This is a genomic window from Halalkalibacter lacteus, from assembly GCF_036663595.1.
Lineage (GTDB): Bacteria > Bacillota > Bacilli > Bacillales > Bacillaceae_D > Halalkalibacter > Halalkalibacter lacteus.
The window spans coordinates 1-41,172 of record NZ_JAWRVL010000030.1 but is presented as its reverse complement, the minus strand read 5'-3'; the positions used below and the strand labels follow the sequence as shown (position 1 = coordinate 41,172).

At 40.1% G+C, this 41,172-nt stretch carries 30 protein-coding genes; 10 read left to right on the top strand and 20 right to left on the bottom strand.

Going from position 1 to position 41,172, the window contains the following annotated elements; genetic code table 11:
* Window positions 1–119 precede the first annotated feature (119 nt).
* Both nagB and nagA read right to left on the bottom strand, forming a co-directional pair.
* Window positions 120–872 carry a glucosamine-6-phosphate deaminase gene (gene nagB / locus SAZ04_RS17870; RefSeq protein ID WP_332697753.1) on the bottom strand — a complete coding sequence of 251 codons (753 nt, stop codon included), beginning with the start codon at window positions 870–872 and terminating at the stop codon, window positions 120–122.
* A complete protein-coding gene (gene nagA / locus SAZ04_RS17865; RefSeq protein ID WP_431309027.1) occupies window positions 869–2,047 on the bottom strand; it encodes an N-acetylglucosamine-6-phosphate deacetylase in 1,179 nt (392 codons plus the stop codon). The genes nagB and nagA overlap by 4 nt, the downstream gene beginning before the upstream one ends.
* A gap of 76 nt (window positions 2,048–2,123) precedes the next feature.
* On the opposite strand from nagA, the gene SAZ04_RS23550 reads away from it, so the two are divergent.
* From SAZ04_RS23550 to SAZ04_RS17840, 6 genes are all read left to right on the top strand, one after another.
* Window positions 2,124–2,219 (top strand): hypothetical protein, encoded by a 96-nt coding sequence (locus tag SAZ04_RS23550; RefSeq protein WP_431309028.1) that lies wholly within the window; start codon window positions 2,124–2,126, stop codon window positions 2,217–2,219.
* A 398-nt stretch (window positions 2,220–2,617) separates the two neighbouring features.
* On the top strand, window positions 2,618–2,779 hold the full coding sequence (locus tag SAZ04_RS17860) for a hypothetical protein (RefSeq protein WP_332697749.1): 162 nt from the start codon (window positions 2,618–2,620) through the stop codon (window positions 2,777–2,779).
* Between the two features lie 126 nt (window positions 2,780–2,905).
* Window positions 2,906–4,078, top strand: coding sequence for an MFS transporter (locus SAZ04_RS17855; RefSeq protein ID WP_332697747.1), 1,173 nt, complete (start codon window positions 2,906–2,908; stop codon window positions 4,076–4,078).
* 286 nt (window positions 4,079–4,364) lie between these two features.
* A complete protein-coding gene (locus SAZ04_RS17850) occupies window positions 4,365–5,057 on the top strand; it encodes an N-acetylmuramoyl-L-alanine amidase family protein (protein ID WP_332697745.1) in 693 nt (230 codons plus the stop codon).
* A gap of 434 nt (window positions 5,058–5,491) precedes the next feature.
* Window positions 5,492–6,271, top strand: coding sequence for an SGNH/GDSL hydrolase family protein (locus tag SAZ04_RS17845; RefSeq protein ID WP_332697743.1), 780 nt, complete (start codon window positions 5,492–5,494; stop codon window positions 6,269–6,271).
* A gap of 246 nt (window positions 6,272–6,517) precedes the next feature.
* A complete protein-coding gene (locus SAZ04_RS17840; RefSeq protein WP_332697741.1) occupies window positions 6,518–7,138 on the top strand; it encodes a cell wall hydrolase in 621 nt (206 codons plus the stop codon).
* A 108-nt stretch (window positions 7,139–7,246) separates the two neighbouring features.
* Here the strand turns inward: SAZ04_RS17840 and SAZ04_RS17835 are convergent, their stop codons facing one another.
* From SAZ04_RS17835 to SAZ04_RS17800, 8 genes are all read right to left on the bottom strand, one after another.
* Window positions 7,247–8,419, bottom strand: coding sequence for a KamA family radical SAM protein (locus SAZ04_RS17835; RefSeq protein WP_332697739.1), 1,173 nt, complete (start codon window positions 8,417–8,419; stop codon window positions 7,247–7,249).
* Window positions 8,420–8,738: 319 nt separating this feature from the next.
* Window positions 8,739–9,968 carry an ABC transporter permease gene (locus tag SAZ04_RS17830; protein ID WP_332697738.1) on the bottom strand — a complete coding sequence of 410 codons (1,230 nt, stop codon included), beginning with the start codon at window positions 9,966–9,968 and terminating at the stop codon, window positions 8,739–8,741.
* Complete coding sequence (locus tag SAZ04_RS17825) at window positions 9,961–10,650, bottom strand: ABC transporter ATP-binding protein (protein ID WP_332697737.1); 690 nt, start codon at window positions 10,648–10,650, stop codon at window positions 9,961–9,963. Before SAZ04_RS17825 ends, SAZ04_RS17830 begins: the two co-directional genes overlap by 8 nt.
* Window positions 10,634–11,827: an efflux RND transporter periplasmic adaptor subunit gene (locus SAZ04_RS17820; protein ID WP_332697736.1), complete on the bottom strand. Its 1,194-nt coding sequence runs from the start codon at window positions 11,825–11,827 to the stop codon at window positions 10,634–10,636. Before SAZ04_RS17820 ends, SAZ04_RS17825 begins: the two co-directional genes overlap by 17 nt.
* A gap of 203 nt (window positions 11,828–12,030) precedes the next feature.
* Complete coding sequence (locus tag SAZ04_RS17815; RefSeq protein ID WP_332697757.1) at window positions 12,031–12,228, bottom strand: hypothetical protein; 198 nt, start codon at window positions 12,226–12,228, stop codon at window positions 12,031–12,033.
* A 215-nt stretch (window positions 12,229–12,443) separates the two neighbouring features.
* Window positions 12,444–14,033, bottom strand: coding sequence for an alpha-amylase family glycosyl hydrolase (locus tag SAZ04_RS17810; RefSeq protein ID WP_332697734.1), 1,590 nt, complete (start codon window positions 14,031–14,033; stop codon window positions 12,444–12,446).
* 82 nt (window positions 14,034–14,115) lie between these two features.
* Window positions 14,116–16,926, bottom strand: coding sequence for a pullulanase (locus tag SAZ04_RS17805; RefSeq protein WP_332697732.1), 2,811 nt, complete (start codon window positions 16,924–16,926; stop codon window positions 14,116–14,118).
* A 550-nt stretch (window positions 16,927–17,476) separates the two neighbouring features.
* Entirely contained in the window at window positions 17,477–18,487 is a 1,011-nt protein-coding gene (locus SAZ04_RS17800) for a LacI family DNA-binding transcriptional regulator (protein ID WP_332697730.1), read from the bottom strand.
* Window positions 18,488–19,049: 562 nt separating this feature from the next.
* On the opposite strand from SAZ04_RS17800, the gene SAZ04_RS17795 reads away from it, so the two are divergent.
* Window positions 19,050–19,856: a histidinol-phosphatase gene (locus SAZ04_RS17795; RefSeq protein WP_332697755.1), complete on the top strand. Its 807-nt coding sequence runs from the start codon at window positions 19,050–19,052 to the stop codon at window positions 19,854–19,856.
* 106 nt (window positions 19,857–19,962) lie between these two features.
* Here SAZ04_RS17795 and tkt read toward each other — a convergent pair whose 3' ends face one another.
* From tkt to xylA, 3 genes are all read right to left on the bottom strand, one after another.
* Window positions 19,963–21,969, bottom strand: a complete 2,007-nt coding sequence (gene tkt / locus SAZ04_RS17790; RefSeq protein WP_332697728.1) for a transketolase — start codon at window positions 21,967–21,969, stop codon at window positions 19,963–19,965.
* Window positions 21,970–22,189: 220 nt separating this feature from the next.
* Window positions 22,190–23,689 (bottom strand): xylulokinase, encoded by a 1,500-nt coding sequence (xylB, locus tag SAZ04_RS17785; protein WP_332697726.1) that lies wholly within the window; start codon window positions 23,687–23,689, stop codon window positions 22,190–22,192.
* 146 nt (window positions 23,690–23,835) lie between these two features.
* Entirely contained in the window at window positions 23,836–25,167 is a 1,332-nt protein-coding gene (gene xylA, locus SAZ04_RS17780; RefSeq protein WP_332697724.1) for a xylose isomerase, read from the bottom strand.
* Window positions 25,168–25,352: 185 nt separating this feature from the next.
* Between xylA and SAZ04_RS17775 the strand changes: the two genes are divergently transcribed.
* The gene (locus SAZ04_RS17775; RefSeq protein WP_332697722.1) at window positions 25,353–26,522 is read left to right on the top strand and encodes an ROK family transcriptional regulator; all 1,170 of its coding nucleotides are present in this window, start codon (window positions 25,353–25,355) and stop codon (window positions 26,520–26,522) included.
* Between the two features lie 101 nt (window positions 26,523–26,623).
* On the opposite strand, the gene SAZ04_RS17770 is transcribed toward SAZ04_RS17775, so the two are convergent.
* Both SAZ04_RS17770 and SAZ04_RS17765 read right to left on the bottom strand, forming a co-directional pair.
* Complete coding sequence (locus SAZ04_RS17770; protein ID WP_332697720.1) at window positions 26,624–27,850, bottom strand: dicarboxylate/amino acid:cation symporter; 1,227 nt, start codon at window positions 27,848–27,850, stop codon at window positions 26,624–26,626.
* Between the two features lie 464 nt (window positions 27,851–28,314).
* On the bottom strand, window positions 28,315–29,157 hold the full coding sequence (locus SAZ04_RS17765) for an SDR family oxidoreductase (RefSeq protein WP_332697718.1): 843 nt from the start codon (window positions 29,155–29,157) through the stop codon (window positions 28,315–28,317).
* Window positions 29,158–29,445: 288 nt separating this feature from the next.
* On the opposite strand from SAZ04_RS17765, the gene SAZ04_RS17760 reads away from it, so the two are divergent.
* A complete protein-coding gene (locus tag SAZ04_RS17760) occupies window positions 29,446–29,925 on the top strand; it encodes a YsnF/AvaK domain-containing protein (RefSeq protein WP_332697715.1) in 480 nt (159 codons plus the stop codon).
* A 171-nt stretch (window positions 29,926–30,096) separates the two neighbouring features.
* Window positions 30,097–30,621 carry a YsnF/AvaK domain-containing protein gene (locus SAZ04_RS17755; protein WP_332697713.1) on the top strand — a complete coding sequence of 175 codons (525 nt, stop codon included), beginning with the start codon at window positions 30,097–30,099 and terminating at the stop codon, window positions 30,619–30,621.
* A gap of 219 nt (window positions 30,622–30,840) precedes the next feature.
* Here the strand turns inward: SAZ04_RS17755 and SAZ04_RS17750 are convergent, their stop codons facing one another.
* The 5 genes from SAZ04_RS17750 to SAZ04_RS17730 form a co-directional block, all read right to left on the bottom strand.
* Complete coding sequence (locus SAZ04_RS17750) at window positions 30,841–36,477, bottom strand: GH32 C-terminal domain-containing protein (protein WP_332697711.1); 5,637 nt, start codon at window positions 36,475–36,477, stop codon at window positions 30,841–30,843.
* A gap of 346 nt (window positions 36,478–36,823) precedes the next feature.
* Window positions 36,824–38,317 (bottom strand): glycoside hydrolase family 32 protein, encoded by a 1,494-nt coding sequence (locus SAZ04_RS17745; RefSeq protein ID WP_332697709.1) that lies wholly within the window; start codon window positions 38,315–38,317, stop codon window positions 36,824–36,826.
* Between the two features lie 26 nt (window positions 38,318–38,343).
* On the bottom strand, window positions 38,344–39,030 hold the full coding sequence (locus SAZ04_RS17740) for a YesL family protein (protein WP_332697707.1): 687 nt from the start codon (window positions 39,028–39,030) through the stop codon (window positions 38,344–38,346).
* Window positions 39,031–39,056: 26 nt separating this feature from the next.
* On the bottom strand, window positions 39,057–39,905 hold the full coding sequence (locus SAZ04_RS17735) for a carbohydrate ABC transporter permease (RefSeq protein WP_332697705.1): 849 nt from the start codon (window positions 39,903–39,905) through the stop codon (window positions 39,057–39,059).
* A 5-nt stretch (window positions 39,906–39,910) separates the two neighbouring features.
* Window positions 39,911–40,837 (bottom strand): carbohydrate ABC transporter permease, encoded by a 927-nt coding sequence (locus SAZ04_RS17730; RefSeq protein ID WP_332697703.1) that lies wholly within the window; start codon window positions 40,835–40,837, stop codon window positions 39,911–39,913.
* Between the last annotated feature and the right edge of the window lie 335 nt (window positions 40,838–41,172).

Genomic DNA, 41,172 nt, shown 5'->3' with positions numbered 1-41,172 from the left:
TACTATATCCATTTGAATAATCGGATTTAAAAACAAAAAAAACAGGCTGTTGAGAACACTTTCTCAACAGCCTGAGCAAAAGCGAGCTACTCTCAAGTAGCTCGCTTTTGCTATTCTTTTTATTTCCTATTCGACAAACTTCGGGCGGTGCCAGGCACCCCCGCGGCCTCATCAGCAATGATCGTCACATTACTATGATTTTTTAACACGGATGCTGGAAATTCTTCGGTGGCATCACCATAAAACAATCGTTGCAGTGCTTCTGCTTTCTGCTTTCCTGACACTAGTAACAAGATTTGCTTGCTTTGTAAAATCGTTTCAATTCCCATCGTAATAGCTTGATGTGGAACTTCTTTTGCACTACGAAAGAAGCGAGCATTCGCTTTTCGTGTTGTGAATTCAAGGTCGACGACATGAGTTTTCGTTGAAAAGGATGTCCCTGGTTCATTAAACCCAATATGTCCATTTAGGCCAAGCCCTAATATTTGCAAATCAATTCCACCAGCATCGGTAATCAGCTTTTCATAATGTAGACATTCCTGTTCCAAATCGTCTCCCGTACCATTTGGGACATAGGTATGACTCTTTTGAATATCAATCTTTTTAAAAAATTGATTCTCCATATAATAGCGATAACTATTTGAATGCGTTTTGTCTAACCCAACATATTCATCTAAATTAAACGTTGTCGTATGAGCAAAAGAGACCGCTTTACGATTGTATTGGTCAATTAACAATTCATATAAACGCTCTGGCGTTGATCCAGTCGCGAGTCCAAGAACAGGAGATGGCAAGGAACTCACCTTGTCCAAGACAATACGACATGCTTGCTCACTCATTTCTTCATGATTCTTCACTTTGACAAGGTTCATTTCCCTTCCTCCTTATAAGCTATTTTCCCCCGACAAATTGTGTATTTTATCGTTAACTCATCATCGACCAATAACAAATCTGCATCCTTTCTAACTGCTAAACTGCCTTTCCGATCATACAGTTGTAACTGCTTCGCTGGATTGCTAGAAGCCATTTCAATGAGCTCACTAACTGATGCATTCGTAAATCGACGCATATTTTTAACTGCATCAATCATTTTTAACATACTTCCTGCCAACGTGCCGTCTTGTAAGGTAGCCTGCTTTTCATCTACTGTCACCATTTGTCCGCCTAAGTCATAATTACCTGGAGCTAAGCCTTTGGCCCGCATCGAATCCGTAATTAAAATCAGTCGGCTTGGTCCGATATTTTTATAAATTAACTTCACCATATCAGACGAAACATGAATTCCATCAGCAATGATTTCACTTCGCAACTCCTCTAATAAAAAAGCTGCCCCTACCACTCCCACATCTCGGTGATGAAGCCCAGACATCGCATTGCACAGATGAGTCACTTGTCGTACTCCTAGCTTAACGACTTCCTTCATTATGTCTATTCCTGCTCCGGTATGCCCGACTGATACATTTATCCCTTGACCAGCTAAATAGGTAAGAAGTGTGTGAGCTTCATCCCTCTCAGGTGCGAAGGTAATTGTTTTGATCTTGTTTCCAGCTTTCGTTTGCCATTTTGAAAACAACTCAATCGAAGGGGGAACCACATACTCTTCTGGTTGAGCACCAGCCTTCGTTTTTTCAATAAAAGGTCCTTCTAGATGAACACCTAGTAACTCTGAGGTTTGCGGCTTATTTTTATAAACAGCTATATTTTCTAGTGCAGCCTCAATACTTTCCTGCGACTGCGTAATCGTTGTCGCTAAAAAACTAGTCGTTCCTTCTTCTGGCAAAACTTGTGCAAGCTTCTCCAATGCTTCTGGAGTGGTATCCATCACATCAGCTCCGCTTGCCCCGTGGATATGGCCATCAATAAATCCTGGTATGGCATTTAACCCTTCCCCATCAATGATTTTTCCATTTTGATTATTCCATTCTAGTTCGTTTATTGCCCCCATTTCTTCGATCTTTGAACCTTTTAGTAATAAATACCCTTTTTCAATAACTCCAGTCTCTGTATACAATCGTATATTTTTTATAAGTAGTGTTTCATTTTTCAATCGACTCACTCCTAGGCATCGTCTCTTTTGTTAATGTATCATAAGGGCATAAGATTTCTAAAGAAGATCCTGTTCTATTAGTTCGACGAGTCACTTACAAAACGGTGAGCCATTTGAATATAGCCGAACGTCTTATCGGGCGGATAAGTATAAGATTCAAATGCCAAGGTAGAGTTTATAGAAAATAAATTCCAAGCGTCACATAAATCATTCTAGTTCGAGTAGCGCTGAAAACAAAAAACGTTACCTAGCTCTACTAAATCTACTAGCAGTTCGTAATTTGTAACTCCCCTTGATAGCACCATAAAAACGGTTACCTTTTTAAAACGTTTCAACAATATACCGTGTGGCAAAGTTCCCTCTCTTTCTGCAACATCATCGAGTAACTTCGGAGGTACCAGCCCCTGACACATAATCTCTCAGAACATATTTACAAAATTCACTCTCTTTTTCTATGCAAGCTGACAATAGCTTTATAAACAACTTCCAGAGGATATCCATGATGACCCTGCACTCTTTCATGCCGATGGCTATTCCAAGCTCCAAGCAAAAATTGAAGTTTCTGAGCTAATGGACGCAGAGTCATATCTGTATTCAAAAGTCGGCGATCAAGATTTCATTGCACGTGTTGATTCCCGAACGGACTTAACAGCTGGAACTTCATTAGAACTTGCCGTCAATATGAACAAAGCCCACTTCTTTGACCCAGAATCTGAAATCAGAATACGTTAACCAATTCAATGGGGGATTGCCAGGCACGTCCCGATTGAAACAAACTTCGGGAGGTGTCTGGCACGCGCTTCGCTCCTAGGCTATAATTAAGAGTGAAATAGCTTAATTATTGGAGTGAACATACTTTTGAAAACAAAAAAAGCATTACCTATTTTATTTTTAGTTATGTTTCTCGTTATGGTAGGGTTTGGAATTATTATTCCTGTTATCCCCTTCTATGCTGAGGAAATGGGGGCCTCTCCAACTCAACTAGGCTTTTTGATGGCTGTTTATTCATTCATGCAGCTTCTTTTCGCTCCGATGTGGGGGCGGATATCCGATCGAATCGGCCGAAAACCAGTGATGATGATCGGAATTCTCGGACTAGCTCTCTCTTTTTTCTTAATGGCCATCTCCACGCAGCTATGGATGCTTTTTGCTGCTAGAATCATTGGCGGTTTTCTCTCTTCTGCAAACATGCCCACTGTTATGGCGTATGTAGCTGATATTACAACAGAGGAAGATCGCGGAAAAGGAATGGGGATCGTCGGTGCTGCGATCGGTCTAGGCTTTATTTTCGGTCCTGCCATTGGTGGTATTTTTTCACAATCAAGCATTAACATGCCGTTTTATATTGCAGCAGTTACCTCTTTGCTTACCTTTTTCTTAGTGTTGATTAGCCTACAGGAATCATTAACAGTAGAAAATCGGAAAAAGCAATCCAAGAAAAAAAGTTCAGTTCGCCAAACATTAAAAGGACCTAATTCAGTTTTATTTAGTCTCCAGCTATTTATCTCGTTATCCTTATCCGGGTTGGAAGCAACGTTTGCTTACTTTGCTGCTGAGAAAGCCGGACTAGGCTCGTTACAGCTTGGCTATATTTTTATGATTATGGGGTTTGCGGGTGCCCTTGTACAAGGTGGATTGGTCGGAAGAATGACGAAGAAGTTCGGGGAAGGCTTTGTCATCCAACTGGGAATTGTTGTCTCAGCGATTGGCTTCGGACTTATTTTATTCGTTGATAGTTTTCTTACGGCAGCTATTTTCCTAACAGTTTTTGGCATAGGAAACGGATTGATCCGTCCAAGTGTTTCTTCCCTCGTCACCAAAACATCGACAACTGGACACGGTAGTACGACAGGGCTCTTATCATCATTCGACTCACTTGGAAGAATCATAGGTCCTCCTCTAGGAGGTTGGCTGTTTTCGATTTCGATTGGACTGCCCTATCTTTCAGGAATCATCCTATCGGCCATCGCTTTTCTTTTATATCGCATCTACATGACGCAAACAACTAAGCTTCACGTACGTTCTTCGTGAATAGGGAAGGAGAGAGTCTTTTAATGACGACTCCCTCCTTCTTTTCATATAAGTTCTAGATTCAACCTCTCACAAAAGAATAATGCTTTACTCAATCCCTGCCATATGGGGGTTTTTTATGTTTTCCATTGGATTTACACAAATCCCCGTCTATGTTTTAAAGAATTTCCTTACTACCAATAACCATTTTTCATCTGTCGACATAATTCGGGCGGTGCCAGGCACGCACCTGTCTATACCAATAAGAGATTACAAGAATACTCTTTATTAGAAGGAGGTGAGTAGTATGTTCAAACTATATTTAGATCCAGGTCATGGTGGGTCTGATTCAGGCGCAGTTGGGAATGGATTACAAGAAAAGAACATTACATTAGATATCGCACTCCGCATTCGTGATCTGCTTGCGAGAGATTACGAAGATGTAACTGTTCGAATGAGTCGAACAACCGATACATCTAGAAGTTTAAGTGCGCGTACCAATGATGCCAATTCATGGGGAGCTGATTATTTTTTATCGATTCATGTGAATGCATTTAATGGCTCAGCACAAGGGTATGAAGATTTTATCCACAATAGCTTATCAGATTCCTCTCAAACAGCCCAATACCGAAATATCATGCACGAAGAAATTATGAAAGTAAATAACCTAACAAACCGCGGAAAAAAGAAAGCAAATTTTCATGTATTACGCGAAACAGCTATGCCAGCTCTGTTAACGGAAAATGGGTTTATCGATCATGCTGGTGATGCGGAAAAATTAAGAAGTTCAAGCTGGCGTCAAGCAGTCGCTCAAGGTCATGTTAACGGCTTAGCACGAGCTTTCAACCTTACTAGAAAACAACCTACTACTCCAAGCGACCTTTATCGAGTCATTGTCGATGGTACTCAAGTTGGTGCCTATCAAGATGAACAAAATATTCTTAATGCCGTCCAGCGTAATCTCCAAACTGCCGAGCGAATTGTCGTAGAAAAAGTGTAAGATGCCTTAGCAAACAACTCAAACTAGATTGTTTTGATAAAAAAGGATACCGTATAAAATAATATTTGGAAACGAGTGTGATTGATTTCGCACTCGTTTTTTGACGTGCTTATTATTTTCGAGCTCAAGAGTCATGAATACCTCAACCGGTACTGAAAAGGTGGTTTTATTGCAAATGTTTTTGCTGAAACAAACCCAAACCGAGGATATTACTTGTACGTATGTCGCGTAGATTCGTTTCACTCTTGTCAAGATCTTTGCTAAATTTGTCGTAGAAAACTCTAGTACACAAGACACATTTCGTCTGACTTCCCTCTTAAAACTTGATATAGTTTGGTGAGAGATTATAGAGTATATTTAGAAAAATCTAGAATTTACACGATGCGACTTCATTGCACCTCTCTTACTATTATAGAAAAGGTGGTTTTGCTCACGTGAAAATGTTCTTCTATTACGCAACCATAGCTGTCAGTGTCTTTTTATTTCTATTTGGTTATTTGCATTATCAGAACAAATTAGAGTCGATCGCTGCTGAGTCTAACGAGCAAGCGTCCGCATTAGCCGCCCCTTCAAAAGAAACGGTAAGTGAGAAAGAAGTGAAAGATGTCGAACGAGAACTTGGTGGGACGATAAAAAATCTTGCTGAAGACATAGCAGATGGGGGTGAAATTCGTGTCACCGTATTTGGTTCAGCCTCTTTGACGAGTGTTGATGAAGCAGATTCATTTCCCCACTTACTAATTTCTGAGATCCAACCTTCTTTGCCTAATCATAAATTAACGCTAACCGTTATCGAAATTGATCAAGCCACATCAGCTGAAGTGCTCGAAAATGACTACATCGATTCGGTCATCGATAGTCAACCGGACCTCTTGCTAACTGAACTGCTGATGGGAAACGATTATGAAAATATCTCATTTGAGGACATGTTTAAAAACCTTGAAGCAATCCTCGAGCAAACAAAAGAAGCTCTACCTAACACAAAAATCGTGACGTTCCCGACAAACCCGATTCCTCATGCCGCTGATTATGATGATCAAAGCAATCAGCTAAGAAAATTGATCCGAAATGAAGGGTATGTTTATGCAAACCATTGGAGAGCATGGCCAGAAGAGGATGAAGAACTTAGTCTATATGTAGAGAATCAATTGCCTACAAAAGAAGGACATCTTATTTGGGCAGACTATATGGCGACTTACTTATTACAAGAATAGGAAGCTTATCCCCTACCCTTCACAATGTGCGAGGTTCGGGGATTTTCTTTTGTAAATTCAGGCTTCGTGCTATTGCTAGTAGATCAATAAATGAACAGCTTCCTGCTATTTTAAAAATAGATGGAGACTTTTTCTTCGACAAATTTCGAGCGGTGCCAGGCACCTAGTCATTTCTACTCAATTACTAGAAAAAACCTTGGAATTTTGCTAATTTATGTTTAAATTAGTTTAAAGGAGGTTTTTTCCATGAAAAACAAAGCTATCATTTTACTTCCTCTTTGTTTATTATTCTTGGTGATGTTATCTAGTAAATCACATGCTGAGCAGAATTTTTTACAAAAGGAAGACCGCGGCGCACATGTCGTAGAGTTACAAAAGAAGTTAATTGCCTTAGAATACTTACATACAAATGCGACGGGCTACTATGGACCGTTGACAGAGGCAGCCGTACGGAATCTTCAGCAAGATTTCCAACTATTAAGTGACGGGGTTGCAGGTCCACAAACACTTAATCGCCTTCAGGAAATTGAAAAAATCGCTAAAATCGTACATGGGGAAGCACGCGGTGAACCGTATGAAGGCCAAGTAGCCGTTGCTGCCGTAATCAAAAACCGTCTCCATTCATCAGAATTCCCTTCATCCGTTGAAGGAGTCATTTATCAACGCAATGCCTTTACTGCTGTTCATGATGGTCAATATGACTTAACTCCAACCCGAGCATCATATAAAGCAGTAAGAGATGCATGGAGTGGGTGGGATCCTTCTCAAGGAGCTACATACTATTACAATCCAACAATCGCAACATCGGAATGGATCTTTACGAGAACACCGAAGTTTACAATTGGAAGGCATCTTTTTGCCGATTAATAAACAGGAAAAGAGCCCCATACCTTTTTGGTAATGGGGCTTTTGAGGCATCTTTTCTGTTTTCTTAGTACCTTATTCTTTCGACAAACTTCGGGCGGTGCCAGATACCTAGACACGTTGCTTCACTCTCTTCTCGGGCATATCCGGCATTGCATTGACAGAAACAACTTCCTCTGTCTTTTTCGTTGGAGCATCCCAATGCTGCTCATTCCCTGGTAAATCATCAAACCAAGCAGCATCTTTAGGACAATCGAGCACCATAAATTTACCGTACTCATCGTCTCTGGACTGGTGATATTTCAAATAGGCTTTGCCGTCTTCTATTGCTAGAATTTCAATCTTCCCTGATGTATGACTCATCGAAAGTCTGACACGCTTTCCAAGTCCAGACGTTTTCGCTTTCGCCTTTTCGACGATTTGATAGGCCTCTTCTAATGAAAGAACAAAATCATTATTCCCTGCTACTGGTCGATTGATAAAGAAATAGTACGGTGTCACCCCAGCCCATGATAGCTGATCAAGCAGTTTGGCAAGCACTTCTGGATCATCATTAATTCCTTTTAAGACAGGTGTTTGATTGACGACAATCGCTCCAGCATCATGCAAAGCTTGAAACGCACGTTTAGCTTCTTCTGTAATTTCAACTGGGTGATTAATATGAGCCATAATGTAAATTCGATGCTCTGGCGTCGAATATTCTCGAATCAACTCCAGCAACTTCTCATCCTCGTAAATACGCATTGGATTAAAAACAGGCAGCTTTGATCCAATGCGAATAATCTTCACATGATCAATCGCACGTAAGCGCTCAATAATCATCCGAAGCTTCTTCGTTGCTAGAATAAGAGGATCTCCCCCTGTTAACAGGACATTATTGATTTCTGGTGTATTCGCTATGTATTCAATACCAGGATCGACATCAGACATTGCTTCCTTTACATCATTTCGAAACAGTCGTTTACGGAAGCAGTAACGACAGTACGCCCCACATACTTCTGAGCAAATAAGAAGCGCCGTCGTTTTATATTTATGTTGACACCCCGGTACGACATAATTTGTATCCTCATCCGATGCATCCCAGCGTCCGTATTCTTTTAGTTCGCCTTCATTTGGAATGACGAGCTTATGGATTGGATCGTTTTCTGGATCATCCCAATTAATCAAATTTAAATAGTAATCATTAACTCGGAACACATATTTATCTGTAATCTTTTTCAATTGTTCTCTTTTGTGTTCAGGTATTTGCTCAATCTTCTCAACACTTGTCACGTACTTCGGCATATGTTAGATACCCTCCATCTCGTTCGATTTTGAAGTCTCTTACCTATTTATGAGACTAGTATTTTATCAGCAAACTAAAATCCAGCCTAAGAATAAGCTTAACAACCCCAAAAGAACCTCGTCAAACGACCTATTAGCTTAAAAGAAGAGCTGACTTGCCAGGATATCCATCATACACCATATACCTGCTCTAAGATCTCATTACTCGCAGCTATCCAATATGAGTCTATAAATTGCAGCAAAAAAAAGAAGCAACTACTCATTCTAAAAAACGAGAGAATGAGTGTTACTTCTTCGACAAAATTCGGGAGGTGCCACCCTATTCATACCTCAACGCATCTACCGGTTGTAGCTTCGATGCTTTCAACGAAGGAAGCAGTCCGAACACGATTCCAACAAACATAGAGAATATAAGTGAACCGATGATCGCTGGGACTGAGATGAGAAACGGCATGCCCGTTATCATCGAAATAAACTTGGCAATCCCAATTCCTCCTCCAATTCCAAGAGCCCCACCTAAACTTGTTAATACAATTGCCTCTGTTAAAAATTGAAACAGAATGATGTAGCGCTTCGCTCCTAACGCTTTTTTAATACCGATCTCACGTGTACGTTCTGTCACCGATACGAGCATAATATTCATAACACCAATTCCACCAACTAATAAGGAAATACTAGCAATTCCACCTAAGAGTAGCGCAAACGTCCGGTTATAAGCGGCCATTTCTTCAGCAATCTGCTGCATATCCATCACAGAATACATCGCTGTTTGCATATCAACAGGAGAAAGATCGGCATTTAGTATATCAGCAGCCATCATGCCCGCCTCTTGAATATGTTCGGAAGAGATCGCTTGAACAGCAATTTGCGTCGGTGCTTCGAATCCTTCTAATAGCGGCCACACTCCTCTTGGAAGATACATTTTCGGTTGAGTCCAATCGCCATAATAAAAGACATCCTCTTCTACTTTATCGGTAAACACACCGACGACACGAAAAGGAATACCTGACATATCAATTAGTTGCCCAACCGCCTCTCCTTCTGGGAACAACTCATTCCTTGCATCTTCATTAATCAACACGACTTGACTCGTACCCGTTAACTCATTTGACGATAACTGCCGTCCCTCTACAAGAGTCATCGGAAAAAGATCAAAATAGCCTTCGTCTATCCCGTATATTTGCGGGTAAGCTGAGTTTGTCTGATGAAAAGCCATCACATTCCAAGATTCGTGATAAAGAGAGACTCCTGCCACATTAGACTGGCTGCGAATCATCTCGACGGTTTCCTCTTTCACTGGAGGAGCTGAGAGATAGGAAGTCGTATTATAATACCCTTCTCCCATCATGCTCATATCTTCATAGACAACGTTAATGGTATTGTTCCCCATCCCGACTAAATTACTTTTTAACGCTTCACTCTGTCCTTCAATGATCGAGACGATCGCAATAATGGCAGCGATCCCGATGATAACACCTAACATCGTTAAAACGGAACGGAGTTTATGAGAAAAAATTGATTGAAAGGAAATTCGAATGTTCTCAAGCATTGAGGCTCTCACCTCTTTCTTCGAGCAACAATTCCCCGTCTCGAATATAAACAATGCGATCTGCTCTTTCAGCTACTTCTCGGTCATGGGTAATCATAATCACGGTTACGCCTTCTTTGTTTAAGTCCGCAAAAAGCTTTAAAATCTGCTCGCCCGATTTCGTATCAAGCGCTCCTGTTGGCTCATCCGCTAAAATAAATTTCGGATTGTTTACAAGCGCGCGAGCAATCGCCACCCTTTGCTTTTGTCCCCCAGAAAGTCTAGTCGGAAGAAACGAAACCCGATCAGCTAAGCCGACTTTTTCTAGTGATTCAAATGCTCGTTTTCTTCTTTCTTTCTTTTTTATTTTGCTATAGATCAAAGGGAGCTCGACATTCTGCAATGCCGTTAAACGTGGCAAGAGGTGAAACGTTTGAAACACAAAGCCAATTTGTTTATTGCGTATGTCAGCTAGTACACCTTCTTTTCCAGCAAGCATGTCCATTGACTCAAGACTGTATGAGCCTGACGTCGGTTTATCCAAACAACCAAGAATGTTCATAAGAGTCGATTTCCCCGAACCAGAAGGCCCCATAATCGCTAAAAATTCGCCTGCTTCAACCGTAAAATCAATATTTTTCAAAATCGGAATCTCTTCTTTTCCTAGTTTGTATGACTTATAGATTTTACTCAAACGAATCATAAATCATAACCTCTTTCCCTTCCGTTACCGAAGGATCAGGATACACAAGATAATCTTCAAGCGTCACACCACTCAGAATTTCAATGGCAAATTCCTCATCAAACTGCTTTCCAACTTCCACGTACTGCTTCCTAGCTGTTTGATTCTCATCTACGACCCATACATAAGGCTCGTCCTCATCCCAAACAACAAAATCCTGCATGACCTTCACGATAGAGGACACTGGCTCCTCTTCTGAAATAGGCTCAAGGTTTACATGAAATCCAATTTCTAATCCACTATGGTCTTCAATAAGAACAATAAACGGATAGTTCGATGACTGAGGGTTGGCTTCCGAATACATATCCATCATTTGATTGTCTTCATCCGAACCGACTGGGAGTCTACCAATCTCTGTGATCGTTCCTACCCACTCTTCGTCTCCTCCAGCTTTTTTCGTAATTTTCATTTTCGAATCGACTTCCAGTGTGTCAATCAAAAATTCGTTCACTTGGCTTTTGATTAGGTAAGAGCCTGTTGACACAATTTGAATAAATGCGCCTTGTGCCTGATCCATTTGCGCTCCATCTGCGATATCTTGATTGATCGACTGGACAATGCCAGCACTCTTGCTTAACACCGTTGTTGACACTTGCTCATCTGTAAGGCTTTTAATTTGCTTTTGCTGCTGCCCCGCTTCTAAATTCATCATGCGCAAATCAAATTTCACTTGCTCCAAATCCTCTTGTAGTAGCTCTTTCTCTTCTTTCTCTGCTTCTTTTATTGCTTTTTCCATCTTCGTCTGTCTTTTCTGTGCTTGGTTAATTTGTAAATAAGACATCTCTAGTTGCATCTTTAATTGCTCGAGCTCCATATTGGAATCCTCTAATGGGTCATATTCAAATAACGGAGTTCCTTCTTCTACGATATCGCCTTCTTTTACAAACACTTCCTTCACGGTACCTTTATCAGGCTCTACGTAAATCTTTTCATGTTTCTCAGGTTCAATTTTCCCCGAGAAAGCATAAGGAGAAAAATCATCCAAATACATCATATCAGATACCTTCTGAACCCATGGCTCATCCAACATCGCACCAACGTGCTGACTTTTGTTCATAAAATAATACGCCGCTCCGCCTCCTATTAAGACAATCCCAACTACACATAAACTAACGATTAGAGCTATTTTCCTTTTCATCAATTTTCTACCCCTCACCTAAAACTGCTTTTCTAAAATATAGAAATATTATCTATTTTATTCCAGTTTATTTCAAGCATTTTTTTACAATTTTATAGGAGGTTCGACATTTTTTCGGGCGGTTCCAGGCACTTTTCGAGAGACATCGAGACAAAACTTCGCATACTCGCTTTTTCGTTCTTGTTTCGGTCCGGTGAAATAAGTTAATAGATGAGGAGCATCACTTTCGGAATCGTTTCTTCCTTTGATCGTAACTGAAGATGGAAGTGGTTTGTCATGAGGCAGTAAGAAACTAACTGATACGAAATTTTCTCATAAACTTTTTCAAGAATTTGCAAAAAAACAACAAAATCACTCTGATCTCGAATCAACGGATCACGTCTGTTTCCGCGACTTGTAATGTGGTAAAAGGCATCAGGGATCCAAACTATTTTTTTCTGGGCATTTATTTCACTCCTAACCTAGTAATGAAAACAAAGTACGAATTTAAATCTTAATTTACAACAAGAACGAAGCTTTGCAAATATAAAGTAAGATTATTCTGTTAATTATTGACATTTACATACACCAACAAATAACAACAAATTTCGGGAGGTGCCAGGCACCTCCCGAAGTTTTATTTCTCCAAAATAACCGTCGTATAACCCGGTATCTTTAATACATGATCCTTCAATTCAAGATCCTCGATATCTCCAATATAGAAAAAGTATTCTTGATAGTCCTTTAAACTTTCTCCAACCTCTATCTCTTTCATTTCACTTGTTAAATTGTGAACCACAAGCTTTTCTTCGCTGTCTGTTACTCGCTCAAACGACAAAATGCCCCCTTCCCTTATGTTTGTGCTTCTGATTTCACCCGCAATTAAAGCTTCACTCGACCGGCGCGCATAAATTAAGTCTTTGTAGTGACGCAATAAGGAGTCTTCCATCTGCATCTGAGCTTCTACGGTAATGGAGTCCCCACTCTCACCTACATGGTATTGATCAGTTCTCCATGTCGTTTGTCCTGTATCAGTTGGGTCCTCGTACCACCTCATTGGCAAACGGATATCTTCATCGGGTTTCGCACCATCCATTCCAATTTCTTCCCCGTAATATAGATACGGGTTCCCTGGCAGGGTCAATAATAAGGAAGCTGCCATCTTTGCGTGGTCGATATTGCCGTTTACCTCACTCATGACTCGATTCATATCATGATTAGTGATAAAGGTTGAATCGATAAAGTCTTCAGACATTTCGTTAAAATAATTTCTTGTTCTTTCAAGTTCTGTAATCAAACTAGTATCATCCTCAGACTTTACAGAATCTAAAATTTTATAAGATAGATCAAAATTAAAGGCTGAATGTAAACCACCATCTAGATAAGGAGCTACAACGTCGGCAGAGTCCCACACTTCTCCTACTAGAACCATGTCAGGATTTGCTTGTTCCATTTCAGCCCTGAATTCTCTCCAAAACTGATGATTCTTCTCTTGATAATCACTCCCATGATAGGAGCTATAAATATGTTTGGCGGCGTCTAAGCGAAAACCATCCACCCCAACTTCCTCAAGCCAAAACCTTCCTATTTCATAAATTTCCTCTCTTACCTTTGGATTATCGATATTCAAATCAGGCATCCCGTGCCAGAATACACCTTCGTAATAACCGTTCTCTGTTTCATGCCATACTTGTTGACCCCATTCTCCATTTTGATTGGTGTCTGCATGCTCATCCGCCCACACATAATAATCTCGGTACGTTTCGTCATCTTGCAATGCCGCTTGAAACCATGGATGCTGCTCACTGGAGTGGTTGATGACAAGATCCTTGATCACCTTAATACCTCTTTTGTTGGCTTCTTCAACAAATTCTTTAAAGTCATCCAAAGTACCGTGTTCTGGATTCACATCCATATAATCGGTAACATCATACCCATGATAACTAACCGTTGGATTAATCGGCATCAACCAAATTCCTTCCACACCTAAGTCCTCTAAGTAATCAAGTTTCGATATCGCCCCTTGAAAATCTCCTATTCCATCTCCCGTAGAGTCATAAAAAGCTCTTACAAACATTTCATAATACACACCGTGCGGCTCGATTGTTTTCAAATCGTCTTTGCCAAAGGTGATTTCGTTGTTTGCTTTTTCTGAACAGCCGCTTACTACTAGTGCTGCTGCAAGTGCTATTGCTGCGAACATGGATCTTTTCTTCTTGTTAACCATTATTCTATATTCCTCCTAGTTTTATAGATTGAATAGAAGTCGCTCTTCAACTCCTATTCAATCATTTTGTTTAAACTTCTACCTATTTCCCCACGCCTTTGTTAATTTTTTTCTTGCCATTATTGTCTTTTTCTTTCCCACTCTCCATCTGGATGACCACTGTTGTCAATGGATCGATCGTGATGCTGCGCCCCGTCAGTTTAAAGCCTGACCGTTCTGATACTTCTTCGATTCCCGCTTCATCACTATCTACTAAAACGGTACCCTTCATTAGGTTTTTCCCTATTGTTACTGTTCTTTCTTCAGTATCTGCATTGACAAACACATAATAAGCCGTACCCTCTGTTGCTTCATTTCGATAGCCAATTACTAAATCTTGTTCCTCTATTTCTGGAGCATCTAGTAGCGTTACATTGGAATCTACCAATTCTTTTGTTCCGAGTCTAAAAGCATCTGTTGATCTTCTTAAAGCAATCAAACCTGTTGTATATTCCCTTGTCAGATTGTTGATAGGGTACAACTCTGCATTCGTAGCCTGATCCCAAGTAAACATATTAATCACATCAGATGAGTCATACGAATCATGAATAAAGTATGGATACGTAAATGGATTACCATCTTCATCTTCCATATAAGTAGATTTATATGGCGGCTCTGACGTTGCCGCTCTGAACTGCTTCGTACGTCCAAATTCCTGTCCTGCGTGAATAAAAGCCTTTCCTTGAGCTGTTAAAACCATTGCATTTCCAAGTCTAATTCGTTGGTGAATTTCTTCTTGATGGAATTCTGGATCCTTCTTTATCGATTGAGCAATGACATCATGAAGTGTTAAATTATCATGGGCTGCTATATATGGAACAACATCACCAGGATCACTCGCAACAAAGTTATGAGGTTGAGCCTTTATGTTATCAAAGATTTGCTCGATATTTCTTGGGCCCCCAGTAATGAATCTTGGTTCTCCCTCACTGCCAAAGCCAGACTTCCATTCGTTTCTAAATTCATCAGAAAAGACACCGACACTTTCTGTATACTGCATCCAGTCTTGGTCTGCTGGCATAACATTGCCGCCGCTTTCATCCCCTACAAACGTTCTCCAGCCTTCTCCGATCATCACGATATTCGGATTTAGTTCTTTTGCTTTATCATAGGCAATTTGAATACTATCTGCATCATGATCGCCCATCATATCAAAGCGGAATCCATCAATCTTAAACTCCTCAACCCAGTACGTAATCGAATCAACAAGAATTCTTCTTGCCATTTCATGAGTTGTTCCTAAACGTCCCCCACCAAAGCTTGTTCTAGGTGTTCCATCAGCATCCATAAAGTGATAATAGTTAGGGACAAGATCTTCAAAGATCTCTACTCTTGCTGTGTGATTGTAAACGACATCAAGCACAACCCCCATGCCGCGGCTATGAATTTCATCGATTAACATCTTTAATTCTTCTATTCTGAGCTCTGGATCATCTGGGTTTTCTGAATACACCCCCGTTGGTGAAAAATAACTATGCGGATCATAGCCCCAATTATAATTCATACCTGTTGAAGCATACTCTAACAATCTTTCCGCACTTTCTGACTCATTTACATGGAAGTAATTCATAACGGGTAACAGTTGAATGTGCGTAACCCCTAAATCTTCAATGTAATCTAGTTTCTCTGCAAAAGCTGCAAACGTTCCGAACTGTGCACTAAGCTCATCTTCAATGCTTGGATCAGATGTGAAATCTCTTACATGAACCTCGTAAATGATCGCATCTTCTCTCTTTTCAAATCCTTCTATTTCCCCAAATTTTAGTTCAGGTCCAATCGTTGAAGGATCAACAATTGCTGCTTTTCCAATTGAATAGTCTCCAGAGCTATCCCACGTTGCCATAGATTTAGCATAGGGATCTAGCGTTAACTTTTTTTCTCCGCCGTGATCAATTTCATAATGATAGTAATAACCTCGTAGATCTTTTAAACTAGTATTTTCTTTATTAAGTGTTACGTGCCATACACCGCGATCTCCTTTTGTCATTTCTATATCCTCTTTCACAACCAAATCCTGATCGTCCTTGTCGTACAAGATCACAGATACATCATCAGCAAGAGGAGACCACAACTTCAACGTCGCTGTACCATCACTATGTAACTCTGCACCCAAATTGCCATCATAAGCGTACATTTCATCTACTAGCTGCCACCCAATAATAGCGGTAAGCGATTGCTCTTTGTACGTTACGGTAAAAGGAGCCTGAGATACGTCGAAATCTCCATGAACCTCAATCGTTTTATCATCTTCAATCGTCACAGCAAAGTCAATTTTATTCCCATTTTTATCGGTAATCTTTAAGTCCTCTTTCAAATCCTCTTCTATTAAACCCATGGTATAAGAAAAATTCAGTTGAACTTTCGTGTCCGACAACACGTTAGCTGACAATATTCTGATCGGCACTTCTCCATCTGAAGAAGTATAAACCACGTCATCGCCTTCTTTAATCCATACTTCATTCAAGTCAGAGGCGTTAAGCTCAACAATTTTATCACCGGCATCTTTCTCTCCAGTCCTCGTATTTACTACAAGAAATCCTACTTTCCGGGCATTCTCTTTTAATTCAATATCAAGATAGGCACCATAACTCGTTACTTGATCATCCTTAAATTGTGTCGCGCCTGAAGGCCAATGATCAGTAGGGCTAGCGACATCTTCCCATAACCAAAGACCAAGGTCAGTAAAAGTCTGATCCTCTCTTTCATAGTGGATTCTTAGCATATTTTCAGGGATATCTACAGACTCTGCTTGATTCGCTACTACTTGTTCTGCTGCCCCTGAATCCGTAAACGAAAAATATCCCAACGAAGAGATCATTAGTAATAACATGATGATAATCAACGATTTTTTCATACTATCTACTCCTTTTGTCAAATAAGATTTCAAAGTTAAAAGGTTGTTCCCCTTTGTTAGCTTAGCGCTTTTTCCTTTCCCTTATTAGTTTTTAAAGCACCCTAAATAGGTTCGTAAGTGAACCAATGTTACTTTCCTGCAGTTATCGTCTAGTTGATTGTTTACAAGCAAGCAATCCGCAAGAAAAACTCTCACCTCCTTTAAAGACTCAAAGAGTTAAAATGAAGCAGAAATTCGTCGTTATACGAAAAGGTTTTCGTAGCTTTTATAGAATAATATCTTACCTGTAAAAAGCTGTTTTTTATTCGTTTCTTTTGTTTTTTCTATGATGTAATCTTCGAAGTAGCAGCTTTAGGTTGTTCTGTTACTTCATTTTTTTATCATTTATACCGATTAGCACCAATGCAAATGATGCGGAAGTGTAATTGTTACCTAATTATTAAAGTAACCGCTTTCTAAAATAGAATAATTCTATTAACAATATAAATACTCTCCAATTTTTACGAAAAGCTTTTCGTAAAAACGAGAAAAGAATACACCTATCAAATAGTTAGGTGCTTTTTATTTTCTTAACGGTTTTTCTTTCAATGATTTCATGAGCCATAATGGCACTTGCTATTGTTTCCTGATTATTAATCATTTCGATTAGCTTTGCAATTGCAACCTGTCCCATCTCTCGTAACGGCTGTGCTACGGTTGTTAATGGAGGAATCGCCATTTCAGCAATGTGGGTGTTATCATAGCCAATTACGGAAAAATCGTCAGGAACCTTTAAGCTGTGTTCAGATGCGACTGAGATCGCCCCCATCGCCATATCATCACTAGCAACAAAGATGGCTGTAAACTCATCGCGGAATGGTAATAATTGTTCCATGCTTGTTCTGCCGGATTGAAAACCGAAATCTCCATACACAATGATGTTTTCATTCACTGACAAACCATGGTCTCCTAACGCTTTTATAAAACCTTCATACCTTGGCATTCCAGCGAGTTCATCATCTTGTGATCCACTTATCATTGCTATTTTCGTGTGTCCATTTTGAATGAGGTACCTTGTTGCATGGTAGGCTGCTTGTTTATCATCGACTTTTACATAGGGGACTGAATAGCGATAGGACATCGATGATAATAGAATAAGGGGTATGTCTAACGCTTTAATTTCTTTATAGTATTCTTCTTTTAGAGGAGAACTCGTAAGAATGATACCATCTACTTTCTTTTCCCCTAACACTTTCAAGTACTCAAGTGTACGGTTCCCCAATGGCCCTGTATTACAAACAATCGTACTAAAATGATTTTCATGGGCACTTTCTTCGATTCCATTTAACAGTTTAGAAGAAAAAGAGCTGATTATATTTGGAAGAAGAACGCCGATCGTATGGGTCTTTTTATGAATTAACCCTCTTGCCAGTCCATTCGGATGAAAACCCATTTCTTTGATCACTTTTTCTACTTTTTCTTTTGTTGCCTCTGAATAGCCAGGTTGGTTATTTATGATTCTTGAGACAGTGGAAATAGAGACATTCGCGTGTATTGCAACATCTTTAATTGTTGGTTTCATTTCATCACCTTTTAAGAAAACGCTTTCGTAACGTTAGTAATTATTACTGTAACACCTTATTTTTTAAACTGCAAGAATTTTCTTATATATTAGAATTCACAAGATCTTTTTGCCATTATTTACTTAAATTATTCCCATGGTCCGAAACTATTTTTCCCTAACGCGGCTTTTACGATAATTCACTTTCGTGTAATTTGTCGCCATTTCCACCATCCGACTCGCTGTCGACGTATACCAATCGGCCATCTTTCACAATTGTTTGTTTTAGCCAATCAAATAAAATCATCTTGTGTACATAATCTATAAAAAAACTCTAATAATGAAAGAAACCGTGCTACTAAAGCCAAATCTCATATGCGCTTACTCCCTTGGTAATCACGGGTCTACCTCTACTAGAAATCGTCAGAATACTTTACAAAGTTAGTTCACTGAGTCAGCATTTTGTAATTTTCCCTAAAGAAATCCAAAATTCCCTTCATATACCTTGTTCATCTATTCATTTCATAGCACAATAGAAAAGAGTTAGACACTAAACTAGAGGAGGAAGAGTCATTTGACAAACATACTATTTGATCTACATACCCACCACGATCGGTGCGGGCATGCGGTTGGGAAAATTGAAGATTATATTCAAGCAGCGGTTGAAAAAGGGCTTCATTACATTGCAATTTCCGATCACTCGCCCTTCTTCTACAGTGACGAAGATCAATTGCATCCCGGTATCGCCATGGCTAAAAGTGAGTTGGATTCGTATGTGAAGGAAGTGTTAACACTTAAGGAAAAGTACAAAGACAAGATACACGTGCTGCTCAGCCTAGAGAGTGACTATTTCCCAGAACATGAAAACATTTATAGAGAAAACATTAATAAGCACCCATTTGACTTTGTGATTGGGTCGGTTCATTGGGTAAACGACGCAAGTATTTTTAAACGAGGACGATGGGATGGATTACACGAGGCTGATCGGATAAAGAACAAGGAAGATTATTATAAACTGATTCAAGCTTCAGCTAAGAGTGGGCTCTTTCAAGTACTTGGACACATTGATGCGATGAAAGGCTTTTACCCGGAGTTTGCACAAATTGAAACCCCGATTATTGATGAAACCTTAAAGATCATTAGCAGTGAAGGCGTGGCAATTGAGGTCAATACGTCCGGCAAAACGAAGGACTGCGGAGGCTGGTATCCTTCAAACGAAATCTTAGAACGCGCCTTGCATTTCGGAGTGGATATCTCGTTTGGATCGGATTCCCATGTTCCTGAACGGATCGGCGAAGATTACGTAGATGTACAGAAAACGCTTAAGGAAATTGGCTTTCGCGAAATGGTCTATTATGTAGATAAAAAGCGACAAGTAGTTCGGTTGTAACAGTCATGACTAGGTCGAAACTGATAAAAAGAAGCAGAACCCCTCTCACGATAAGGGTTCTGCTTCTTTTTTCTCGGGAGGTGCCAGGCACTTCCCGATTTTTCCTCTACTTCAATACAGCCTTCATTTTCGCAACAACATTCTCTACTGTAAAACCGTACTCACTTAAAATTTTACTTGCTGGAGCCGATGCACCGAATTGATCAATTGCAATCACTTCACCATGATCACCGACATATTTGCTCCATCCAAGCGATGAACCCATTTCAATCCCTACGCGCGCTTTTACATTTGGCGGGATAACAGAATTCTTGTATTCTTGCGATTGTTTTTCAAAGCTATTCCAGCTAGGCATACTTACAACAGAAACATAAATTCCTTCAGCTTCTAATTGCGTTTGCGCCTCTACTGCAAGCTGAACTTCAGAACCTGTTGCAAGAAGTAAACCTGCTACTTCCCCTTTCGCCTCTGAAACCACATAAGCCCCTTTGCTTACGCCCGCGTACGCTACATCCACTGACGGAGCTGTTGTCATCAAATCTTGACGACTTAACACAAGCATTGTCGGCTCATCTTTGGACTCTAACGCAACCTTCCAAGCTGCCACCGTTTCGTTGCCATCAGCAGGGCGAATCACATTAACGCCTGGCATCGCACGGAATGACGCTAATTGTTCTACTGGCTCATGCGTAGGCCCATCTTCTCCAACCGCCACACTATCATGCGTAAAGACAAACGTCACAGGAAGCTTCATTAACGCTGATAAACGAACAGCCGGACGTAAGTAATCAGAGAACACAAAGAATGTTGCACCAAATGGTTTCACTCCACCGTGAAGGGCCATACCGTTCACCATTGCTGCCATCGCAAATTCACGAACACCAAACCATACGTTACGACCGCTGTAATCGTCTCTGCTAAAATTTGTTTCGCCTTTTAACATCGTTTTATTTGAAGAAGCTAAATCTGCTGAACCACCAAAAATAGTTGGAACCTTTTTCGCAAACGCATTAAGCGCATCTCCCCCAGAAGAACGAGTCGCTACCTTGTCCACTCCAGCTTCATATGATGCAACGTCGCTATCAAAATCAACTGGAAGCTCGCCGCTAATTGCTTGTGCAAGCTGTTCGCCTAGCTCAGGAAACACTTGTTCATAACGTTCGATAAGTTGATTCCACTCGCCTTCTTGCTGTGCACCTGCTTCTTGTACCTTTTCGAAGTAGCTTTTCACATCACTTGGAACATGGAATTCTTCGGTTGCAGTCCAACCATAGTTTTCTTTGACAAGTTTAATCTCATCTGAACCGAGTGGTGCACCATGAGAAGCTGATTTTCCGCCTTTATTTGGTGAACCAAAGCCGATTGTTGTTCTTACTTCGATTAACGTCGGACGCTCATCTTGTTTTGCTAAATCAATCGCTTGATTGATTTCATCAAGATTATTGCCATCCTCAACGCGAAGATAATGCCATCCATATGCTTTAAAACGGCCTTCCACACTTTCAGAGAAAGATTGATCTAGATCGCCATCTAACGAAATATCATTTGAATCATATAACATCACGAGGCGACCAAGTTTTAAATGAGCCGCAAGGGAAGCCGCTTCAGCCGATACACCTTCCATTAAATCACCGTCACCACAAATACCATACGTATAGTGGTCGACAACGTTAAACTCATCACGGTTAAACGTAGCCGCTAAATGTCTTTCTGTCATCGCCATTCCAACCGCCATCGCAAATCCTTGACCTAGTGGACCTGTTGTCGCATCGACACCTGGCGTATGACCAAATTCAGGATGCCCTGGCGTTTTGCTTCCCCATTGACGGAAATTCTTTAAATCTTCCATTGAAACATCATAACCTGATAAATGAAGAATGCTATAAAGTAAGATCGATCCATGACCTGCTGATAAGACAAAACGATCACGGTTGAACCACTCTGGATTCTGAGGATTATGCTTCATATATTGACCATAAAGAGATAAAGCCATAGGCGCTGCACCCATTGGCATACCCGGATGACCTGAATTTGCTTTCTCAACACTATCGATTGATAATGTTCGAATCGTATTAACCGCTAATTGCTCGATTGTTAGTTGTTCTGTTGACAAGAAAAACACTTCCTTTCGAATATGTAAGATTACAGATAAAACACGAGTTAGTTTATTTCGACTTTTCAATTTTATCAAATTTTCCGTCGATATATCAGCTAATTTCTGATTTTATCATTTATTCTGGTAATATACCAACGAATTTTCGATTTTAGGAGTGAGAAACCTCTCACTCCTCCAACACTCTTCAACTTTCGACAAAAACCGGGGCTGCCAGGCACTATGTACGAAAACTCTTTAATCCTTCATTCAATCTCTTTGTTTGTGAGTAGACGTCTTTATACAATTGGAATAATTCGTTGTAACGCGCGACATTCTCTCGTATTGGTGTGTATGTTTTTTCCTCTTGAATAAACACATCCGCACATTGTTGTAACGAGTCATACCAACCGCTTCCGTACGCTGCAAGCATCGCCGCTCCGACAGCAGGTCCTTGCTCACTTGATAATTTGACAATAGTTGCATTAAAGACATCAGCTTGGATTTGCAGCCACGTGTTATTTTTCGCTCCGCCACCAATGGAAATGATCGTATCAATCGTCTTCCCACTTTCCCGAAAAATCTCAATTGACTCATGGAGGGAGAACGTAATACCTTCAATAACAGCACGTGCAAAGTCAATGCGCTTATGCGATGCGTCCATCCCGATAAAGCTAGCACGAATCATAGAATCAGCATGAGGTGTTCGTTCTCCGACCAAATAAGGTGTAAACAACAGGCCCTTTGCTCCAATTGGTACATTGTCCAATCCTTCTAGCAACGTTTCAAACTGCTCATCTTTTGCAAACGTATCTTTAAACCAGCTTAAGCTGTATCCAGCAGCTAGGGTAACGCCCATCGTGTAGAAAGCATGTTCTTCGCAATGATTAAAGTAATGAACTTTCCCTTGGAAATCACGATTGTTGCGTTCCTCATAAGAGAGGACAACCCCTGATGTTCCAATACTGCAAAGCGTTTTCCCTTCTGATAAAATACCAGAGCCGATTGCTCCACAAGCATTGTCTGCCCCACCGGCAAATACTTTCGTAGACGGTGCTAAGCCTGTTTCATCTGCAAATTGTACCGTAATATGTCCGACAAACTCATGAGAACCAACAAGAGGCGGGCAAAGCTTGGAATCTATTCCGACAATCTCACAAAGTTCCTCACTCCACTTTTTCTCTTCGACATTTAGCATTAATGTACCAGCCGCATCCGAGTATTCCATATGAATCGCGCCGGTCATTTTAAAGCGTAAATAGTCTTTCGGTAACATAAACACAGAAGCACGTGCCAAAACATCTGGCTCATATTGCTTCACCCACAGCAATTTCGGCAAGGTAAAGCCTTCTAACGCTGGATTTTTCGTAATCTCAAGCAAACGCTCTTCGCCAACCACGTCATAAATATGCTCACATTGTTCCGTTGTTCTCGTATCATTCCAAAGAATCGCATTGCGCAACACATTTTGTTCCGCGTCTAATAAGACAAGACCATGCATCTGCCCTGAAAAGCTAATCCCTTCAATGCTTTCTGCGTCACCGTCAAATTGCCTAACAAGTTCCGTTAACGCTTCAGTCGTCTTTCCAACCCACTCTGTTGGATCCTGTTCGCTATAGCCAGATTTTTCTTGGATTAGCGGATAGGATTTTGAAACCTCCAAGCACACTTCACCTTTGTTATTCATGAGCAAGACTTTAACAGCACTTGTGCCAAGGTCCACACCAATTACATATTTCATTTAGGTCTCTCCTTTAAAAAAGTCTTTTGAAGCAATGAGTGGAGCCGTCGCTTCGGATTTTACAAAAAGGGAAAATGGGAGGCCAATGAAAAAGTTAAAAAGCAACCTTTTTCATTGGCCTCGAAAATGGCCCTTTGTAAAACCACTTACCCGTTTACAGTCGCATAAGCTTCTAATAGATACTTGTTGATCGTTGCTTTTAGTTTTTCTTGTCTACCAGATTTGTTTTTGATTTCGCCAAGCTCAAGTGCATACTTCTCTAACTTATGGAAGTCCGTTTTTCCTTCAACAATCTCAAGACCGATGCCTTTTGTGTAGCTGCTGTAGCGATCTGCAACAAAGTCTTCTAATACTTTGTCTTCAAGGAGACGTTGAGCGACTTTTGCACCGATCGCGAATGCATCCATACCAGCAATGTGAGCGTGGAATAGGTCATCTGTATCAAATGAACCACGACGTACTTTCGCATCAAAGTTCAATCCACCTGTTCCAAGTCCGCCATTTTTCAAGATTTCATACATTGCGAGTGTAGTAGAGTAAAGATCTGTCGGGAATTCATCTGTATCCCAGCCAAGTAATGTGTCACCTTGGTTCGCATCAACTGATCCTAACATGCCGTTAATACGTGCTAAATGTAATTCATGTTCAAACGTATGACCAGCTAATGTTGCATGGTTTGCTTCAATGTTGAACTTGAAGTGATCTTGAAGATCATATTTTTGTAAAAATGATAGAGATGTTGCTACATCAAAGTCATATTGATGAGTTGTTGGCTCTTTTGGCTTAGGTTCGATTAAGAACTGAGCGTCAAATCCAATTACATTAGCATAGTCTTTGGCCATATGGAAGAAACGTGCTAAGTTGTCTAGCTCAAGACCCATATCTGTATTTAGAAGTGTTTCATATCCTTCACGTCCGCCCCAGAATACATAGTTTTCAGCACCAAGCTCTTTCCCAACTTCTAAGCCTTTCTTTACTTTCGCAGCTGCATAAGCAAAGATATCTGCATTTGGCGATGTTGCTGCCCCTGATAACCAGCGTGGGTGCGTGAACATATTTGCTGTGTTCCATAGAAGCTTTGTGTTGCTCGTTTTCATGTATTCTTTCATCATTGCTACAATTTCATCAATGTTTTTGAACGTTTGGCTAAGTGAATCTGCCTCAGGTGCAATGTCAAAATCATGGAAAGCGAAGTATGGAACACCAAGCTTTTCATAAAATTCGAATGAAGCTTCAACACGTACTTTTGCTAAGTCCATTCCTGTAAGACGATCGTACGGGCGAACCGTAGTACCTGCGCCAAATGGATCTGCACCTTCCCCCGTAAATGTGTGCCAGTAGGACACTGCGAAACGTAAATATTCTTCCATTGTCTTACCGTTAAATTTCTCTTCTGGATTGTAGTACTTATATGAAAATAGATTAGTAGAATTAGGACCTTCAAATTTCACTTTGTTTACATTGCTAAAATAGCTCATTTTTATTCCTCCAATGTGTCACGATGAATTTGGAATCGCTTTCACCCCTCCTTCATTATATCAGCGTAAACTTAGTTTGTCCATCGAACTAACTAAGTTTTATATTTTTTTAGATTTGTGATATAACTATAAATATAGAAAAGAAGCAAACTACAACCTAGTAATAACGAAGGGATAAAAGGTCTATGTCATGGAACCAGAAAGTTGTAAAGGTGAAAAACAAACATTCCATTCTAAAAACCATTATAGAACGTGCCCCTCTATCTCGTGCCGACATCTCTCAGCACATTGGACTAACGAAAGGAACCGTTTCTACGATCGTAAACGAACTATTAAAGGCGAACTTATGCTATGAAACAGGACCTGGAGAATCTAGTGGTGGCAGACGTCCAGTCATGTTGTTGTTTAATGAACGAGCTGGATACTCAATTGGAATCGATTTGGGGGTTAATTACATTTTAGGTGTGTTAACGGATTTATGTGGAACGATCATCGAGGAAAAAATGATTACGATTACAAAAAAGACGTATGAAGACATACTTATTTTGCTGAAAGAAGTCATTCAGTTTTTGCGTCATTTAGCACCAGAAAGCCCTTACGGTGTCGTTGGGATCGGCATCGGCGTTCCAGGGATCGTAACAAAGGATGGTAAAATCCTCCATGCTCCGAACTTAGGATGGAAAAACATTTCCCTTAAACAGGATATTGAAAAAGATTTTGCCCTTCCAGTCACAATTGACAACGAAGCCAATGCTGGAGCTTATGGTGAAAAACGATTTGGAGCCGGAAAAGACTTTGAAAATCTTATTTACATTAGTGCCGGAATGGGGATTGGTGTTGGTTTTATGTTAAACAATGAACTATACCGAGGAGCTGAAGGGTTTGCTGGTGAAATGGGTCATATGATCATCGAAGTAAATGGAGAACCATGTAGCTGTGGCAGTAGAGGTTGTTGGGAATTATACGCATCTGAAAAAGCGTTATTAGAACAAGCAACAAAGGACCTCACAGCTGTACAACCGGAGCAGACATTAGAAGAACTGATTACACAAGCAGGTGCAAACGATGAAATAAAAGCAATTTTTAAACAAGTTGGTGAAAAACTCGGAATCGGAATTAACAATATTATTAATTCCTTTAACCCTCAACAAATCATTATCGGCAACCGTTTAGCGTTGGCAGAGAATTTGCTGCTTAACCCGATCCTTCAAGTCGTAGAAGACCGCACGCTTAAACATAATCAATCAAACTTACAAATTACCTTTTCCGACTTAGCAAGTCACTCCTCAGCCCTCGGCATTTCTGCTTATGCGATTGAGAACTTTATTGATACGGAAATGTATACAGAATTGTGATATGCTCACTCAAAACAAAAGGTCTGCCACCTAACACATCTCAAATGGTGCTAGGAAGCAGACCTTTTTTCATTCGACAAACTTCGGGGCGTACCAGGCACCTAAGCTGTTTCGACCTTCTCTTTTCCGCCTTCACTGCGCTCAACGAACACTGCACATGCAGCGTCACCTGTAATGTTAACAGACGTGCGAAGCATATCGAGAAGACGGTCAACGGCAAGGACAAGGGCAATTCCTTCTACCGGCAGTCCAACAGATTGCAGCACCATCGCAAGCATAATCATCCCGACACCAGGGACACCAGCTGTTCCAATACTAGCAAGCGTTGCTGTTAACACGACTGTTACTAAGTCACCCATCGATAGCTGCACCGCAAACACTTGAGCAATAAACACCGTCGCAACAGCTTGCATAATCGCTGTACCGTCCATATTAATCGTTGCTCCAAGCGGCTGCACAAACCCTGAGATTGGTTTGGAGACTCCTAAGTTTTCTTGAGCTGTTTTCATCGAAAGTGGCAGGGTTGCGTTACTACTCGATGTACTAAAAGCCACCGTCATTGCCGGGAAAAATCCTTTAAAAAATTTCACCGGACTCATTTTCCCTAAGAAATAAGCAGTGCCTGAGTACACAACAGCTGCATGTATAAGTAGTGCTAAGATGACACAGAACATATACATGCCCATCGATGATAAAGCATCTAGCCCTTGCTCTCCTAAGGCAGACGCAATCAGTGCAAACGCCCCGTATGGCGCAAGCTTCATCGCGATTGTGACAAGGTACATCATAATGTCATTTCCTTGCTCCATTAGCCTAGTTACACCACTCGTTTTGTCGCCAAGCGCTGCAAGCCCAATCCCGACGAATACCGCAAAGGCAATGATTTGCAGCATCTCCCCTGATGCCATTGCTTGAATTGGGTTTGTTGGAATGATGTTTAGCAACGTCTCCATAACCGGTGGCGGATCTTGTGCGACAAACTCCTCTCCACTTTCTCCCATCAACCCTTCTTGTCCAGGCTGAATGACAAGAGCGACGGCAAAGGCAATACAAAGTGCCAGCATCGTTGATACGAGATAAAAACCAACGGTCTTCGTCCCAATTCTTCCTAACTTCTTCGTGTCACCCATGCCCGCTGTTCCAAGCACAATGGAAAAGAACACAAGCGGTACGACTAGCATCGTAATAACCTTTAAGAACAGCTGTCCTAAAGGAGTTAGAAAATACGCATCAACAGGTACAAAGAGACCTGGTGCTAAGATATTAAAACCGATTCCAACCCCTACCCCGAGTATCAGAGCGATCATAATTTTTTTCGTTAAACTCACCTGACATTCTCCTCTCATGATTTCTAATTTTCATTCATCATCAGGTAGAAGGTAAACGTTCATTATTTTAGCTAAAGTGCATTTTGTTAGTTAACACGTATACCCTCTTTGTACATAACGGAAACATTAAACCATTTTTGGCCATAAATTTATGTATTACATCCATTTTACATTTAAGAACTTTCACAGACCTTGGCTAAATAGAAGCAATTCCTATGTATTTCAACGTTTAACTCCTACAACTGATGATGAGTTTTTCACTTGTTCTCTTCCTTAACTAGTTCAAGAACATAAAGAACATATTAGAAGGAAACATTTTATTTTTCAAGCCCACTGTCATATAATTTAACGAATGTTTGTCAGTTTTATTTAGCACCTGACCTCTTCTCTATAATGAAAAAACAAATCAGAAACTAACTTTATTCTCGTTTAATCAAACAATGGGTAAGAAATTCTGATAGCGCTTAGATTTTCAGTTTCTTCAACACAACCTTTTCCCAAAGTTGCCATGGCAGCCACTTCTTGATAAGCAATGTCATTTTCAACCCTCTTCCAATCGGATAGCGTAATTGCTTCAGATTTTTCACCGAAGCTAGATCACAAACGAGCATCGCTACCTCTTTTGGATCACCGTGCTTATTCTTACCAGATTCTAATGTATCCGTAATCGTTCTCATATAATCATAATAAGGAGAATTTTCCCCTAGTGAGCGTTCCGACACTTTCATGCCAGAAGTCCATATATTCGTTTTATAAGAGCCTGGCTCAACAAGTGCCACTTGGATTCCAAATGGCTTCATTTCTAATCGTAGACTTTCCGTATATCCTTCTAACGCATGCTTGGACGCGGCATAAGGCGATAAACCTGGAAACGCAATTTTCCCACTTACACTACTCATATTTAGGATCGTTCCCGTTCTCTGTTTACGCATAATCGGTAGAACCGTCTGAGAAACTGCCATTACACCCAATACATTTGTTTCAAATTGCCGGCGATATTCCTCTATGTCCACTTCTTCTGCAAATCCGCCAATGGCAAACCCAGCATTGTTCACTAACACATCGACTCGCTCTATTGATTCCACTTTCTTTTTCAATGCCGAAATTGAACTAGAATCCGTTACATCAAGTGGAAAAGCTTCGATTCGCTTTAGCAAGTTCTTATCATCGACCAACGTATTAAATTGTGCTGCTTTTTCAACAAAACGCATCGTTGCAAGCACATGATATCCACGTTTGGCAAATTCAATTGCTGTCAGTAAGCCAAACCCACTTGATGCTCCTGTAATTATTGCTGTTTGTTTCACGTCATTCCCCCTATTTTTTCAAGATACACAAATGGCAAGTATGTAAAATTTCATTAAACCTCTTATTTACATATAACACCCTTTTCTTATTTAATCCAGACTATAAAATACCTAACTTATTCATTCCCACCCTAAAAAAAGCTATTTAAACAAAAAAATGCTGTAGACTGCTCCTTACCCCAGTCTTTTACAAAGACGCTTTTTCTCTCTAACGAATAATTTTACTCACAGAGGACACATTATTACCTGTAAGACGATCCAATCACATTTCCTAGGAGGTTTTTCACCATGGGCTTTTTTGATTTGTTCAATGAAGAAGAAGAAACTCGCAAGGAAAATCGAAAAGAGGTGCGTGGGGTAGATCGAGAGCCCGATACCGAATTTGCCGCAGAGGATGCTCATCTTGACCTTCGTCAAGAAGAATTAGATATCCACAAACACAGCGAGGAAACTGGCGATGTCGTACTTCATAAAGATATTGTCGAGGAAGAAAAAGTAGTCAATGTTCCTGTTTCACATGATCAAGTCATCATCGAAAGAAGAGCCGTTGATCATGAGCCAACGGCTGAACCAATTACTGAAGAAGAGACGGTTCACATACCCGTTACTGCAGAGACGGTCGATGTTGATAAGCATACGGTTGTCACTGGTGAAGTGTCTGCTCATAAGCGCGCCGTTCAAGAAACAGAACAAGTACGTGATGTCCTTCATAAAGAAGTTGCAGATGTTGAAGCACATGGCGACACAGATATCATTAACGAGGACTAAGACAGAAATGTCCTTAGAGGATGATTCAACGGTCTGATCCGACCTTTTGAATCATCCTCTTTTCAAATGAGCATTGCCGCTATACCTGTCATGAGTGGCTTTTTTAAACAGCTTTTTCATACTTTTGACATTGCTGTACATAATAATAAAAAGTCTATTTTAGGAGGTCCTATGGGAAAATTAATTCTTATTGGAGCGGGTATTGGAGCGATCATTGGCTGGATAATGAATATTTCCATTGCACTTGGTCTTGTTCTAGGAGCAATCGTTGGTGGAATTAGTTTTTTTTTAGTAGCTACAAGAAACAACAATTCGTTAGGTAAGTCAGATGGATCCGAACAAACCATCCAAATACGCGAAGAGCAGCTGGATATAAAAAAAGAAAGAGTACAAACGGGTGAGGTAAAGGTTCATAAAGAAGTCGTTGAAGAACAGAAAACATTCACGGTCCCGATCAGACGTGAAGAAATGGTTATCGAAGCGGGTAGTGAAGAAGAGTTACGAATTCCTCTGAAAGAAGAAGAAATAGAAATAAGGAAACACCCTGTTCAAGTAAACGAGGTTTCCATATCAAAACGTCAAATTCAAGAAATGGAACAAGTGAAAGAAACGTTAAAAAAAGAAACCGCACACTTTGACATTAAAGGTGACGTAGATGTAAAAGAAGAAGAAAATGAAACTAACTCAAAACAATAACAATAAAAACTGCAGTTTTTATAGCACCTCAGATCATAATAATGGTTTGTTACTGTTTTGCACAAAATGAAAATATACACCAACATCGATTCTTTGCATTCTTATTGATTCACCACTAGCTAGCACACAGCATGAAAAGAGAGAACTATTACCACATTGGTAAGTTCTCTCTTTCGACAAACTTCGGGGGCGTGCCAGGCACCACCCTAATCAGCACTTTTATCGTTTACCGCTTTTCCTTTTTGGAAGGTCGACTGGTAATTGAATACGTATTGTTCCGCTTTTTAATAAAACCTTACTATTTGGCAATACGTTAACAGACTTCCCTTCCTCCATTTCTTTTTCTTGTTCTTCTAGCCCTGTTAAATCAAATTCAGTACTAGGATCTACTGGAACATTTACGTTATCAACATTGATATGTCCCCAATCACCTGTTGCTTGGTCAACAACTTTTACATATAACTCTTCTCCAATATACTCAGATGCATCAAAGCGCACTCTGCGATATTGTTCAGAGTTATGACCTGTTGCTTTCATGATATATTCACCATCAGATGCTCTCACTAATGCTACATAAAGCTGATCAATAATGTTTCCTCCTGATACTAAGAAATCAATTTGACCATTGCCACCTAAAATAAAGTTTTGTGACTTCATGACTCCAGTAGCACCATCCCCCTCATGTTCAGGATGGAACCCCCAATAATGATAATGGTTCGGGTCAATAGCCATATGCGCTTGATTAAATGGACCACCCCAGCCCCAATCATAACGATCCGTAATATGCTCATCTGTAAAAGCATTGCCTTCTACGATCCAACCAGAAAAATCTCCTGTTTGCAAATCATGATTCGGTAAGGTAATATGCTCTGGAACTTCTTCAACATCTGGCCAATGTGCTGGTACAGTTTCTCCATAAGCAGAGCCGAGTTCCCACACTTCCATTGACTTGACTGTAATGTCACCATTTTCGCTCCATAACTCCAATCCAAGTGCATCGAAGTGCGTCGGATAAATTCTTGATGTAATGCTCTTATAGCCATTCGCATAAGCCTCTACCATTGATCGGTCTAAATAAATGTGGAGTTTCAAATTTTCTCCATCTAATTCCATCACATCTCCTTGAATCCCTTTACGAACATCAGGATCCAAACTAGACTTGTTTCGATCAATCGAATACATCGAATTCTCATAGTCATAATAGATCAGCGTTTCCTCTTCTCCATTTTCACTACGTCTCACTTTAATTCCAAATTCACTTGCATTATGATTGTCTACTTCTAGAGTAATCTCTAATAGATCTCCTTGAACGTCTGATAAGAGGTCATTTGCTTTAGAGATATTCTTATTATTAAATGAAGCTAACTGCTTCGTTCGAAGTTCTTGTACCTCTTCAATTGGTTCAATTCCAAGTTCATTATTCTCCCGTAACGTAAGGCTTAATGGTAAACCGGCATTATGCGCCCAACCAGCATCATGCTGCGCTTGTTCCGATCTTTTTCCTTGAGCAATACTAAATAAAATCGAACGGCCATCAGGATCGACAAACCCACTCGGACCAGTGAAATGCTCACCCTTATCAAAAATTCTCGGCTCGGTGTGATCAGGAGTAAACTCTAAGTTCTCTTTATCCCACGTTCCAATCCAATGCCATACATATTTTACATTGTGCGGGCTATAGCCATCAAACCACGGATTGATAAATAGAACATGTTTCCCTGTGTCGTTTCCGTCTTCATCTTGTAACGGTAAGAAAACAGGCAGCTCCCAAACTTGTCCGGTCTCCGGATAGTTCGCGTAATCACCAACAAAAAATGGCTTTTCGTATGTCCAATTTTCTAAGTCTGTTGACGTATAAAGAAGGGCTGTTCCTCCTACACTACTGTCCCCATTTCGAATACCAGAACCGACTAACTGATACCATGTATCACCGTCACGCCAAACATATGGGTCTCTAAATTGTCCGTACCAAACTTCTCCTTCATCTACATGCAAACCTTCTGCTTGAACCGTTACAGGCTCATCATTCATTTCCCAATTTGGTAAGTTTACATCACCGTCTTCAGTAAATGTACTTCTAGCAAGTCCTGTCATTTGGTTTGGTACTTTGCTATCATCTCCAGCTGTAAACAATAGCACCGGTAGACCATCCGCATCAAAAGTGGCATCCCCTGACCATACTCCATCAGGTGAGACAGAACCTCCATCTGGTGCAAGCGCAACCGGCATATCTTCCCAGTGGATCATATCATCACTAACAGCATGTCCCCAATGAATATGACTCCAGTACGGTCCTTGTGGGTTATGCTGATAAAAGATATGGTATTTCCCATTAAAATAAAACGGCGCATGTGGCTCATTCATCCAATGTTCAGGTGAAATAAAGTGATACTGCGGTCGATGACGATCTCCGTCAAAACGACTACGATCCATTGCTAAATTCGGAGTTGGATGCTCGCCATTTTTAAAAGAGCTAACATAATCAGTATAAATCTCACTAACCTTCTCCGCGCTATAGGAATCATTAACAATTTTCACTTCATCCATTAATCCGTTAAACATATTCGCTGAAAACGTTCCATTAATCACCGCCGGATGATTATGCTTCCCAATGATAAGCGGCTCTGTTGACGGCGTAATATTTGCATTTAATGGCGTTTTTGTCGTTCCTACTGCTTCTCCATTTAAATACAATGTCAACTCACTCTTTTGCTTATCATATGTTGCGACGATATGGGACCACTTAAACTTCTCTAACGGCTTATCTTCATCTGCCCAAAGCTCAATCCATTCCCCGTTCATACCTAACTCAAATGACCAACTACCATGTCTGCCCATTCCTAAAGCAAAGCCTTCATTTTTGCCTGCATCATGCTGGTTCACAATCACGGACTTTTTGCCTTCGTTCCCCCATTCGTATGCTCTTGGAGCAACCCAAGCTTCAATGGTAAGGGCATCTGTCACTTTTGCAAAATCCGTTGCTTCTCTTTGAACATACGTAGAATATCCGTCAAACAGCAAGCCACTTCCAACAATTCCCTCTCTCCAAAGTGGTTCTGATGAAGGTTTATCTACTGCATCATTAAATATATAGTCAATATGATCTTCGATTTCAGTGACTTCGTCTTTTGTAGTCGTCCCCGCTCCTTCATTAAAAGGCCAATAAGAAACGATACCATGATTTAACACGTTAAAGTCATCGACATTAATATGTGACCAACCACCAGAATCATCGTTATCAACGATTAAAAGATAAAGCTCTTGTCCAATGTAATCAGAAGCATCCCACGTTACTCGGTGGTAGTTCTCTGAATCATCAAACCATTCATTTGTTTGCCGCATTAATTCTTGATCATCAGAAGCTCTCATTAAGGCAACATATTGATTTTCACTATCATTACCTCCACCGATTAAAAAGTTGATCTCACCTGTACCAGCTAGAACAAAGTTACTAGACTTTATTTTAGCCGTCTTATGATCTTTTCCCCAGAGGTGATAGTCGCCATCTTTATTAATCGGCTCAGGATGCCAGTAATCTACTTCTGACGTCACATCTTCATCATCATAGGTCCCCTCTAATACCGTCCATCCAGTTAAATCTCCTGTTTCAAAGCCTGAATTTTCAATCTCGTTAGGAATAACATCCTCACTTGAATTTAACACGTTAAAGTCATCAACATTAATGTGACCAAATCCACCAGAATGTCTATCAACGACTTTAATAAACACCGCTTCACCTAAGTGTTCTGAAGCGTTCCATGACACTCTACGATATTGCTCTGTATTTCTACCAGTTGTTCTAAATAACTCTTCTCCAGTTGAAGCCTTAACCAATGATACGTATAGGTTCTTTTCGTCTTGTCCGCCTCCTACTAGGAAGTTAACGGTTCCATTTCCATCTAACTTAAATAAACTAGATTTCATTACACCTGTACGGATGTCAGCACGATCTTCATTATTTGCACCTGCAAAACCCCATACATGGTACGTTCCTTCTTGATTAAACGGGCCACCCCAAAATTGAGTTTCGTCCGTTACAACCCCATTAAATGCACTTCCATGCGTCACCCAACCAGTTAGATCCCCCGTTTCAAAACTTGCATTTTCAATGTCAGTCGGTAAGCTCTCAACATCAATTTCACTAGGGAAATGACCATAGCTTCGTTTAAAGTCATTTTTGTAACCAGGTGTAAATTCAGCACTGTTTAATTGATAGATTTCTAGATTTTTAAGGTGAATCGTTCCATTATCAGCAAATAACTCCAATCCTTTACTTTCTGGATCAGGGAAGATTTGTTCCGTAAAGACAACCTCACCATCGTTAATAAACACTTCAACAGAAGAACGATCTACAAAAATATGCAGTTTTAACGTCTCTTCATTTGTTTTTAAAGAAGCTGTGTGTTTCGCCGCAAAATTAGGATGGAAATCAACTAATCCAGAATTTCTACGATCAACATATACTTCTTTCACATCATCTTGATAGCCAATCGTTGTATACTCTGTATCGCCTTTTCTTACGTTAAAGCCTACTTCATTGGCAGTCGTTTGCTCCATATCAATTTCAGCAATGATCTCTAACGTATCCCCTGCAACACCTGATAGGAGAGTATTTGTACTTTCTACCGTCTCATTCGTCCAACTCACTTTTTCTCCACGTAACGATTCTAACTCGTTCACTGGAGCTTGAGCTAAACGAATTCCTGCATCCGTTTGTTCTAACCTTAGCTCTCGAGGTAGTGTCATCGCACTTCTCCAAGGATCAGTAGGTGTATCCCCAGCATATTTTGGCGGACTCATCCAGCCAAGTAACGTCGGGCGATCATTTGGTGTGTTACTCCATGTAACACCCGCATAAATATCTGCACCATAGTCGAACCACTTAATTTCTTCCTCATCTGGGGTGAAGTTCTCTCCATCGAACTCTCCAATAAAGTAACCCATTCCTTGTCCACCAGTTGGACCATTCGCTACACTTGTAATGAGAACCCATTTTTCTTCTATTCCGTTTTCAGTTGTTACAGGTAACTTAATTAGATCGGCACATTCCCATATTCCAAGGTCTCCATTAACCGCTGGATTTTCAAAGCGACTTACCTTTGTCCACTCTTTTAAGTTTGGTGACGTATAGAAGTCAACTTGTTTTCCAGTTGCTATAACAAAGACCCACTCATTTTTGTCCTCATTCCAAAATACTTTCGGGTCTCTGAATACACCATCTCCGCCACTAGTCACTTTCGTTTCTTCTGGCATATCAATCACAGGATTTCCTTCATACTTTTCCCATGTTCGTCCTTTATCGTTACTGTAAGCTAAACCAACCGTTTGGTTATCATTACCTAACTCATAAGTGAATATTGCTACTAACGGTGGTTGGCTACCATCACCGAATCCACTTGTATTATTCTCATCAACAACGGCACTTCCCGACCAAATAAACCCTAATTCATCTGGATATAAGGCAATCGGCATATGCTCCCAATTGACTAAATCTGTACTAATTGCATGTCCCCAATACATCGGACCCCATACTTTATCATTTGGATTATGTTGATAGAACAAATGATATTCTCCATCCAAATACACCATTCCATTTGGATCATTCATCCAATTTTTTTCTGGTGTGAAGTGAAATTGCGGTCTAAAAGCTTCATTATAGTAACCTGTCAAAGTACTATCTTTACCTGTTTCATTATCGTCAGTTGCTTCTTCTTCTGGTACTTCTGTTTCTTCTGGCACTTCTACCTCCTCAGGCACTTCTGTTTCAGCTGAAACTGGATACATTAAAAATGGTTGACTTACCAATAGAATGGTAAGAAATAGAAATATTAGCTTCCTAAACTTCCTTATTTTCATAACTTTCTCCTCCATAATTATATCTTATTTATAGAAACACCGTCATCCTCAATACATTTATGTAAGCGCTTACGTAAATACTTAGCAAATTAAAAATGAAAGTGCTAACTATCAGCAATCTATTTCAGTAAAAATTTATTGTCACTATCCACCATAATTCTAATAGATTTTGTTCAAAAAAGGGGCAGTTTTTCCCCTTTCTGACTAAAAATTAAAGCAACGAACGGAGCCATTGCACCCACTTTTCAAACACGCTCTAATCGGAAACATTTATCAACTGTAAAAAAACACTTCGGTTACACAAACCTTAGTTCAGTGGCTTACCGAACTAAGGTTGCTTACTTATTTATCGTGTTTTTTCAGTACTGTTCACTAAACTCCACTTCCGCAAACTCGTAATCGACACAGCACCCTCTGCAAAAAACTCAATACCTGTAGAGGATTCCCGAGGATAAATTCTTGAAGTCATGACTTTTTCTCCGCCATTAACAAATATTTCAATAGAGGATTTATCCATGAAAATCCGCAACTGAAGCTGGTTATCTTTTAACTCAACTGGTGCTTTACGAATGCCATCTAACCCTTTTCCCGACTTGTTTCGGTCTAATGTTAAAAAGCCTTCAGCACGATCATAACTAACCACCGTTTCTTCGTCTTGTTCTTCGCTCACTCGCAGCTTCAAACCGAACTGAGAAGCATCTTTTGCATCAATCGTTACGTCAAGCTCAAGACAATCACCCAATACTCCTTCAAGCTCTTGCTTACCTTCCAAAAGAACATCTTCATATTGCGTTAGGTCATTTCGTAACTTTTCAACTTCTGGTAGCGGCTTACTAATAATTTGTCCGTCCTCAATGATTAACTGACGCGGTAACGTCATAGCACCAGCCCAGTTATACTCTTGTTCAGGCATTTCACTTTCCCACATCGCCATCCAGGCAACCATCACTCTTCGGCCTTGGTCATCAATGGTAGATTGTGGAGCGTAAAAATCAAACCCATAATCAAGAAGGTAGAAGCTACCATGGCCGAGTTTTCCGCTTTCATAATCTAATTGGCCCAGTACATAACCTGATTGATGAAGATTATGATAAAGGTAATTCTCAGGCTCCATTCCTTGTGGAGACATCATTAACACATCATGACCATCAAGATGGAAAATGTCTGGACATTCCCACATGAAACCAAAGTTCCCTTCTCCTTTTGCTGCAATATTTAAAAATTCCCACTCTAGTAAATCTAGTGATCGGTAAATAAGAACCTGTCCAACTTCGTCCTTCGTTTTATTTCCAATCACACAGTAGTAATATTCCCCATGCTTCCAAACTTTCGGGTCTCGAATATGATTTGGGTGGATATCCCCAACAGGCGCATTCGTAATAACTGGATTATTTGATAGTTTTTCAAAATTCACTCCATCTTCACTTACAGCAAGACATTGAACTTGCTCCAAATCTGTATCGTGGTTATCACCTGTCCATTTATGCCCCGTATACATAAGATAAAGTTTGCCGTCTTTTTCAATTGCACTCCCGGAAAAGCAACCATCTTTGTCATACTCTTCACTTGGTGCAAGAGCAACCGGTAGATGCTCCCAACTTGTTAAGTCTTTACTTTTCGCATGGCCCCAATGCATCGGTCCCCACTCTGCAGAGAAGGGATGATGTTGGTAGAACAAATGATATTCCCCATTGTAAAAACTAAAGCCATTCGGGTCATTGACCCAATAGGCTGGTGAAGATACATGATACGTTAGTCTCCAATGATTCAAACTAACTTCTTCTTTTGCTTGATTAATAGATTTATTTGCTGTCTCAACTGCCTGCTCATGTCGCAACATACGGCACCTCCCGATTTCCTTCATTGCTACGTTCTTACCATCTTGTTTCTCTCTACTTTCGTTCCTTGACTGTTCTCTTCTTTTTCACGCATCATAACGGGCGCTAAAATCACCGTCGTCCAGATCCCGATAAGGCTCACACTATAAAATGGGATCACTCCTGGAAATGATCTAATGATTAGATATAAAAGAACATATCCACCCAGTAACAACCCTGTACGAACAGGATGCAAAGTACCAGTTATAAACGACATCTTGATCGTGTGCCATCCCCCGTGAGAATGGTGCGAGAGAATAGGCAATACATAAAGAACAACTATGCTATAAAGAACAAACGTACAAATCAATCCGTATTTCAAAAAGAGATGTAGGATTCCATCCATCGATTGAACAATCATAAAATTCGTAACAAGCACAGCACCTACAATAACGGTAAGCACCATCATAATATTTGCTCTCACAAAGGTTTCTTTCCACACATGAACGAAATACGGCACAACTTTAAATTCCTCTTGGTTGATCCATCGATTGAGGACGGATAGCATCGCAACCGTTGCAGGGAACATCCCAAATAGCCCCAGACCGAGTAACGTAAATGATAGCCATAGCAAATTTACAATCGCTAGTTTCATCAACCAATCACAGACTTTGTATATTCCGCCTGTCATTCCACCTACTTGCATATCCGTCACTCCTTTATAGATTTTTTGCACACTCTTACATCTTTACTTATCTAAAATTAGTTTTTCGAACCTGTATGCGTTAAACCTTGAATATAATATCTTTGTAAGAAAATAAAGATTAATAACATTGGAATCGTCGTAACCGTCAGTGCGGCCATCACTTGCCCCCACTGTACTGGTGGTTGATTCATGAAATATTGCAGACCAATTTGAATCGTTCTCATCCGGTCTTCCGTCGCTACAACCAATGGCCATAAGAAATCATTCCAATGGTTAATAAAGGTGAAAATCGCTACTGTAGCAAATATTGGTTTTGAAAGAGGCACAATAATTTTTAAGAAGATTCCAATTTGTGAACAGCCATCAATTTTCGCTGCTTCCTCAATCTCTTTTGGAAAGTCTAAAAAGAACTGTCTAAATAGAAAGATACTAAACGCATTTGCGATAAACGGCACAATCAACCCGGTATAAGTGTTCACCCACCCAAAGTTATAAACAAGAACATACAGTGGTAAGAAAATACTTTCTGGCGGAATGATAAGTGTTGCAATAATGACCGCTAACCAAAAATGACGTAACGGAAAGTTAAATCGAGCAAGAGCATAACCTGCCATTGAGTTAACCGTTAAACCAAAAACAATAATTCCGATTGTGTAAATTAAACTGTTTAACATATAACGGAACAAATCAACTCGCTCAAATGCTAATACGTAATTCGCAAAGTAACCACCTTCTCCAGGCGCAGGTGGCAAAAATGCCTTAATCGAACTGATATCTTGAAAGATTTGAAATTCATTTTTTAATGAAGAAGCTAGCATCCATAAAAGAGGGAATAAGAAGATGAACGCTAATAATGTCATAAAAAGGTAAAGGATCGTATTTCTGATTAATCTACTCTTTTTCATTACTCCTACCCCCTCTCCTCAGCAATAAACTTACGTTGTACGATGGTTATAATTAAAACTAAAATCGTGAAAACAACGGCCATCGACGAAGCGTACCCCACATCTCGATAATTAAAGCCGACTTCATAAATATGATAGACTAGTGTTTTTGTTGATCCTAGTGGTCCACCTTGTGTCATAATCATAGGCTGTACCAATAATTTCACAGCAGCAATTGTAATCGTAACAAAAATGAAAATCGATACATTTCTTAGACCCGGAAATGTAACATTCCAAAATTGTTGCCACGGAGTCGCCCCATCAATCGAAGCAGCCTCATATAAATATTTCGGAATATTTTGCAATCCCGCAAGGAAAATTAACATTTGAAATCCAGCTCCTTGCCAAACGGACATGACAATAATCGAATTCATCGCTTGACTTGGACTTGTTAAAAAGGGTTGTGGCGAAATACCAAATGTACCTAACAACTCGTTAATTAAGCCCTCATTTGGGTTATATAAAAACGTCCACAAGATTGATACAACAACTAACGACATAACGACTGGACTGAAATAGGCTGTACGGAAAAAGACTTTACACTTTAGTTTTTGATTGATTAACAATGCCAACCCAAGAGCAACAGCCATTTGAATTGGTACAACTAATAGCGCAAAATAGGCTGTATTTTTAAATGCTTGTCTAAACTCGGTATCTTGGAAAATATAAGTAAAGTTTTCAAGTCCAATAAATTGTTTCTGATCTGGTTTTAACAAGTAAAAATCTGTAAAACTATAATAAAAAGCCATTCCCATCGGATAAAGCAAAAACACTGCTAATAAAAGTAAAGCAGGTAGTAAAAACAAATAGCCATTGATTGTTTCTTGTGACTTTTGAGAATTCAATCGAAAACGCAATTTTCCTTTTATTTCCAACTTTTTATTGGTTTCCATTAACCATCACTCCACATCTGGCATTTAGCAGAACTAGAGGCTTGGTGAGCCTCTAGTTCATAGTATGTGTTCAAAAAGGTAAAACGACTTTTGGGTGTGCAATGGCTTCACTCGCTCCGCGACTTCTATGAAAAACCCACTCATAGAACACTTAAAACATTGCAGCGGCTTCGCTCATTGCTCCGAGATTGTTCAAAAAGGTAAAAAGCGACCTTTTTGTATGTGCAATGGCTTCACTCGCTGCGCGTCTTCTATGAGAAACCCACTCATAGAACACTTAAAACATTGCAGCGGCTTCGCTCATTGCTCCGAGATTGTTCAAAAAGGTAAAAAGC

Bases quoted from the DNA above. Each gene is read 5' to 3' on its own strand.
- nagB (WP_332697753.1), bottom strand. From the start codon at position 872: ATGAACCTTGTCAAAGTGAAGAATCATGAAGAAATGAGTGAGCAAGCA.
- SAZ04_RS17860 (WP_332697749.1), top strand. From the start codon at position 2,618: ATGGACGCAGAGTCATATCTGTATTCAAAAGTCGGCGATCAAGATTTC.
- SAZ04_RS17850 (WP_332697745.1), top strand. From the start codon at position 4,365: ATGTTCAAACTATATTTAGATCCAGGTCATGGTGGGTCTGATTCAGGC.
- SAZ04_RS17840 (WP_332697741.1), top strand. From the start codon at position 6,518: ATGAAAAACAAAGCTATCATTTTACTTCCTCTTTGTTTATTATTCTTG.
- SAZ04_RS17835 (WP_332697739.1), bottom strand. From the start codon at position 8,419: ATGCCGAAGTACGTGACAAGTGTTGAGAAGATTGAGCAAATACCTGAA.
- SAZ04_RS17830 (WP_332697738.1), bottom strand. From the start codon at position 9,968: ATGCTTGAGAACATTCGAATTTCCTTTCAATCAATTTTTTCTCATAAA.
- SAZ04_RS17825 (WP_332697737.1), bottom strand. From the start codon at position 10,650: ATGATTCGTTTGAGTAAAATCTATAAGTCATACAAACTAGGAAAAGAA.
- SAZ04_RS17820 (WP_332697736.1), bottom strand. From the start codon at position 11,827: ATGAAAAGGAAAATAGCTCTAATCGTTAGTTTATGTGTAGTTGGGATT.
- SAZ04_RS17810 (WP_332697734.1), bottom strand. From the start codon at position 14,033: ATGGTTAACAAGAAGAAAAGATCCATGTTCGCAGCAATAGCACTTGCA.
- SAZ04_RS17805 (WP_332697732.1), bottom strand. From the start codon at position 16,926: ATGAAAAAATCGTTGATTATCATCATGTTATTACTAATGATCTCTTCG.
- SAZ04_RS17800 (WP_332697730.1), bottom strand. From the start codon at position 18,487: ATGAAACCAACAATTAAAGATGTTGCAATACACGCGAATGTCTCTATT.
- xylB (WP_332697726.1), bottom strand. From the start codon at position 23,689: ATGAAATATGTAATTGGTGTGGACCTTGGCACAAGTGCTGTTAAAGTC.
- xylA (WP_332697724.1), bottom strand. From the start codon at position 25,167: ATGAGCTATTTTAGCAATGTAAACAAAGTGAAATTTGAAGGTCCTAAT.
- SAZ04_RS17775 (WP_332697722.1), top strand. From the start codon at position 25,353: ATGTCATGGAACCAGAAAGTTGTAAAGGTGAAAAACAAACATTCCATT.
- SAZ04_RS17760 (WP_332697715.1), top strand. From the start codon at position 29,446: ATGGGCTTTTTTGATTTGTTCAATGAAGAAGAAGAAACTCGCAAGGAA.
- SAZ04_RS17755 (WP_332697713.1), top strand. From the start codon at position 30,097: ATGGGAAAATTAATTCTTATTGGAGCGGGTATTGGAGCGATCATTGGC.
- SAZ04_RS17750 (WP_332697711.1), bottom strand. From the start codon at position 36,477: ATGAAAATAAGGAAGTTTAGGAAGCTAATATTTCTATTTCTTACCATT.
- SAZ04_RS17745 (WP_332697709.1), bottom strand. From the start codon at position 38,317: ATGTTGCGACATGAGCAGGCAGTTGAGACAGCAAATAAATCTATTAAT.
- SAZ04_RS17735 (WP_332697705.1), bottom strand. From the start codon at position 39,905: ATGAAAAAGAGTAGATTAATCAGAAATACGATCCTTTACCTTTTTATG.
- SAZ04_RS17730 (WP_332697703.1), bottom strand. From the start codon at position 40,837: ATGGAAACCAATAAAAAGTTGGAAATAAAAGGAAAATTGCGTTTTCGA.